The organism is Roseivirga sp. E12, assembly GCF_017592825.1.
Taxonomy (GTDB): Bacteria; Bacteroidota; Bacteroidia; order Cytophagales; family Cyclobacteriaceae; genus Roseivirga.
Genome location: NZ_JAGFMD010000006.1, coordinates 230,686 through 288,356 on the forward strand (window position 1 = coordinate 230,686; position 57,671 = coordinate 288,356).

Genomic DNA, 57,671 nt, shown 5'->3' on the forward strand with positions numbered 1-57,671 from the left:
TCACAGAAGATTCACCCATAAGGCCAGCTAATTCTCCATATGGAAATACCAAGCAGATTGGTGAGGAAATGATTGAGGACACTGTGAAAAGTGGAGCATTCTTGAGGTCAATAGCCCTACGATATTTTAATCCTATTGGGGCCCATCCATCTGGAGAAATAGGTGAGTTACCTCTAGGGATTCCAAACAATCTAGTTCCATTTATCACGCAAACCGCTGCCGGCTTGAGAGACTCGTTAACAGTCTTTGGTCAAGATTACAATACACAAGACGGAACTTGCATAAGAGACTATATTCATGTGATGGACTTGGCAGATGCTCATGTCCAATGCTTAAAGTACCTAGAGAACATTAACAACCCAAACCACTTTGATTTCATGAATATTGGCACCGGAACAGGGAGCACGGTTCTTGACGCAATTAGTTCTTTCGAAAATCAGTCGGGTAAAAAGTTAAATTATCAATTGGGCCCTAGACGACCCGGAGATGTAGAGAAAATTTATGCCCAAGTGGACAAATCTGTGGAGCTTCTTAATTGGAGGACACAATTCACATTGGATGATGCAATGAGGGATGCTTGGAACTGGCAAAAAAAGTTGTCCAGTATTTAACACGCATCATCTGTCAATTAACGAATCAATACTACCTTTGAGCGATATTTAAAGAGAGTAGTAAAGCTTCACAATACATTTGAGTCAAACAATTCAAAGATGAAAATTACAATAGTAGGAACTGGATATGTTGGATTAGTCACTGGAACGTGCTTTTCGGAAGTCGGGATAGATGTGACCTGTGTAGACATAGACCAGAAAAAAATCGAGGGGCTGAGAAAAGGCATCATGCCTATATATGAACCAGGCCTAGAAACAATGGTATTAAAGAATGTGGAGAAAGGTCGACTTAACTTTTCAACCAGTCTGAGTGAAAGTATAAAAGGTTCAGAAGCTGTTTTTATAGCGGTAGGAACACCTCCAGGAGAAGATGGAAGTGCTGATTTGAAATATGTTCTGGCAGTAGCTAAAGAAGTTGGTGCACACATGGACGATTACTTAGTGGTGGTCACCAAGAGCACAGTACCAGTCGGAACAGCGGAAAAGGTAAAAAATACGGTGACAAAGGCGCTTAAAGACAGAAATTCAGATCTGTCATTTGATGCTGCATCAAATCCAGAGTTTTTGAAAGAAGGAGCCGCGATCCAAGACTTTCTTAAACCTGATAGAATTGTGGTCGGTGTTGAGACAGAAAGAGCTCAAAAAATTATGGAGAAGCTTTACAAGCCTTTTCTACTGAATGGACATCCAACAATTTTTATGGATGTACCTTCTGCAGAAATGACCAAGTATGCAGCCAATTCAATGTTAGCTACCAAGATTAGCTTTATGAATGACATTGCCAACCTATGCGAAATCATGGGTGCGGATGTCAATATGGTTCGCAAAGGTATTGGTAGCGATTCCCGAATCGGAACAAAATTTATTTACCCAGGGGTTGGATATGGAGGCTCTTGTTTTCCAAAGGATGTCAAAGCATTGATCAAAACTGCTGAAGACAATGGTTATCAAATGCGAGTTCTTAAGTCTGTTGAAGATGTCAATAATGACCAAAAGTCAGTTTTGGTTAACAAAGTAAAGAAACACTTTGGGAATCATTTGAGCGGAATGACTTTCGCTGTATGGGGGCTTTCTTTCAAACCCAAAACGGACGATATGAGAGAAGCACCTTCCGTTGTAATCATCAATCAATTACTCGCTCTTGGGGCTCAAGTCAAAGCATTTGATCCTGTCGCCATGGAGGAAGCCCACAGGGATTTAGGGGATTCAATAACCTATACCAAAGATGAGTATGAGGCACTTGTCGATGCAGACGCATTGCTACTGGTTACGGAATGGCCTGAGTTTAGAATTCCTAACTTCACCGTTGTCAGCAAACTACTCAAGAACAAGGTCATTTTTGACGGTCGGAATGTCTATGACCAAGACGAAATGAACGATTTAGGTTACACTTACTACGGTATTGGTCTAAATTAAGAGATTATGAAGGAAAGAGTTCTCATTACAGGAGCAGCAGGTTTCCTAGGCTCACATTTGTGTGACAGGTTTATTAAAGAAGATTTCCATGTAATCGGTATGGATAATCTTATTACAGGAAACCTTGATAATATCTCGCACTTAATGCCCTTGGAAGCATTCGAGTTTCATCATCATGATGTCTCAGACTTTGTGCATGTCTCAGGTAAACTAGATTATATACTCCACTTCGCTTCACCAGCAAGCCCAATAGACTACTTGAAGATACCCATTCAAACACTCAAAGTAGGGTCCCTGGGAACACATAACCTATTAGGCCTCGCAAGAGCAAAAAGTGCACGAATGCTTATCGCATCAACGTCTGAGGTGTATGGTGACCCATTAGTTCACCCTCAAGTTGAAGAGTACTACGGCAATGTCAACCCTGTGGGCCCTCGTGGTGTCTATGACGAAGCTAAGAGATTTCAGGAAGCTATCACCATGGCCTATCATACTTATCATAAGCTGGAAACTCGAATAGTCCGTATTTTCAATACCTATGGCCCTAGAATGAGACTAAACGATGGTCGTGTTCTTCCGGCTTTTATAGGCCAAGCACTTAGAGGAGAAGACTTGACAATTTTCGGTGACGGTAGTCAAACTAGGTCTTTTTGTTATGTTGATGATCAGGTGGAGGGCATATATAGGCTTCTTATGTCAGATTACGCTTATCCAGTTAATATTGGTAACCCTGATGAAATAACCATTCGTCAATTTGCTGAAGAAATTATTAAGCTTACCGGTACCAAACAAAAAGTTATCTTCAAAAATCTGCCGAAAGACGACCCAATGCAAAGGCAGCCAAACACGGCAAAAGCCAAGGAAATTCTTGGCTGGGAGGCGAAAATTGGTAGAAAAGAAGGGTTGAAAATAACATATGACTACTTCAAATCACTACCTAAAGAAAAGCTCCATAAAACGGAACACAAAAACTTTTCTTCATTTATTAAGTAGCTTTACAACCTTTTTGACGTTTGTGAAGTCTAATGTATATGATCAAAATTAGACTTATTTTTTTATTAATTATTGCTTATTCAAGTCTTCACGGTCAAGAAATTGTCAATGACAGTACGAGAACAGTTGAACGCAGTCTAAAAATAGAAAGCGGAATACTCATAAGCGCTAAAGACGGGCTGCCTTTTTGGATGAAGTCTAACACTTCAAACCGCTTTAATGATAAATCTGCGAACTCCCAATATCATATTCTGTTCTATCAAGCAAATTATCAGTTGTTGGATAATATCAAGATTGGAGGAGAGATTGAATCCATTGTCAATATCCGAGAGAGAGTTAACGGTAAGTTTGTCCAAACCAACTTTTATCTAGAATCAAATTTCTTAAGGGTTCGGGGAGGGTATGAAGAAGAATTCTTTGGACTGAATGATAGCACACTTTCAATTGGAAACTTGGTCTATGGAAATAATGCCAGGCCAATCCCCAAGTTCTCTATCTCCACTAATGGTTGGCAAAGTAGCCCATTTCTAAAAAATAACGTCTCTTTCCAAGCCTACTTGGCCCACGGTAAGTTTGAGCAAAACAGATTTCAAAGCGGTGCTTTTCTACATCAGAAGTATTTCTACATTAAAATTGATCTATTAAAAACGAGACTCTCATTGATCGGTGGTCTTAATCACAATGCGCAGTGGGGAGGTGGTAATTCGGCAAATGAAAGTACTCAACCGACCGGGCTTAAAAATTATTTGAAGATTTTCACTGGTTCCTCTGGAGGCAGTGACGCCCTTCCGACCGATCAACAAAATGCGCTGGGAAATCATCTCGGCAGTTATGACTTAAGAGGTTCATATCAATTCGAAAATTTCAAAGTGTCACATTATTGGCAATTTCTTTGGGAAGACAAATCCGGCCTAACTCCTTTCAATTGGCGTGATGGACTGATGGGGGCTTCAATAGAGTTCAAGAATAGCAAATCAATAAATAAAGTGGTTCTAGAAGTGGTTCGAACCAACAATCAAAACGCTCAAAAAGTCGCAGATGATGGTACTCCCATATTCGAACCTGACAATTTTTTTAATAATGGAGTTTACAGAACTGGCTGGTCATACCACAATCAGGTTATTGGAAATCCAATGTTTTTGATTCTGAATGAAGAGTCTAGCTCTTCGTCAAGGATAAAGAATAGTATCAATGCTGTTAATATTGGCGTCAGTGGTGAGTATAGAGAGCTGGCATACCAGATCAATTATGTTGACTTTAAAAACAAGGGAACGAAATCAGAAATTATTTCTCCATCGCTTAGATTGAAGGCAATAAACGTGACTCTTGAGTATATGATCTCAAAAAAATCAAGCTTAGGTACGAGGATGAGCTATCAAGAAGCAAACTTTCAATCTCAAAAAAACTTCGGCTTGCAAATCAATTATAGAGGGTATATTAATCTTTGAGTCAACGATTAATAGGCCTTTTCTTGGCCCTTTATAATACCAAAAATTGTAAGGAAGACAATCTTGATATCTAAAAGAAAAGACCAGTTTTGAAGATAAAACCTATCGAGTTTTACTCTAGAGTTCATTTGATAGAAATCACTTATTTCACCTCTGTAGCCCATAGCCTGTGCTAGGCCTGTTACACCAGGTCTTGATTCATGCCTTTTTGCAAATTTTTCAACTCTTGATTTATAAGTGTCATTGAGTAATATTGGATGGGGTCTAGGTCCAACCACAGACATTTGACCGATAAGAACATTTAGGAATTGTGGGAATTCATCTAATGAGGTTCTACGCAAGAAAGAACCAAATTTTGTTGTTCTAGGGTCATTTCTGGCAGCCCACATCGTATCGGAATCTTCATTTTGGATCATAGTCCTAAATTTTAAACAAACAAACCTTGATCCATTTTTACCTTCTCTATACTGTTTGAAAAATATCGGCCCTCGACTTTCAAGTCTAATCATCAAGCCCACCAGAGGACACATCCAGGATAGCACAAATACAACTATCATTAGAGCAAACACTAGATCAAACGAACGCTTTATAACCCTATTAAGTAGACCATCTAATGGCAGGTTGTTAATGTCAATTACAGCTACAGAATCATACCTACGAAGGACAAAAGTTTTTAGGAGATCTGTTTTAATCTCAGGTAACAGCTTCACACGTTTCGCATGACCATCTGCAAATTGTACAAGCTGATCTTTAGTAACTTTATCGACTCGATCACTTATATAAATTGAGTCCAGTTCACTTAAATCAAGCCTGAAAAAATCACTCAGAGTTCCATTTATCGGGTAATTCTCGTTCAGGGGTACGTTTGAGTCAATCGAAAAAATACCTTTACACCTTATTCCATAATGGGGCTTTCTAATGAGAAGATCGTATAGCTTAAACCCTAGTCGATCATAGCCTATGATTACAGTATTTCTAATATTTCCACCAAAGGTGCGATATCTATCCAGAACTAAGTGGACCGATACACGATAGATGGTAAGCCAAACAAAAAGCAACAATATAAGAGACATTATGAAGTGTCTGTCAATTGCACTCTCAGCCAAAAACAACCATAGAAGAGAGATTAGAGAAACAAAAATAAACACACTTGTAAAAGCCCTCTTAAATGTATTATAATAGCTTACCGCCCTGCCTATTTTAAAGTCTCTACTTACATAGGATAGGATTGGCCAAATTATTAAATAAGCAACTAGGGCTGTGGTATATGGCTGTTTAAGGTTAAATGAGCCAAAAGCTATGTAAAGCGAAATAAAATAAAGGGCGGCAACAATTAGCAACTCGCCCGAGATGAAAAGTGATGGGAAATATTTATTAAACCTCTTCTTCAATGTTCCTTAAAAACACCTAAACTGAAAATTGACATCAAATAAATGATACTTTCAAAACTACAAAACCTAGTTGACAATTAGAATTTATGGTACTTTATCCTTTGGTTAAATCATAGTATAACGAAAACTCAGATCCAAAGGCATGGTACAAATCCCCAAAGTCATAAGCGACTTTGAGTTCAAGAGAAATTGGTAATTCCTTTAAAACTTCTTCACATCGAAATTTAAATTGCATATAGAACTGCTCCCTCATCGGTCTGAACACATAGTCAAAACTAGTATCATTAATTACACCATCCCAAGCGAACCTTCCTTCATAAAGACCTGCATAGGTCCCAAAATTTTGTGTATAGGTAAACAATCCTTCATAAAGCAAAACTCGCTTTATTTCACCTCTGATTCCGAGATGAACGGCTCTAAGTCTATTATTCGCTATAGCCACATCATAATCAGGATAGTTTTCAAAAAAGTTTAGGGTACGTTGATGAGTTAGAAACAATGGGTTTCCGATAACATCCCCATCATATGTCCAGCCAGATCGATACAGCCAGTTGTTATATATGTCATCTCGCCCCCCGAAAGAGTAACCAAAATTTTCTACTTCAGTCGGCACACTTGAAGTCGCATCTGGCAGACCTGGGCCTCCTTGCCATTTAGTCTGGACATATTCAAAATATATGGTATTAATCAATGAACCTATATTCGGCAATGACCACTCCAAGCCAATCAGATAATCCGTCAAACTGATATATTGAAGACCCCCAAAGTCCTCAAACGGCTTTTGATAATTTAAAGTAAGAGTATGCTCCCCCACTCTCTGGGTTACGTGCGTATCTATAATACCCAAATGATTTCCCAAGCCATTGCTCTCGCCTTCAGTTGTGCTGTTAAGGTTAGGTATTCCAGAACCAGCAAACACTCTGAAAAAATCTGAAAGTGAACTTGGTTGTTTATCACCCTGAGGAGAAATCCCTCCATATTGGGCGAAGTGAACTAAACCTGATGAAGCGGTCCAGCCAATTTCCTTATCCAAATCCAACTTTAAATAGAATGATTTAGAATGCAGCAATGCCTTTGATATGTACCGGTCTTCTTCAAACCAACCATGGTTTAAATGTCCTTTGGTCTTAAAGTAACCTCCTGTAAAGGGCACATTAATATAATCAGCAACTCTTAAATTGACCATTGGGATAGGCCGCGCGTTTGAACTTACGCCCATAGATCCACTGGAAAGAGTATTCCCAAGCCCACCAATTGACCATTTTTCACGCCCAACGCTGATTTCTATCTCTCTATACTTTAACCTGATAAAATGCGAAGAAAGAAACTTGTTTCTAAAAGAAAACCCAGTGACGAAATTCATTTTATCAAGTACGGGTACCATATAGGTTAGATCGCCTCGAACAAACAGACCCTCCTGCTTTACTTCTCCCCACTGATTACTAACAAGATGGAAAGGTAAAAAGCTTGTCTCTGAACTAACCAATGTACCAAGGCCAATACTTAAATTCAAACTGTCTCTCTCTTGTGCCGAAACAGCCAAGAGGCTTGAGAAAACAAGACAAATTGTCAATGATATTTTTTGTAAAAACCCCTCGGTTTCAAAATTTTGCATAGTAAAAAGCTTTCCCAGTCTTCAATACCCTAAAAAGTACTCTTCCAGATAGAGCCCTTATTCTTAACAGATTTTTCGTTGCCTACTCCTGCCAAAATTAAAGTTTTTACTTCGTCAATTCATACAATCCGTTCGGTTTTAAGACTAATTGGCACATGTTGCCTGTCTGTTGCAGTATAAGTCACTTTAAGGAAATAGTCAGCGTTCAACTCCTTTTAAAAACCCTCGCCTTTCACTGGAATGCTTGACCAATAAATAATTCTTCAACCTCATTTCAACCCTACACTATCACTTTTTAGAAGAAGTCCATAAAGGTCACAATCAAATTGGAGCTAATAAAAAAAGAAATTTGATTACCTTCCCAAATCAAAAAAAATCAAAAAAAGCTTTGCTAAAACAAGCAATTCCAAAATCAAAAGAATTCTTCTTTCTTTGTTGCTTATTGTTGACTTTAGGGTGTAGTTCTAATTTCGACATCGTTGAAGAGCGATTGTATTTCTATGATTTTGAATCAGACTATACCAACATCGATAGTGTATTTGTTTCAGAGTTTAATAACACCCGGGTTTTAGGTCCCTTTAATAATTCAGGCTTCTCTTCTCATTGGGATAATCTACCCGAACACCAATATATCAGATTGACCTTTAATCTTTACATACATGACACTTGGGAAGGTAATAGCAATGATTCTGGAAATGGATTGTTAGACCATGATGCATGGATGATTGAATTTGACCCTCACTTAAAAGTAAAGCCCCATGAAAAGGTCTATTTTGAGACAACCTTTTCGAATGGCCCTTGCATCCCTGGCTGGTGTTTCACTCAGTCCTATCCAGATGAATTCCCGTCTAATAACAGAGCCAGAACGGAAGCCAATCCAAAAGATTTTTATGGCAGGTGTCTATATGAAGACACACCCACAGGAACATCATTATATAGAGTTGACAAAATTTTTCCTCATAACAAAAGTTCTGTGGTTATTGCTTTCTATGACAGACTGAAACAGGATGCTCCATTCGACAAGCTTTGTGAAGAGAGCTGGTCACTAGACAACTTAACAATTTCATTAATCAAGAGATAAACAATGCTAAAGAAGCTATTCGTAATTTTTATTGGAGCGTCTCTTTCTCTTATGTCTTATGGACAGACAGTACCTCTCGGGTCTCCAGGCGTAGAAAACTACCTTAGAAGACAGCAACTTTTGGGTAAATTTGATTCTTCCTTTACCTTCAATTACAGACCCATTACTTTGACAAAAAATGGTCTTGATGTTGACAGTTCCATTTTCAACACTTCAGAATATTTCAAAGAACTAAAATCGGATAAGGGCAAAGTTTCAATACTTCCTTTGGAGTTTAGGATGTCTTTTGATAAAAACCACCCAGATAGCCGAAATGACGGGGCCATGATTCGTTCTAGAGGTATGCAGGCCTATTTAAGTGCTGGTATTTACAGAGAGATAGGCCCTTTGTCAATCCAACTTAAGCCTGAATTCATTTGGGCCGAAAATAGAGATTATCAGGGATTTCCCGAATGGCCAAGACATTATCAAAGTATTTGGCAAACAAGGTATGTCTGGTTCAACAGAATTGATCTACCTGAAAGATATGGAACAAACCAATATACTAAGCTTACTCTTGGGCAATCCAGTATTCGACTTAACAAATGGGGTATGTCTTTGGGGCTTTCTACTGAGAATATTTGGTGGGGGCCAGCCGTTAGAAACAGCATAATGATGAGTAACAATGCTCAGGGGTTCCCTCATTTTACTTTCAATACTCAAAGGCCTATCAAAACTGGCATTGGTTCATTTGAATGGCAATTTTTAACAGGAAGATTAGGAGCATCTGGATTTGACCCACCATCTACAGATCAAATTTTTGAAGGTCGTGTTTTATTTGTCCCAAAACCTGATGACTGGAGATACTTCCAGGCGTTAACTCTTTCCTACTCTCCTAAGTGGATAAAAGGTTTATCCTTAGGGCTTACTCGGTGGGTCCAGCAATATGGTGAAAATGCGAAAGAGACGAATAGTTTCTTTCCAATTTTCCAAAACCTCCTTCGAAAAAATGACAAAGAAGAATTTGGGTTTAACTTGGACCAAGATCAAGCGGCTGGCATCTTTGGAAGGTGGGTCTGGTTTGATTCTAATGCTGAGTTCTATTTCGAATTTGCAAAGAATGATGCATCAATCAATTTTAGAGACCTATTGGTCGATACGGATCACTCCAGAGCATTGACAGTTGGAATCAACAAGCTTTTTTCAACGTCAAAAAAGGATGAGTACTGGCAATTCAATTTTGAATGGACGCAGACATCTCAAACTGAAAGCCGACTTCTTAGAAATTCTCTAAGCTGGTACATACACAGCAGGGTCCGTCATGGATATACAAATAATGGTGATGTATTGGGTTCAGCCCTTGGCCCTGGTGGCAATGCTCAATACTTGGAGGTGGCCAAAGTAAAAGGGTTCAATAGAATTGGTGGGGCTATAGAAAGGTTTGTTCACAACAACGACTTTAACAATTCTGCCTTCGAGGGCGACTTTACTCGATACTGGGTCGATTTTAACCTGCATGGCTTCTATGAACAAAGGTTTGATAGAATAATGCTGACCGCATCTATATTCTATACCTATTCACTCAACTATCAATGGGAAGCACTATTCGACCCTGATGATCCATCAGTATTTCCAGATACTCCAGGGGTTGACAGAAATAATTGGAACCTTGATATCAAGGTTTCCTATTCATTGTTTTAGGCGTGATTTCCAGGAGTCATGAATCTCTTGAAATGTGGTTTTGAGATCTTTTTTAATATTCCAATCGGGATAGTGCGATTTCATTTTAGTAAGATCTGAAATATAACAAATATGGTCTCCAGATCGGTTTTGATCACTGTACTGATAGATCATTTCCTTATTGGAAATTGATTCGATTAGGTTAAAAGCCTCTAAAATAGAAATTGAATTCTCCCTTCCACCTCCTAAGTTATAAACCTCCCCAGACTTGGGATTTTCCAAAAAATACTCAATGAAGCTTGAAACGTCATGCGAATGAATGTTATCCCTGACCTGCTTCCCCTTATAGCCAAAAATCGTATAGCACTTCCCTATAAAATTGCATTTGATGAGATAGCTCAGAAAGCCATGCAGCTCTACACCACTATGATTAGGCCCGGTCAAACAACCTCCACGCAGGCAGCAAGTCGGCATATCAAAGTATCTTCCATACTCTTGTACCATCACGTCAGCCGACACTTTTGATGCTCCAAAGATGCTATGTTTTGATTGATCAATTGTGAAACCTTCACTAATTCCGTTATAAAATTCAACATCTCCATAGTCCCAACGGGTATCCCTTTCAATCAAGCTCAAGTGATTGGGTGCATCTCCGTAAACCTTATTGGTAGACATATGAACAAACGGAATTTTGGCGGAATACTTTCTTGTTGCTTCAAGAAGGTTCATAGTACCTAAAGCATTAACATCAAAATCATCAAAGGGTCTAGTAGCAGCCAAGTCATGACTTGGCTGAGCAGCGGCATGAACGATGGCATCTGGTCTATGAGTCCTCATAAATCTAACAAGCTCTTGCCTGTCTCTTATATCGATCTCATGATGTTCATAGCTCTTGTACTGATCAACTAACCTTTTTGCGTTCCAAGTAGTATCTCCCCCAGCACCAAAAAAATCAGAACGCATGTTGTTATCAATTCCGATAACACGCCACCCTCTCTTAGCAAAATGAGATACAACTTCACTTCCTATAAGGCCTGCAGAACCTGTTACCAAAAGTTTTTTCATATAGGTGATTAATTGCTCCTATAGGGTTGTCTATAGAATAATTTGAATTTCAAAAAAATTAAAATGAATCGGGTATTTGTAACAAAATATCTTTTAGCAAGTCTTCTCGGTTCGATGTATAATCTGAACAGCCACTCTAGGCCATGTCTTTGCATCCAACTAGGAGCCTGTTTTAGCGTTCCCGCATGGAAGTCGAATGCCGCTCCCACTGCCATCATTGCAGCGTTCACCTTTCCCTTGTGATTAGCCACCCAAAACTCCTGTCTAGGGCAACCTCGTCCAACAAGGACAATATGAGCGTCACTTTCATTGATCCTCCTTATATCTTCTAAGTCTTCTTCGTGTGTTGCCTCCCGAAATCTATCCACATGAATTCCGCAAACCCTGACATTTGGGAACTCAGTATTGATAAAATTTTCAAATTTTTCCAATGTGGTCTGAGTGCTACCGTATAGGTACACATTAAGAAACTTTTGATCCGCCTTTTTCAGAACATGTAATGTCAATTCTGGTCCATATACACGGTCCTGCATTCCCAACCTGTAGAAGTTATTAAGTGCCCATCGAACCGGCTGACCATCCGGAACTATCAAATCGATTTTATTGATAATCTTTCCTAACTCTTGATTCTTGATACTCTCCATCAAACCATGAACAGCCATGGCAGAGACACCGAAGCTTCTTCTCTCTATTGCCTTTTCGAGGATGATATCTGATGCCGAATCGTAATTCACATTGGCATACTCAGGTATAAAGAGTTTATGTTTTGTGTAGCTAAATGGCATTTATACTAAAAACAACATATAGTTTCGTCATCACTATTTTCATGGGTTAACATAAGAATTCTTTCCATTTCCCCGCTGCAATTATTCCAGTTTAATTACGTCTAGTACTTTCAAGGACTAATACCAACAATAATTCTTTGATTGTTCTAACTGTTTTAATCACAAGTCCATTGATGATTCTCCTTCATTTAGACTTAAGTGGATGGACATTACTGACAAATTTAGATGTCATCCTGATATTGACTTTTCAACCACCTTGAAGATTACTTCACTAAATTGATCTGTAAACTTCTCTCGGGTAAAATCTTGAGCCCTTAAATGACCATTCCTAATTAGCTCACTCCTTGTTTCTACGTCTGAAAGCTCAATCATACGATCATGAAGTGATGCCTCATTCTCCAATTCAAAGACTAATGCAGCTCCTTTAGCGACTTCTACTAATGCAGGTTGGTTCGATACAATCAGTGGAGTACCGGTCTTCATAGCTTCTACGATGGGTATTCCAAAACCCTCTTCTTTAGAAGGAAAGACATATGCAAAAGATGACCGATAAAGAGAGTCTAGATCATCTGAATGAACAAAACCTGGCATAATGACTCGCTCTACAATACACAATTCCTTGGATAGCCTAACCAGATTTTGGAAATCATCATGAAAAATACCCACACCTCTCGCACCCGCTAAAACCAAATAAAAATCTTCATAAAATTCATTTTCTAGAAGCTTGGCAAACGACCTTATCAATAACTTTAAGTTCTTCCTCTCTTCAAATATTCCAACATGCAGAAAGTATTTTGCTCCCATTGGAAGACCGATCTTCTGATAATCTAGACTGTTATTCTCAACCCTAATTAAATCATTGGGGGCCTGATATACTACAGAAAGCTCGTGTCGATTTGTAACATGTTTCTTCACTTTCTCAGTTATATATTCTGTTGTCGTAATAATATGGGTTCTACTATCAAGCCCAAGTCTGATTGAAGTAATAAAATACTGCCTCCAAAGTGGGTTATACTTTCCTTTCAACTCCCAATAAAATGTATCATGAACTACAGTAACACTCTTTGCATTGAACTTAAAAAAAGGTAAAAGGTAATCAGTAGTAATAACAACGTCTATCCGCTTAAAAAGAATTAGTAGTGGGATACAGACCTGTTTCCAACAAAAATATATAACATGGTTTAATACTTTCTTGAATACATTGACTTTTCCCCTAAGGAACTGTGTCTCATTGACCCATCTCCAATTGGGGTAAATTTTGTATTCAATTTCCTCAGAATCTAGTGCCTCAATTCCTTTTAAAAGCTGAGTGGTATAGGTTCTTATTCCTGTCAAGGCTTGAAACAGATGGAAAGCATCAATCAGTGCACGCGGCTTCTTCTTCATGAGCTCAATTCAATTTGTCTAGGCCTCAGGCGTGGTCTAGAATCCTCGACCTTAAGGCTTTGGTATTTAGTCTCAGCATTCCCAATGAGCCACCAAGACGTCAAGGATACGTAGATATACGCTTCGCCATTAGCTGTGAATAGAGGCAACAAGAGTCCGAATTTGACAGCCGCAGCTACAAAAGGTACAATACCTTCTATCCTAGTAGTGCTCAATCGAAATGCTCTCCAAGAGTTTCTTATCCCATAATAGAGGACCCCAATATAGAGTAGCATCCCAAGGAATCCCATTTGCACTCCATATATTAGGTATTGATTTTCACCTCCAACGATTAGGTCTTTTTCGACTCCTCCTGCATTACCACTCATAGCCAATCCTATACCCATAGGACTAGACAACATACTCTCTACTGCATTCAGCCAGTCAACTATATGAGTCACACTTGAAGAGTTTTCAAATGAAATAGTGTCTAAAACAAAGAATAGAATCTCGTCTCCGGCAAAAAAAATGACATAACCAGTGACAACGGCTATTACGAACGCTCCAAATTTTAGGAGCTTATAGTAACGCAGTAAAAATGCCATGAACCCAAGCAACATAAAAAAAGCAACGAACGAAGCCCTAGAGTATGCGAAAAGAATACAGATAAAGGCACAAAAAAGTATCCCCAAGTATTTGTACTTATTCACTTTATGCGGTACCGATATAAGGTAAATAATGCAAATAGAGGTAATGACAAACATAGATGCAGCAAGCTCCAATGGATGTGCGAAGAAGGCCCCATAGCGAGGTTGACCTCCTTCTGCCTCAAACGTCCAAGATAAACCATAGACACCTTGAGGCTCTTCTCCTGTCATGAACGTATTGTATTTTGCATAGCCGGCAATTGTATGAAAGTGTATACCAACAACTTTTTCAATAATCACAAATCCACAGGCAAGAACCGTAGTGACCATTATAACTTTAAAAGCATTATTCCAGTGATGGAATTCCATTTTTACATTTCTACCAAAAAAGTAAAATACGCCTATCAACAATATATTCTTTAGATATATGGCCCTGTTAAAAAAAGTGGCTTCCCCTAGGCCAATAATAAAAAAGACAAACGCAAGGCTGATGAAGGATAAAACTAACTTATCAAGAAAAGAAAAATGCCAAGATCTTTGCTCAAGACTTTTTTGGCCAAATATCCATATTGCAAGCGCAGTAAAAACAACAACCTCTTTAGAGTATTGGATCAACTTCACCATGATAGGAGACTCAAAAAAGTCAAAATTAATCGTAATGAAAAGTGCGTAAACAGGGAAAAAAGCAACAGCATAGAGAAATACACTTTGTAACTTTCCGCTGAGTACGTTCTTCATGACATATATAAAGAAGACGAAGTAGAGTACCAAAAGCAGAGCCGCAACTAGAAACATAAGGTCACTTTAAACCAAACTTAATTCAATAAATATATCAACTGTGTAATACTGAAGCATATACTTTCAATAGGTTTTCATAACCACGCTCCTTAGAATACTTATTGCAATAATCCTGAAACGCATTGTTTCCAAGTTGCTCCGCCAATTTATCATCATGTTGTAAATGCTCTACTTTCTCGACCAGTTCGGTTATTTGTTCGTATTTTAAGCCATTAAAACCATCACCAATCATGGTCGACATCGCCCCCGTATTCCTGGTAATAACGGTCTTTTTATGAGCAAATGCCTCAAGGATTACTATTGGCATTCCTTCATAATAAATAGATGGAAAAATAACTGCTTTACATCTACTCATATATTCCAATACATCCTCTCTATCTCGTTCACCGAGATGAGTCACATTGTCAAACTCTCTGAAAACTTCAGGATTGTCCGACTTTCCAATTAAAATGAATTGTGAAGATTTATTATGTCTAAATAAGTGAAGAAGATCTTGAAGGCCTTTGGAATCATTCAACCTACCCACAAACAAAAAGAAGTCCTCTCTCTGAATATTTCTACCTTCATAAGATAAGAAGTTAGGTTTTACTACAGTCTGCTCTCTCTTCAACCCCCCTGATACAAGCTTATCTCTTTGGAATTCTGTTAAACAGATATACTTGTCAATTAGGTTATCCCAGGTACCCTTTTTCCTATGATACTGTATAACGTGTGCTTGAGCAGCTGTAGCCAAATGAGAATTTCTATAGCATTTAAACTTTATTGAATTGTACAAATTCTTATTTAAGCATTGTTCACAGACTTTTCCATCTCTAAATAAAAGACTGTTGGTACAAATCATTTTATAGTTGTGTAAAGTCTGTACCACAGGCACATTAAGTCGTTTACAAACCTGATATATCACGGGAGTTATTAAAGGGAAAGTATTATGCACATGACAAATATCTGGGCATTCAGTATTAAGAAGTTCTTCGAACTCCAATGCCACAGTCTTCGAGCTAGTTAATGATAATAGAAGCTTAGCTTTTGCCAATTTAGAGGAGTCATTGATATCGGAATTATTCTTAATGTACTGGATAACCTGATGCCCATTCTCTTCCAATATCTTCTTTTCCTCATTGACCACAGCTTCTTCACCAGTCTTTCCAATATAGATATTATGAACTTGAAGAATTCTCATATTCCTTTTGGTTAGTTACTGAATCAATCCGTGAAATGCTCCTCTAACTGTATATTGAACCTTTTTAAATCTACCCCTTAATAAAAAATAAGTAATATATCCGAGTAACTTGAACGCTTGATAACACCAAGAACCTATGGCATTAAATCCACTTGCATATCGTCTTACTATAAACAGATGGTTTCTAACATTTTGATAATGAGAAAAAGGAGAAACATTACCTTCTCCATACTTGTCTCTATTTATATCAGACCTACCTGCTTCATGATAAATGACTGATTTTGGCTCAAAACCCAGTTTTAAGCCTTTTCGCCTAAGCTTCAATGACCAATCCAAATCTTCGTAATAGATAAAAAACCTTTCATCTAGCAAACCTATACTTCTAACCTGATCAGACTTAATCAAAAAACAACATCCTGTGATCCATTCAGTAGTTGTTATGTTATTAAACTGACCATTATCAACCACTCCCTCTCCTCGGGTAATTGGCTTTGATATTGAAGCTCTAAAAACACCCCCTGCATTCCAAATAATACCCCGATCATAGTTGTACATTATTTTAGGTTGAATCGCAGCCCAATCTTCCCCTTCCATTCTTTTCACAAGTGGGGAAAGAAAATTCGGTGTGATGATGGTATCATTATTCAATAACATCACATAATCATAGGAGTGATCCAGCGCATATTGAATTCCAGTGTTATTCCCTCCAGTAAACCCTTGGTTTTCATCATTTTGAAGAAAGATCACATTAGAGAACTCCAATTTTAGCTTTTCTCCTGAACCGTCATCAGAACCGTTATCCACAACTATGACCTTATAAGAAGGGTATTCAAGTGTCTTTATAGATTTAAGACATTTGCATGTAAAACTATAACTATTCCAGTTTACTATTACAATCGCAACTGAGGCCATATTGTTAGAGCCTTGCACAGATTAATCCCTACTAAGGGAGGTTGACTTCCAAAACCCATACAAACCCCTCTCTAACTCGTAAGAAGACCAAACAAAACGATCCCTTTTGGGCAGTTGTTTTGCCCATTCCCACATGATACTTAGACCTGTGTGTAGATTCGTTTTGTCTTCAAAATTAAGTAGCTCTATTGACTTTTGCCAAGTCGGATGAGCATCCTTAACTTCATGTCTTTGTTCTAAAAATAAAAGTTCTCCGCTACCCATTACCTCTTTCAAAATCTCAGCTGCATCTTTAATAGAATATTCAATAGCTGAACCCAAATTTATAATTTGTTTCGAGGCACCGTCATAGGTTGCTGCATTCCACAATGGTTTGAGACAGTCATCGATAGAGCTAAAGGCCCGTTTTTGACTCCCATCACCAAAGATTGTCATTGGTTGGCCAGTCATATTTTGCAACATCCAAATTCCCAAAACGTTGCGATACGAATCCCAAATATTCTGATTTATACCGTAGACATTGTGGGGCCTTATTATACACCAATCAAGCCCATGCTGCTCGGCTGCTACTTTGATATCAAGTTCGCAGGCATATTTAGCGATACCATAAGGGTCAATGGGAGCTGGTTGATCCTCTTCATCAAATGGGGGGGTACCTCTTCCATAAACAGCCATTGAGCTTGTGAAAACCAGGCGTTTCACTTGAGACCTTATACATTCGTTAATGATGTTGGCTGTTGCTATAAGATTACTTTGGTAATTGAACTTTCTTATAAAAGGAGAAAGTCCTTCGGCAGCATAAGCCGCAAAATGAAATACATACAGAGGATCATGCTTTTCAAAAACTTCCTTCAACGATCCATCTGCGCAGTCCATCTGATAGAATGTAACCTGTTTGACTACGTTTTCTCTATAGCCCCCACTCAAGTCATCAATACCCACGACCTCATATTCAGGATAGTGCTTAACTATCCAATCAGCCATGCGACTTCCTATTAAACCCGCGACTCCAGTGATGATGATGCTTTGTTTCATAAGTTAATACTTGTTGCGAAAATATAGCTAAATCCCTAATTCTCTACTCAATCTCCATCAATTGTGGGTGACTTCGATAAAAAGCCTCAAAGAAAAGCCAACAATCATTTATTCGCCTAAATTTGAACAAACAGATAATCTAGTAAACAGAGCGCTTTTAGCTCTGAAATTTGTTTATGAATTTTGAAAAAAAAATGAGTAAGTCGCAGCTCAAGAAATATTTTAAGAATAACGACAAGCGACTTATTCACAAATGGAATCATTATTTTGACATCTATGAACGCCATTTCTCCCGTTTTAAAAACAGACCAATAGTATTACTAGAGATTGGGGTTTTTCATGGTGGCAGTCTTCAAATGTGGAAGGACTATTTTGGGGAATCCGTTCAAGTCTATGGTGTCGATATTAACCCAGAATGTAAAAAACTGGAAGAAGATCAAGTAGAAATTCATATTGGTTCTCAGACTGATAGATCATTCTTGCGGCAATTAAAAAAGAAAATTCCACCCGTGGATATTCTCATAGATGATGGAGGACACATTATGAAACAGCAAAAAGTGACCTTCGAAGAACTCTTTGATCATGTGAAGGAAGATGGCATTTACTTATGCGAAGACACTCACAGTTCTTATATGTATGAATACGGTGGCGGATATAGGCGCAGAGGGACCTTCATTGAGTTTTCTAAGCGATTTATAGATTACATTCATGCCTTTCATAGCCAGCAGCGTTCTTTGAAGCCTGACTCTTTTACTAAAAGTGTCGACTCGGTTCATTATTACGATAGCATCGTAGTAATTGAAAAACAAAAAAGGCAGCCTCCCTTTGACGAACAAACAGGAATAGAAAGCTACAAAAGCACTTATCAGAATAGCCCACCAAAATATAAAGCTCTAATTAAAAAAGTTATTGGGAAGACCCTACAGGTTCTCAGAGTAGGTAGTTTCAGGTAATGTGGCTAGTTCTTCTTGCCCTGTTTAGTATCCATCTGTGTACAAAATAATTGATGAGTTCGGAAATCAGAAGTGCCACAGACAGGCCGTAACTACCATAAAAATAACTTCCTACAATACTCAGAACTAACATAAACGTTGTGGTAATCCAAATTGCCTTTGACAATACATACTTTTGCTCTTTTACAAGGATTCTAATCATATTTGGCACGTTCAGCATACTTAGAAATGGCAGGAACCCGAGGATTGCCATGAGTTCAGCGCTAAGCGGGATAAACTCTCCAGCTAATACTCTCACAATCCACTTTGAGAATGTGGCTACTATCAATCCTGTGGCTAGAGTAATCAGAATGCCTATCTTACTAGCTTGAAACAAGTAAGATTCAAATTTATCTTTGTCTTTTTCATGCAGCCTTGAAGCCTTTTGAATAATTGACTGAGTGACAAAAACCGGTACCATTCGGAGTAAGACTGCTACCCGTTGCGCTAAAGCATAAAAGCCCAATTCCGCATCTGTTACAAAGTTTTTTAGTAATATGAAACCACCATTGATCAGAATATAAGAAGCAATCGTTGAGGAGAAAAACTGAAAATTATGCCATAGCCAATGTCTTATTCTTTCAAATGCAACCCATCTCAATCTTATAGATTCTGATTGATATACTTTGATCAACAGGAAGCCATGAATCAGGGCCCCGGTACTCCCTAAAAGGAAATTAACCCATTTTGCGTCAGCGACAGAATGAACAACCAGAATCACTAAGGCCAAATACATTAGCTTGGAAATAGCATTTGCTTTGGCTATCCAAGAGAGTCTGTCGAACCCTTGTAAAATAAACATAGGAAACAGTGCATCATTGAAAAGTTGGATTACAGAAAAGGCCAGTATGGCTGAATAACCTTCGAATAAACCCAAATAATTTGTGCAAACTAACAATAGTATTGCCAAAACAACACTCAGAAATACCCTGGTGAAAATCACTTCATTAATAAGTATCTCTTTGGCATTAACATCATTTCGAATGAGAGTAAGCTTCTGAGGCGTGTTCAAATTAAATCCGTAATTAACCATCATACCGCAGAGTAAAACCACAGTTAAAGCAACACTGACTAAACCATATTCTGCCTCTCCAAGGGTTTGAAATAAGTATGGGGTAATCAGTAATGCGACAACAACATTTACTCCTTGATTCAAGGACAAATGAAAAAAGTTCCTCAAGGAAATATTTTTAGAGAACTCTTTTAATCGACTCAAACTATGATCTTGGGGTTAGCTGTGATTAGTGAATTGATCAAATTATCAATTGGAGACCATGAATTGAAATTCAGATCAAAGGAAAACATTTTTGGAGAAACGGACTAAAGAAAAGTAAAAATCAGGGAATTTCCTTCAATGCGGAAACATAGATTGATCGAACAGAGAGAGAAAATATCATAAGCCCTCCACCTATAAACAGACCAAAAACAATAGCTTTATACCACTTCATTTCATCATCTGCCAGCGGAAAGGTAGGTTCATCAATCGTTTGGATTAAAGGTTGGTTATTTCGATGAGCTACTTTGGCAATTTCTAAATTCTTTACAATTTCTTGATAAACAATGCCAGCTGACTGTACATCGATTTGTAGCTTCTGTATAGGCAACCTTGCCTTGGAGCGTATTGCATTAAGGTTGGCATTCTCTTCTTGATAAGACGCTAAATCAAACAAAGCCTTGTCCAAAACCTTTTTCACACTGTCAGCTTGAATCCTTAAGACTCTTAAATTTTCTTTCGTCCTTTTTGTCTTAGTTTCTAGATAAAAGTCATTTACATGCTCCACAAGGCTTTCATTAAAGGCTTTTGCAAAACCCTCGTCTCTTGATGTGTATGCCACACTCAAAATGCTCAGTTTTCGACTTGGTTTACCTACTACAAGGTTATTCTCTAGTATTTTTTCCACAACCTCCTTTAAAACACTATCATGTCTAACTATCAACTTATCTTCTGGTATTTCAAAATTCACGCCTGCGTTTTGCCATTTTTGAAGCTGTTTAGCCTCCCTTCCATAAAGTGTAATAAGCCTTTCTGAATCTTCAACCCTTGAGAGCAATGTTTCTTTCAGCATCCTATAAGATCTGTATAGCTCTATAATATTATCAATTTGAAAGACTCCGCTACTCTCTGTTAAGGACCCTATATTCACACCTGCCAGGTTGGCCAATGAGGATAGTTGTCCACCAAAACCACTAGAACCTTCAGTCTGTAGAACAAATGTAGTTTCGGCCCTATAACTCGTTTTCTTAAGCATTTGGTAGGAAAAGTACACGCCACCTATAATAAATGAACCTACTAAAATGACTTTCCAAGCACGAAGCATAGATTCAATCCATTTTTGGACATTCTTGAGCATTAAACCTAGGCTAATTCTATCTTCTTCAATATTATACTTACTTGACGGTCCCAATTACTAATTATTATTGTTTGCAATTTGACTTACAACAAGGGCTAACGTTGCCAGACCACTTGTGACTGCCACAACATCCTGAATTCTCAAAGGAATTTTCAAAGGTTTTGATGGAACGATTATTTCAGCTCCACGAGCTGCTTTAGGGTAAAACTTAAACCATAAGAACCTCTTTGTTCTGGCAACTTCACCATTTGCGTAGACGACATATGTTCCGTTTCGCTTTGCACGGTTATCAAATCCTCCTGCACTATTTATATAATGTTTTAGTGATTTCCCTTCTTCAAACCTCACCGTTGTAGGATATAAAAGTTTGCCTCTTAGTCGAAGAGTTTCGGTTTTCTTGGGAATAATTAGTACATCCCCTTCTTCCAATACCAAATCTACATTGGAACTAGGGTTTCTTAAGATCTCAGACAATTTAATTCCTATGGCCTCTGCTTGCTTAAATTGGTTATTACCAAGAAGTGAATTCTTCTCGAGTATTTCCTTTAACCTTTCTCTTTTGGCAAAACTTGAAAGCGATTGATTGTTCTCATTTCGTTCCTCAAGTCTCAATAGATTCTCTTCAATTCTATTAATTAACAAGTACTCAGACTCAGTCAAGGCCTCAGGTTCTAACTGAAGTCTTTGTTGAAGTTGTACTAAATCATCGATTTGTTGTTCAATATCTGTTTCTTCTTCAAAGAATTCTGTCCTTCTAATCAGTGTTGCTCCTTCAATAAACGCATAGTCATTCAATCCTCCAGATCTCTCAATTAAATCTGAGATCCTTTCACCTTGATTCTTAATTGCATATCTACCTGGATAAACTACTTGCCCTTCAATACTCACAAACTCTTGAATATGGAAATTAGGATTTCTTCGAATTAAAATATTGTCGAAGGGCCGGAGTAACAATGGATCCTCATCTTGTTGATTTAAAAAGTCCAAGTTAGCGTCTTTGACAATGAGTTCGGAGAGGTCAAAATTATCCTCTTTTTCATCTGTTACTCTTCTGGTTACTTCAATACGCTTGCCAGTCGCTGATTCATTAAAACCGCCAGCAAATAAAATCACATCCTGGAGACTCATCCCCTCTGAATATGGATATATTCCTGGGTTATTAACTTCACCAGAAATTTCCACATAACGCTCGGACTTCAAATCATTCCCAGAAAGAATATTGAGAACATCCTCTCTCTGCAACTTGATGTCGGCTAATTCACCATTCAAGAGTTTTCCAAGATCAAATGAAATTGTCTCGGTACTTAAATCTTGAGCAGTTCTAATTATGTAAGCTCTGTTTAGAAATGCTTCTGGCCTAATACCTTCACTTTCTTCAATAATACTTTTAACAGTTGTTTCCTCAGTAATTGAAAAATCACCTGGTCTAAATACAGCGCCCTTCACAACAATTCTGTTCTTATATCGGTCCAATACTTCTTCCACCTCGAAGATATCACCAGGTCTAGGATTAAAGACCTCAAATTGATCGGTATGTACATTTGCAATAACCCTTTCACCGTCTACTATGCGACTAACCTTTATAGTCTTAGAATAGGCTGCATCAGAAAATCCACCAGCATAGTCAATAAGTGTCTTTAAGGTTTCATCCGGTTTTAATTCAAATCTACCGGGTATTTTAACAGCCCCAGTCAATGTGACTCTATTTGTATAAGGCCCAACGATAATCACATCATCATTTTGGAGTGTTATATTCTTCTCTGAATTTCCATTGACAATGAAATCATAGATATCAACAACACTAATTAATTTGCTGTTCCTATATATTTTAATTTCCCTAAGTGTCCCATTTTCAGTAATCCCTCCAGCCGTATAAAGCGCATTGAAGACTGAGCCCAATGAACTCATGGTAAAAGTTCCTGGAATTTGTACCGAGCCTACTATGCTTACTCGTATGGTTCTAAGTTGGCCAACCGTCAATGACAAAAAAGTACTAGATTCCCTACTATTCAAATCTGAGTACGTATTCCCTAGTTTAGATTTAATTCTCGATTTTGCTTCCTTGATAGAAAGCCCCGAAACGCTTATCGGACCTACGTTTTCAAGTAATATATTCCCATCGGGATTTATTTCTGCTTGATAATAACTCTCAGACTGACCGTATATATCTATGAAGAGCTCATCTCCAGGCCCGAGAATATAATTTTCTGGTGTTGGAACATTCAGGTTACTCTGAAAGGAAAGGAAGGAGCTATTCTTGAAAATGTTCAACCCAAAAATATCCGATTCAATTGAGCTTGTGATGGAGAGAGAATCTCTATAAGTCTTTCGCAGGCGACTATCATTTATGGGGCTTTGTAACGCTGCAGCCATACGTTTACTCTTTACTTCACCAATTCGAGAGCCTAGCTTTGCTATATCGTCAACCGAAACACCTTGAGACTTTGCCAATTGAAGGAGGTCTTCTTGTGAGTAGCCTGAGGCACTAGCTTGTTTAAGTAATTGTTCTATTTGATTATCCGAAAGTTGAGAAACGTTTATCGATGAAAAATCGGGGATGGTCTGCCCTAACGCAAGAAAAGTCAAGAAAAGCAGGACTAGAGCCAGAGTCCATTTTATTTTATTTTTAGGCATAAAGCAACATATACTAATCCTTCGCAAGATAAGAGATAATTGCATAAAAGATGTTTTAATGAGAACGAATGGGGCTAACCCGCATTCTTAGAGATGGAAACGACTTTGGCTTCGTTTCTTTTAGCACGGTTACGCTCTTTAAGCTCTTCCTTCCGTTTATCTATAGCTGATTTAAAAATGAGCTCGAGAATTGTACCCAGTGCAAAAACGGTTACCAAAATGGCAGGAATCACAATAGCGTCAGAAAAGTTCTTCAGCACAAGTGCCAGTAATACAAAAACAATGTTCACTGTTACAAGAATTCCCGTGGATTGTGCGTGGTTACAACCTAACCTTAAAAGGATGTGATGGAAATGGGTTCTATCCGGATGCATGGGTGATTTCCCCTTTGCCACTCGTTTCACAAAAACTCTAGCCGTATCAGCTAAAGGGAGTATCAACACAGCTATTGCTGTTCCAATAGAACCGCCAAATGAAAACTCAGAATGCTGAAGACTTGAGTTAGAATCAATAAACTTTATGGTCACAATTGAAAGGAAGAAACCTATTAACAATGACCCTGTATCCCCCATAAAAATCTTTGAGGGAGCCCAATTGAAGTTTAGGAAAGCTAAGAGTCCTCCAGCAAAAGCAAAAGAGATAAGAGCAAATGAACTCTGACCATTTAGAAAAAACCAAGTCCCTAAAAACAATGAAGTAATAACTCCTACAGAACCAGCCAAACCATCAATTCCATCAATTAGATTATAGGCATTGGTAATAACGATTATGGTAAACACTGAAATCAAATAACTCAGCGCTATAGGTATTTCTTCAATACCAAATAACCCATACAAGGACATTAATCGAATATCACAAACCGTCACTATAATAAGCGAAGCAGCAATTTGTCCAAATAATTTTTGAAAGGCTCTTAGGTTTATTAAATCATCTCTGAAGCCAATAATGAACATTATGGATAGTGCACTGAGAACATATTTAATTTCTCTCAAAGTATCGAATGGAGCCCAAATCAAAATGGCTATACAAAAGCCAATAAAAATAGGCAGCCCTCCCATTGCAGGAGTCTTTGCAGTGTGAATTTTCCTTCCGCCAGGATCATCTAAAAAATTTCTTCTTTTGAAAAACTTGATGAAAACCGGAAACATGAGGAACGTCACCAAAAAAGCCGTGCCCCCTACTAGAAAAATTTGTTCCATTAAGTTTTACGTTTAACAGTCAAAGATACAAAGTATTAGCTCAAAAAATAGAGGGAAAACGCCCTTAACTATTCAAACACTCTATCTCACTCAATAGTTGAGCTGCAAGTTTCTTTCTGTCAAAATCTTGAGCCAATCTTTCACACCCTTCTTTTAAGTCAGAATACAGTCTGCCTTTGGGTCTTACCAAGTCTACAGACCTTAAAAACTCTTTCTCATTTTCCGGTTCAAAATAGAGCCCCGCCCCATATGTCTCAACCAATTTTCTTACTTCTCCGTCTACACCAAGAAGAATTGGTGTTTTCATTGCTGCAGTTTCAAAAATTTTTGAAGGAATAACAGTCTTAAATAAATCTGATCTTTTTAGTGGAACCACCATCGCATCTAAAATGCTTATATACTTCCACACTTCCGACTTAACTACTGAGTCTAGAAAAAGAACATTTTTAAGTGCCATAGTTTCTGCCTGATTGATTAGTTCAGGTTTCTTTGCTCCTGAACCAATGAATAGAAACTGGATCTTATTATCAGTTATCTTTGAGGCACAGTTCAGAATAAAATCCAACTTATGCGCCATACCATGTGTGCCGATATAACCAATAATAAACTTATCCGTGAAACCGAGTTCCTCTAATAGTTCCGACTGTACAGGTTGATTTCTGTAAAGACTAAGGTTTGCTCCATTTTTTACCACCTTGATCTTCGAGCCATCTATACCTCTTGAGATCATATTTTCTTTGAAACTATCTGTTACAGGAACTATGAGTCGTGCTGATTTGTAAAGCCTGAGTTCAAGCCATTCAAGGTAGTCAAATACTTTTCCTCCTTCCATAGCCCCGACCGTCTTAATCGACTCTGGCCACATATCTCTTACCTCCATCACCCATGGCTTCCTTTTGAAAAATGCCAACCACCTACCAGCTATTGCAGCAAAAAACTGTGGGGAAGTTGCCATAATGACATCAGTCTTGATCGTAAGACCGGCTAGAAAAGCTGTAATTGAAAAACTAACATAATCCAAAGTTCTCTTAACAAACCCCTCGTTCGAGCTGATGTAGCTCCATACGCGAACAACTTTTATTCCATCTACAACCTCATGACTTACTAACTTATTTTCGTAGCCTTTATAAACCTTCCCTTGAGGAAAATTCGGTGTACAGGTAATTACAGTCACATCCACCCCTGCTTTTACCCACTCTTTACAGTGTTCATAAGTCCTCGTTGCTGGTGCATTAACCTCAGGAGGAAAATTATCGGAAACAAAGAGTAATCTCACTATATCTGTTCTAAAACATCAACAATTCTCGGAGATGTTTTTCCATCCCAAAGTGCTGGAATTTCGCCTTTCCTCCAGTTACCTGATAAGAGTCTTTCCAAAGCTGGAGGAATATTCAATGGATCGGTACCAATTAGCTCATTCGTTCCTATCTCACAGGTTTCGGGTCTTTCTGTGTTATCACGAAGAGTAAGGCAAGGTATTCCCATGACTGTTGTTTCTTCTGTTATTCCTCCGCTATCTGTAATTACGGCCATAGCGTTTTCAACCAAGTAATTGAATTCCAGATAGGACATAGGTTCTGTCAAATGGAGCCTATCATGAAATAAACCTATCCGATCAAAGACCTTCGCAGTACGGGGATGAATAGGAAAAATAATTGACAGATCGCCTGAATGATCCAATATTTTGAACATGAATTCTTTGAGCTTATGCTCTGCATCCACGTTGGCCGGTCTATGCATTGTCATTACCAAATAGCCTTTCGGACTCAAATTCAACTCATTCCATACTTCTGGTTGTTGAAACCTAGATCTATTTTTTAACAATGTATCAATCATTGTATTACCTACGAAGTATATTTTTCCACTGTCAACGCCTGCCTTGAGGAGATTTTCCCTTGCAGTTTCGGAAGTAATAAAGAAATAATCAGTTATGCTATCAGTCACCATTCGGTTTATTTCTTCAGGCATACTCAAATCAAATGAACGAATGCCCGCTTCAACATGCGCAACTCTTATATTGAGTTTTTTTGCTGCTATAGAACATGCCATTGTTGAAGTAACATCGCCAACTACCAAAGTGATCTCACAAGGTTTTTCCATGAGCAGTTGCTCATATCTCACCATAATTTTGGCAGTTTGCTCGGCTTGCGTGCCTGAACCACTTTCCAGATTTACATCAGGGTGAGGTATGTTCAATTGATCAAAAAAGTCGTCCGACATTTTCTTGTCATAGTGCTGACCAGTATGTACAAGTCTAAACTCAATTGAGGAGCCCAGAGACTGCCTTTTTTTTATCTCATGGATAATGGGAGCAACCTTCATAAAATTGGGCCTTGCCCCTGCTATGATATCAATCAGCATATGTAATTAAAATTGAATTCGAACTAAATGCCTTAAGGCTTAACCTTACTGCCGACTCTAATCTATTAAAACCGTTGGCAAACATATATTTTTCTTCCAAAACTTCATTAAAACCTTTGAAGGTCATTTGAATATTATCTAGAAAGACTTGGTTTCCTTGGAGCTTCACATTGGCATCTGGATGAAAATGTAAATTCATTTTAAGTTTACCGTCGCGCCTGCCCTTTGAATGACTCTTTACTTCCATGCCCTGCTCATTGACATGGAAAGATCTGAATATGGTCAACCCTTCATGAACAAACCCTGTATGACTAGCATACACTTCACTTGGCCTATCATACAATAAATCCACTTTTGCACGATTAGCAACTCTAAAGCCACCCCAAACCTGTGATGAATTATCGTTTTCTAAGTATACACAGTTGTGCGAAGAAGTTGATCTCTCAAGTTGTCTTCTTTCATTTTTGTCATATGTTGATATGCCTGTATCTACCAAAATTGGTCTCCCCTCATCCCATAAAAGAAAGTTTAATTCGTCAGCATGAGAGTGTCCAGGTTGATAAGCAGGGGATACTTCCCCTATGTCTATTAGCATACTCAGATTACTGTAGGACAGTTTTCTATAACCAGAGACACCCAGCGGAAGGTGTTGTAGGCTCTCAAGCCCGAGGATTTTCGCGTACTCAAACAGAGCAAAAGCATCAGGCGCAATACCAGGAGCCGAATCCTTTACCATTGGAATTTCACCCTTAACAGTACAGATATTTTTCATCCAAGCGAGCATATGAGATGCCTTCTCCTCCAAAAATTCCAGCAAACCATCACTCTTCCATGAGTTATGCTTTACTAGGTTAATACCATCTAAAAGCCTAAAAAGGATTATCTGATGATACATTGGAGACCTTTCAAAGTGCGCACCATCTTGAAGAACCTGCTCATTCAATTGCTCCCTGAGTAGCTTACTTGCATATTTATAATAGACTTCATTCCGAAAATAAAAGGAACCAAAAAGAAGAGAAAATGCATTTTCAAGAAGGTGATTAGCCAACAAATGATATTCTAGACTGGAAAGCAGAACCTGATACTGCTTATAGAGACACTTATCGATGTCATGATTCCGAATCTTATGATTGGAAAGATATTTCACCCAGTTAATTCCACGAAGGGAAATCGGATACGGTTCAAGACCGCCTTCAAGAGTTTCCCATTTTAGGCAGAAGTCCTGAATTAGTTGAAGGGATTTTTCTTTCTCTAGGTTGGAGCAAAAAAGGAATTCGAAATAATTCAAATTGTAATTCCACAATTTACCTTTTCCTTCATAGTTCCAGTCTACACTTATGCCTTCAAAGGAGTATTCATCATTAAGGAATGTGAAATTGATATTACCTACATTGTCAAAGTTCAGGCCGGAAGAAGCAGGTACAAGAGGGTAATCTAGCAGATCTAAAGATTCGTTTAGTGTTTGATACCCCTTTAGATTAGCTAGAGATTGAGGTTGTTTAAGACGGTTACGAAGTTTATAGAAAACCTGATAGAAAATCTGTACAAACTTCAGATGAATAACTGTTCCAAATGTTAGCTTGAGCTTAGACCACATTCACCCATTGACCCGACTTGAGGCTTTCTATTGCTAAAATTGTTGACTTACTAACATTAATCACTTCATCAAAAGGTATGATAGGGCTTCCTCCATTTTTTGCAAACTCACTTAATTGCTTGAATTGCTCAACATGACCCTTGTCTTGCTTAGTTTTTAGTTTCCCAAAGCCACTAGCTCCATAGCCTTTAGTAATTCTAAAATTGTCACAAATAAAAGTTCTCTCTTGAGAGTAGACCTCAATACGTTCCTTCGAGTAAGACTTGGAGCCATTTGAAAAATAGTTAATCGTACCAATTGCACCACTTTCAAATTTGATCAGAATAGAAGCATTATCAGTGTTTTCTTCAGGGTTTTTGCCCATACTATTCATACAAACAGAAGTAACACGGCTACCAGTAAGATAAACCATAAGGTCTATATAGTGACAAGCCTCACCAATAATACGGCCTCCTCCAACCTTCATATCATGTACCCAAACCTCCGGAGGGATAAAACCAGCATTCATAGTGGCCACTATGTTCATGCTTCCTCCGTTTTCTCCCAAGGCCTTTTTAATCTTGACTATATGAGGGGAAAAACGTCTATTAAAGCCGACCACCACCGAAAGGGATTTTTCTATGGCCTTGGCAGATATAGCTTCAATCTCATCAAGACTTAATGCAAGTGGTTTCTCCACAAAAACATGCTTACCTGCTTCCAAGCTGTCCAAGGTCATACTCGCATGCATATTATGGCGGGTGGTAATGAGTACAAGTTTTACATCCTCATCTTTCAAAATCTCATTGTAATCACTTGTTGCATAATTTGCTTGAAATTTGCTAGCCAAAGTTTTCGCACTCAACCCACCGGAACTTGCTATATACTTAGCATTTACACCATTCTTCTTCAAGGCAGGCAATATCATAGCATTGGTAAAATTACCAGCTCCTATGACGCCAAGTGCTCCTGCGTCTCCATTAGCAGTATTTACTTTAACCTTCCTTAAAGGCTCATTTTTATTGTCATCATAAGATAGAATGGAAGCAATGGAGCGAGACGCACCCATGTCAGCATATATTTTTTGGTAGTCGGGCAATGGAATTTCTTCAGTAATTAGTGGAGTAACATCCAACTTTTTGTTAGCTATGGCTCCCAATACTGTCTCAAAATTTCTCTTCTCCGTCCAGCGAACATATGGCAACGGATAATCATGACCTTTTTGTTCATAATCATCATCATACCTTCCTGGACCATAGGAACAAGACACCTGAAAACTCAGCTCCTTCTCATAGAAATCAGCTCGAGATATATTAAGACCTATTACCCCAACGAGGATGATCCTCCCTCGCTTACGGCACATATTAGCAGCATTGGATATAATATCATTGCTTTTGTTGGAAGCAGTGATAATAACACCATCTGCACCCACATCATTGGTTAAATCTGCTGTAATCTTTACAGGATCTCCTCCTTTAGCAAGGTTTACTGCATGAACACCTTTTTTCTTAGCAAGGCCGACCTTGGTTTGATCAAAATCGAACCCTATAACATCACATCCATTGGCCATCAACAGTTCAGCAGTAATTAATCCAATAAGCCCGAGACCTATTACTACCACTTTTTCTCCCATGGTAGGATTAAATAAACGAATGCTTTGGAGACCAATGGCCCCAATTACAGTGAAGGCAGCCTCACTATCAGATACCTGATCAGGTATATTGGCTACCAAATTCTCAGGAATACAAACATACTCAGCATGATTTCCATTTGACGCTACCCTGTCACCAACTTTAAACTCTTTAACTCCTCTACCAACAGCTACAACCTCACCCACATTACAATAACCCAAAGGCAAAGGTTGATTCAGCTTATTAAAAACCGTCTCCAAAGTGGGCATAAGGCCATCCGTTTTGATTTTATCCAAAACCATTTTCACTTTATCCGGTTGCTGACGTGCCTTAGCTATAAGGTTGGCTTTGCCAAACTCGACCAACATACGCTCAGTTCCGAGCGAAACTAGGCTTTTGGTGGTCTTAATAAGTACCGAACCACTTCTTACGACCGGTGCAGGTACTTCTTCAAGTATGGTTTCCCCTGACTTAAGGTCTTGGATTATTTGCTTCATTTATTTAATGTGATGTTTTATAATTCAGACACGACCGCTTTAAATTTTCCGGTTGTCGTTCTCTTTATCGATGTTCTCTTTTCAATCTTGACTACTATAGTTGGGCTTATCCATTCCGAAACAAGTCTTCTTAAAACTCTTTCATCTTTAAGCGAGAAATCAGGTCTTGGAACTATAGCAAAAACGACCTCTCCCATTTTCCTTTGTATGACCTGACATTCTACAATTTGTTCCATGTTCTTAAACAGATAATCAAACCTGAGAATTTTAGTGCCTTCTGGTGTCATAACATAGTCCTCGGTACGCCCTTCAATCTTATTAATTGTCCTGGATTGCCTACCACAACCACATTTCTTATGTGTCCAAGAAGCTGTATCTCCCACTTCATACCGAATGAATGGCATAGCATAGTTTGCAAAACCGGTAGTGATTATTTCAGACTGCGTATCTTCTAGAATACCAAACTCAAAGTCTTCATGAAATAATTTTAATTCACACTTTGATGCGTTGCCCGCACCCTCGGAGAACCCATATTGATCTACGACCAAACATTTAAAGACCTCTTCGATCGTCTTCTTTTGATTTTCATAAAGGGATTCTGCACCAGTCATAATAATTTCAGGACCATTTGTGATGTTTAGATTCAATGCCTGAATTATCTCTGCCAATCTATAGATAATAGATGGGTAACCCGAAAAGAACTTGAAGCCACCATCATTGATAAAGTCTACAAAATAACTTGCATTCTCCTCTTTGATATGCTGCATATTCACGATGTACTGATTAAAAGGTTGATTGAACCTCCAAAAAGGAGGCCTTTTCTGCTCGATTGGCACAGCCAGTTTACCAGTAAAATTTAAACTCCTATCTCCCGGACGGACTCCAAATCGTTCCCTAAACCTCCACCATACAGCCCATTGGAACTCAATAGAGTCCTTAGAAAGATAGAAGTCGAGGGCCTTACCTGTACTACCACTTGTATGAGAGAGATACTTTTTGCCATAGAATTCACTAGAAACCATTCTTTCCCAGTGCTGTCTTACAGTTTCCTTCGTTAACACTGGAAGTTTTTGTAGGTCTTTCTTTGTTAATATGTCTTGAGGGTGAAGGCCTTTATCCTTGAATAAATCACGATAATAAGGAACACTTTGATAGACATGCTTTATCAAGCCTTGCAATTGTTCATTCTGATAAGCCTCAATCTCACCACTTGAGAACCATTGACTCTCTCTGAGGAACCTGAGTTTCTCCTCAAATAACTTTCCATAACGGATACTTTTCTCTTTGTACCCATATAAGGAGCAAGCAACGTTCTGAGACCAAACCGGAAGATTATTATATATCTGCTGTTTCACTCTTTTTCTCTTTACTTGAAAAATTTTTATCTGATTCAAACAGTGAGCTCACGATCTCTGCCAATACCGGTCCGTTATTCTCTATCTCTGTCTCCAAGGACCTGGATTTTACCAACTCATAATTCTCGTAAATTTCTATAATCTTGCTTTGAAGATCCTCTATGCTTGCATTTTTAAATAGAATACATCCATCTGGTCTTTTTACAACATCACTAGCAAGACATGGAATTCTACAGTAGAGCCCCTCCCTAAGTGCATTGGAATCACCATCCGTAATACTTGGTCTAACATACAAATGGCCTACCTTATAGAAATCAATCAAGTTATCGACATCTTCAAGGATCATGATGAAATCCTCGAGTTTATTTTTGACTACAAATCTTTTGAACCCTTCGATATCATCAGTGTCATCCTGTTCATAAAGACAAAACACTAACCTTAAACTTGTGAATCCCTCTTTTCTCAGGTTGATAACAGCTTCTAATAGCAACCATGTTCCATAGATATCCCTTTGGCTTCTTTCGAAAACTCGACCACTGAATATGATACTGAACTTATCCTCTAGAAAATGTGATATATCATCATCTAAATCTTGCTCATTGTTGTGAAGTATTGGAAATATGAATCCTGGAACTTTATACACGTCATCAAAACTTTTAACCTCTGTGGCAATAGCCACTATCTCTTCGTTCACTCCAATAAATTTGGTGCAATACCTAAGCGCAAATTTCGACAAAAGCCTAGCAAAGCCACCCACTTCCATTGCTTTCTCTAAACTTTCACCTCCAACCCTTATAATGACTCTTTTACCAGCAACAAAAGCCAACATGGCTGCCAAGAATCTTACAAAATAATTACTTGTAATCACATAGTGAACTCGAATTTTTCGGTTGAATAAGACCTTAAGATACCATGAAGCAAAAGAGGACACGTTCACAACTGTCGGATCAGGATGTATATTGCCTCTAAAATTATGTTTTACACAATCGATGCCTTTGGCAGCTAGATATACCTCCAATCTTGAAATATGGACTGACATACCACCAAGTGGAGGTGGTGGACTTCCCCAGATATAAAGACGATTATTCAAGATTGTTCTTTTATAATTAAACTCCTCAATCTATCAAATCAACAATTTCAACACCACCATTTAAAGATTCATGTGCAATCAAACTCTTACCTTTTTTTATAAAAGTACTCACCTTTTCCATTGCAGCATCATTTCTGCTAAATACTATGAGAGCACCATCCTCAACATAGTTCTTGATCTGTTGAATTGCTGACTTGATGAGGTCATCGCTGAAATAGGCACGATTGAGAATATTCGATACCTTGACTACGTTTGGAGTAGATTTATCCCAGAAATCAAAAATATTATGTTCAGAAAAACTGATTTTGTCATTTGACCTTGAAAGTTTTTCCAACCTCGGATCGATTAGTAAAATCTCTTCCTTTGTCAAATTGCGTGAATTGATGCTTTCAAATGTCTTTCTAATTCTACTGGTTATGAAACTAGAAGAATCCATAGGGTCATTATAAACAACAAAGTATTTGCTCGCCTTCAAAATAGGCTTGTTGAACGAATCGAAGAAAATTAACCAGTTTTCATGACGTGTCATCCAAACTTTAAGGTTCAAGTCGGTCACATAGTAGCGGTCAAGGCAATCGCCAAGAAGTTCGATAAGATCCAAAGAAGTAACCCCATTTGAAGCACCTAAATCAAGTATGTCTGCTCGCTTGCTTGTATCCTTCAGGTATTGCTTGACAAAGTTGTTTGCCTCACTATGCCGGCCAGCAGAAGTCGTTTTAAAAGTATCTCCAAACTTTAAGGTTGATATAGCAGTAGAGTGATCAGCTATAAACTCCTCAGTACCCTCAAAAAATACCTCTAGGCTAGTAGGGTCCTCGGACATGGGCATGATGAATTTCAGCCACTTAGGGAAAAAAGAATTGTTGAGTTTAACAGGAGCCTTCATTTCAATGAACTAGGTAAATGCCTTTAGCAAAATGTAAAGAGAAACCAGCCCCAAAAAAGCTACTATTGCCAGTAAAGGGAATGATTTTCTGAGGTTTTTATGTGATAAGTAATTATGAATACCGTGAACCAAAACAAAGGGATAGAAATAAACTAAATGACGAGGATCTCTACTCGTAAAAGAGACAAGAATTAATGAAATTATAACCGTCACAAACAGAGCTTTAAGTAAGGGAGAAGAATTCTGACCTTTCTTCTTAATTGAAGGTGAAAATAAGGCCAAGATATTCAGTCCATTAAGGTAGTACCACACCAAAGAACCTATGCTGAAAAAGAGACTATCTAATCTCATTTGGACCAATACAGGAGGAGGCAATGGAGAAAAAAGCAACATAATTGGTCTCATAACCAGAAACACTGGGTTATTACTAGAATAAAAAATATTACCTAAACTGCTGGCTGATGAGTTTTTGCTGGCCTGTTCCATATAAAACTCTGAAGTTCTACTAAGAATCTCCACATACTGCATACCTCCAGCACTCAAAAAAACCATAAACCCCAAAAAAACGCCCAAAAGAAGCAGACCTTTTTGTTTGTTCCCTTTAAGAGTAAAATAAAAATATGTTGTCAAAAAAATAACAAAAAGGCCACCATGTGCTACCCGAAAAAAAAATACCGATACCAAAATTAGTGGGACGAGTATAAATTTCAAGTATGTTCTTTTCCATTGAATTACAGCAATCAGGAAAAGAAACAAAAGCATAATCCAGGATTCTCTAAGTAGGGTGACGCTGTGAAATATTATAATCGGGAAGAGTGTTACAAGAAAAAAGTAATTTGGTTTGACTTTAGGGTACAACTGTTTAAACAATCTGAATATTAACCCAGCACTCAGCGTGGCAATAAACACATTGAACATAACTAGGTGATATACATGCCCACCTTCAAACCCAAGAAGGTTTAGTAGTTTCACATAAAGAGCGAGAAAGTAAATGTAGGACTTAAATTCGATAGCCCAGAAAAAAAACTTATTGCTGAATTGTATATCAAAATTGAAATTTGCTGCTGCAAATTCATTTGCGAAAAGCCAGAAAACCTCATCATCTCCTCCACCTATAAAGGGCTTCTCATTAATATGAATATAGTACCCATAGTAAAGAAGCCCGAGAATAGTATAAACTGAGAAATGAAGAATGCTTCTCCCCTTACTCACATCTGCAGGAACAATCATTGATAGGCTAGCAAAGAGAATATAAGTGAAAAGTAGCGAGAGGTCTGAGATGGTAATAGACCAAATCCCAACGTACAGCCCTATTACCAAAAAGGAAATAACCCCCAATGGCATAACTGTTAATCGCTTGTTCAAAAGGCTAGTCTCTTTCACTTATTTTTTCTATAACTCACGCACGTAGTCTTACTTCCAAAATTTAGCTGTTTTAAAGAATCGATAGCTAGGTCAATTTCATCAAGCATACTTGCCTTTATTTACTTGAATCTCTAACAAGCTGAAGATATGCACCAGTAAACCTTTCGTGAGTATAGTTCTCTGCAACAGTATTGTATGCTGATAATGTCATATTCTGATATTCCTTCTCAGACAAGTTATCCATATTCTGTATGCATCTCACCAAATCATCTACGTTAGATGGGTCAAATAAAAAACCATTTTTACCGTTCATTACAACTCTACCATGGTCAAAAATATCGCTAGCCAAAACCGGCAATCCTTGGGCTAGGGCTTCAAACACTGCGTTTGGCGAACCTTCTCCGAATGAACCATGATAAAGGAAATAGGCCCTATTCAAAAAAGAGGACACGTCTTCTGTTCTTCCCACCCAAGTCCAAAATTCTCGTGCAGCACTTGATTCCCACAACTCATTACATTCATTATAGAAGCCAATATGTTCCGTATAGTCTCCAAGCCAAAGGACTCTATATGGAATTTTTACAATCTTATTTACCCTCTCCAAAGCAGCAAAAAGCAGCATGGGATTTTTTAGCTTGGACACTCTTCCTACGGATACAATGATTCTGCTATTTTCAAAGTTCTTCTTTTTAGAAAGCATTTCTGAATGAACGCCATTTGGGATACAGATTGCATTTTTATGTCCCAACCGATTTAAGATATCCGTCTGTCTCCAAGAATTGGCTGCCACAAAAGAGGCTCTCCAGTACAGCCTTCGAGTAATCTGCCTATGAAATTTGGGCACGCATTCTTCATAGGTGCGTTCTGAAAGAATTACTTTCATTTTTGGAAACACCAAAGCCGCCAAAAGAGTATACAAACTTGGATTGAAAAGAAAGACTATTGCATGTGTAGGCCTCTCTTTTCTAATAATAAGGCCTAACTTAAGGAGCTTTTTAAGACTATTTTGACTATGCACGGTTCTAACACTTTCCAAGTTGTAATTCTTCAGTGTTTCTTGATAAACATTGAGTTTATGTAAAGAGATTAACTTAATATCAATCCCTCTATTGGCAAAACCAGAGGCCAGATTGATCATTTGTCTCTGTGCACCTCCAGAACCCAGGCTGTCAATTATCAAAAATACTTTCATCTTTCTATGGTATTACCGAATTGGCAAGGGTATTATAGTCTGGCAATTGCAATCAATAAAAGCGCCTTCGTCTTTATTTTCTATTGAAACAATTCGTTTTGCTAAGCATCTAAACAGGGTTGATAAGGATTAGGTATAGTGAAGCCCCGGTCAGCAATGTGAATATCATTGCCATCAACCTGAATGAATATCCGAATTTATACATGTTCTCAGATATCCAGGTTCTTATAAGAGCTGTGACCACAGCAGCAATTAAAGTTCCAACAATCACTCCATTAATTCCAAAATCCACAATTAGAAAATAGGAGATGATGACATTAATCAATATAGAAGCTCCGGTGATCATTGGAATCCATATGGTACGTTTCATAATTGTAAATCCAAAACCACTCAACGACATACCTCCTATTACCAGATTTGCGCCAATCATTACTGTTAATTGAAGGGACAAATGCTCATAATCTTCTGCAAATAACTGAAGGATCAAAGGTGAAAAAAAGAATGCCAAACAAATAAAAGGGATTATAAGAAGGTTAAAATAGTCGTATACCTTCTTAATTAGTCTACGACCATCCGGACTGGTATAATTTTTAAACATGATAGGCAAAAATCCCTTACCAAAGAGGTTCACACCAAAAAGTACCAGTTGAGAGATTCTACTTATGACAGCATATTCCCCAAGTGCCTGCAATCCAATAAAGCTTACAATCAACCACCTATCTGATGACTTGAGAAAATAGTTCATTAAATAAGAAGGTACAAAAGGAAATGAGTGAAGCAAGTAAGCCTTAAATGCTTTCAAAGCTCCAGGTTCAAACCTTGTCACCAAAATGTTTCTAACCAAGACCAGATTAATCGCCAAGGCCAGGACGCTACCCAAGAGGAGACCAGTGATCAAAAGAAAGACAGTTGAATCTAACCAGAAAATTAGAGCCAACCCTGCCAGAGTGCCAGATACAGAACCAACAAAATTAGCCATGGCGGCTTTTTTTGCCTCTTCATTCCATCTCAAAAAATTGAAAATCAAGCGCGATAGACTAATAAAGACAGTATAAAATACGACTAAGAGTAACGTATTCTGGCTGAACCAATCAAAAGTATTATTCAATAATATCGCAATACCACCAACAACTGTTCCCAAAAGTGCTACGAAACACATGCTTAGTGTAAACATGCTTCTGAGATCACGGGACTTATTGTTTTTATCAGCAACCAAAACTGCAAATCCCGAATCTAAACCAAAACCTATTGTAATTTCGATTATCGCGGATGACAATAGAAGCAGATCATATTGTCCAAATTCCTCTACTGTCAACAATGAAGTAATAACAGGAAGAGCAAATACTCTTATTAACTTAACACCCGTGTCACCAAAGAGGTAATAGGTGGAGTCTTTAAGACCTTTAAGAACGAGTTTCCTTAAGCCCAACAGCTCAGTTTTTCAAAAATTCCAGAAACCGTAAGTAGATAATCAATAATGGCGCCCCTCAACTTAACTTTTGTCATTCATCAAATCTTGACAAATAGTGAGATATCTCTTGATGACACCGACCCCTGCCTTGTTATCAAACCACTTTTTTGAGGTAACCCCTATCTGATCATACTTTTGAAAGTTGGCTAGATATTCCTCAAATTCATTTAGTATTTCATCTTCTTCAAGAATATCAATAAAAGGTGCCTTATAGTAATAATTATCTTCTTCTGAGACACATCCATGGGTGTTGGTGATGGTCGGAACTCCCATCGATATTGATTCCAATGAGGTGCCTCCTATTCCCACAACATTTTTCCTGCACTGATCAACGGCAAACGTAGCCTTCTTTAGCCCTGCCAGTATTTCTTTTCTAGGCATTTTGGGTACCCAACGAACACGGGCTTCAATTGAGAGCTCGGAAATGAGCGCTTTGGAATGATTGACATCTGGTCCATACTCAAAAAGCACCAGAAGGCCTGAAAGATCGGGATGAGAAGTCATCAACCGGGCAAAAGCCCTAATGGTTTTATCGTTTCTCTTATTGCCCCCATTTTCTGCACAGTCTGGTAATCCATGGCAGGTTTTCCAAACTTGTCTGGAATGATTGAACACAACAAAATCATAGGCATCAAGGAAATCCCATTTGTCTGTTTCATAAACTTCTTCAGTGAATACCATTGGAATCGCCAGGTTCACTCCAGATACACCCAGTTTTTTCAATGCGGTTCCAAAAATTGGATTACTATCATTCGCTATGATTATTCTAGATTTTTTTATAGATTTTCTCAGAATACGTTTGTAAGCAATGTCTCTCAACCACTCTTGAATTGAGTTATTTGCACGAAATGGCAAACGAAATAAATCTGAACCTGTTGGAATAAAAACATCTACAGGTAAATTCGCTCTATAGAGAAATGCCATGGAAAAACTACAGGCAAAGATGAGGTCATAATCTTTTAATTCGTTATAGATACCTGAAAGTACCTTTCTGTTATACAGGTTAACCCAGTTATAATCAGATGGAAACTTTAAAATATAATCTAGTTCTTTTACGTTTTGAAAAGTGTCATTCTCACATGAAAAATGTGCATTGGTAGAGTCAAGGGCAGTACTAGATGTTGTATATAGGTAAGCATCCACACCTTCATTCCTGAAATAACGAACCATCGAAAAGAAATTATTGTTCAAATTGTCGACAAACGCTACTTTCATTCTGCACCTTTTAAAACCTCCGACACCCCTGAAAAGCCGACATTCATTATGGCGTCAATGATTGATGCTCCTGCTATGAATTCATCAACGCGTCTTTGCGGATAAACGGGGTGTTCAAAATTGTTGTAAGCCAGATGAATATCGTTTTCCCTAAATAATTCATCTTTTTGATAACCGGCTGCTCCTCCTCCAGCCAAATATGTATCACCGCCAACTTTTTTTACCAAATCAACTAACAGCTCGGTAGAACTTTTTTCGCATTCTAAATCACTACTTAAAACGATGTCTTTCTTGATATTCAGCTCATTGAGCACTGACTTGATGAACTTTATATTTCGCCTGCAAACCAACGGCTCATCAGAATCAAAATATTCCTCAATCAATGGAAATGCATCATTAAAATACGGATGCTGGGCATAACTTTGCCTTATCCCTTTAACTTTTTTCCTGATTTCCTTTTTATTTTGTTGATTGATCACCATCTCGTTGATAGGTTGAGATAAGCGTCCGTCATCCGGCTTATTCAGTGATATTGCTAACCATGTGGGTTGAAAATTCAAAATAATTTTGACCCTTCTACACCAAAAAGCAGAATCTCTTGGGTTATTCTCAACATGGTCAAGAATAATCCAACAATCAGAATTATTGATCTTGTTAAAGAAACCCAACCATGGCATAAAATCAGGCTGATGTATTGTTACTATCTTGCTCATAAAAGCTATTCAACTCTTTGATAATCTTTTGACCAAAGTCATTTGACAAGTCTCTTTTTACACTCTTAAATGGTTGAGGTTCGTTCAATTGACGTATCGTATAACCTTTCTTTTTAGCTACTTCTATTATTTGGGTCAATATATCATTGGGCCTCTTCAATAAATCAGCAAAGTCGATATTGACAATTGAATCAGGATTGATCCATGTTAGGTTTCTCTGATACATCCTGTTCAAAAAATAAACCTGTCCCGCAATCTGTTTCTCAGGCGACAAAGTCTTAATCTGTTCGTAATCCTTACTTGGAGGATAAGAACCCCACCATATATTTAAATCATTAAATTTCTTTAATCGTGCCTGGGCTAATGACAAGGCTACCTGATCTAATGGTCTATTTATGCTGATGTAGATGGCTTTTGAAAAAAGCTGACAGAAGTTCTCCAAATGGTAACCGATTAATTCCAAAGGTTTATGAACCAGTGGCTTTTCCATGATATGTGACATCCCAAGTAATTCATTTCGTAGCCTGAACCAGTCAATCTTACCTGAGGCCAACTGAATATCATATTTTTCAATATCATCAATCTGCATCATTCTTTGCCAATACCATGAAAATTCATGAGGGTCAGAAATACTTTCAGTTTGCCCATGGTCAGAAGTATAGCTACTCATCTTTTGAGCTTTGCCAGCAAAGGCTTCCATAGCAAGTCGAGTACCTACCAGCGGAGTTCTCCAAAACTTTGCTATTAAATTGTTGGTGCAGCTCACATCAAGGTTATTGTAAATGACTTGTGTTAACAAAGTTGTACCTGACCTGGGAAGACCCAAAACAAAAATATTAGGAAAAACCTCTTCATAATCCTTGTAGAGACTATCCTCTAGGGATGTCAGAGACTCATTAAATTTTTCTAGAAAGTTCATCTCATTTATACAAGTTCCTTGATGATTTGATTTAACGTAGTCATCAAATAATCAAGGATGTTATCAGTGAGTTGATAGTGAAGGGGGATAGAGCAAGTGGTGTCTAAAATTCTTGAAGCATTTGGATAAGAGTTGCCTGGCTTGACTAACGCCATGAACTCTTTCGATACACCAATACCCGCCTTTAAGCATTTATTCATAAACAATTCTCTTTTCACTATCGAGTTGAATCTCAAAACGTATCTGCTTAGAGTCTTATTAGACAATGGCCCTAGCCTAGAGGCAACCTGACAATTAGCAAACAAGTCATCGTAAATCTCTATAATCTTAGAATTACGCAGAATGATCTTGTCTAAGTTTGCCATTGTGCCAAGGCCAAAGGCAGCATGAAGATTTGGCATCCTAATGTTATAGCGCGTTTCATCATCCACCGCTTCCTGGTGATCGTAATAGGTGATGTTTTTCAATTCCTGATAAATGCTTTCCTGTTTCACCAAGCTAGCTCCACCATCTATTGCGTTTAAAATCTTGGTTGGGTAAAATGAAAATACCTGAGCATCTGCAGAGGATTCCTTACCCATGGATGTCAGGTAAGACTGACATGCATCTTCAATAACTGGTACATCAAAAGATTTGAAAGACTCAATATCACTGGCTATCCCGAAATAGTTCGGAGATAAGATCGCATCAAAATTATACCTTAATTTAGCAACTGCAGTGACATCTAAGTTGCCAGTAGAAAGCTCTAAATCTCCATAGACAGGAAAATTGCCACTTGATTTAATCGCATTTGTTATCGCAAAGCATGTGGATAAGGCTGGCAGAAGGATTCTTTTACCATTAAGACCCATTGCTCTTAGGGAAGCCATTAAAGCAGAATGACCAGAATTACTCAAAGCCACATACTGCCTCTGAAATGTATTGCGCAATTCGGTTTTAAAGCCATCTAAATCCCGACCTACAACCAGTTCTCCTCGCTGAATGGCCAGATTTACATGGTGCTGTTGCTCCTTAAAAACAGGTACCGTAATTCGCGGAATACTATTCATAGAAGTGATGGTCAAAATAGGTGTCGGAATGTATCAGTAGGTGCACCAATTTATGACCATCTACGATATGTTCTTTGGGGCTTCTTTGATCCCCATCTACCTTTTCCCCTCTGTTATAGCATTTCCATTGAGTCCATTCTGAATCTGATATATAAAAACTTTCCTGAAAAAGATTGTATTGAGGTTCGTGATCGTAACCTTCATAAAGCAAACCGAATTCGGCAGGTTTTCTTTCTTTCCAAAAATCCAGGTTGTTAAATCCTGTCATGCCTCCATGAGAAGCCGCACTTTTCACTTCATAATCGAACATACTACCCAAAACTTTTAAGTCTCTTCTTAAGCATGTTTCGGGATCTTCATTCCAGATTTTTGACTGATCTATCACCTCAGAGTGATAGCCCAATTCATGTCCTTCATCTAAAAGTCTTTTCAGAATTTTATAATTCTCAAATGAAAAAGGGTTGTACTCTGGGGCATGCAACCTTACGAAAAAGGTGCCTTTTATCTGTAGGCGGTTATAAATGTCTAATAATCTGGATACTTTCTTGACGGAAAGATCTATATCAATTCTGTTTACAACTGTTTTCTTTGGTAGGTTTCCTTTTTGATGAACATAATTTTCACAGGTCATCACCGTATACCCGGCAGCCAACAGCGACTCATACTCTGACTCAAGGTTCTTCCATGTAAATCTAAAATCCGACATTAATCAGGTTGATAAAGCATTGAGTAATTCTTGTCTGTCAGGGAAATTTACCAACACACCCATATCCTTTTTTTGGTAGACTACCATGCTTCCCAAAGCAACAGCAGAAGCTCCTCCTTTCTTTACAACCTCTCTGACGTGATCGATGTTACCCGCACCTCCATGTGCTATTACAGGAATAGACACCGATTTTGTGACATTACGGGTCAATTCAACATCGAATCCTTCCCATGTACCTTCTGCATCAATAGAGGTTAACAAAATCTCTCCTGCCCCAGCCGATTCTAATTCCATGGCCCATTTTTCGGCTGTTAAAGTTGTTTTCCGCTGACCCGATTCAGAGTAAACAAGCTGCTTCCCCCTCCAATTCTTCTTTACATCAATAGAGACTACCACACTTTGTCTTCCAAAATGACCGGCCAGTCTTTCGATAAGCTTCAGGTCCTGGAAGTTGTGAGAATTCACCACAAGCTTTTCATAGCCCATGGCCAAAATCTCTTTCCCCATTTCGAAAGAGTTAATACCTCCACCATAAGAGAGTGGCATAAAACACTCATTGGCGAGGTGTTGCAGAACTTGAAAGTCTGGGGCCCTATTTTGCTTTGTGTTTCGAATGCCCAGCACACACATTTCATCTACCTCCAACTCGTTGAAAATTCTGGCAGTATTTATGAAATCTCCAATATAGCCTGGCTTTTTAAAGCAAACCGTCTTCACCAAATTCTCATTCAGCAGTTGTAAACATGGGATTACCCTTACTCTCAGCATGTTCTAAATTTCTGCAAAGTTCTTCAAAAGATGCATTCCGAATTTATGGCTTTTTTCAGGATGGAACTGACAGCCAATTATATTCTCATGAGCAATAGCACTATCAAAAGTCTGACCGTATTCCGTCTTGAGTATGCTATGCTTTTCGTTTTTTACCTGAACCTGAAAACTATGAACAAAATAAAAGCGAGGTTTTTCTCCTTCCAAAGCGAGACCATTGATGCCTTCTGTAATTCGATGAGAATTTGAAATCTCTACCTCGTTCCAACCCATATGTGGCACGGGGAGCTCAATTTCAGGGTTAAACCTATGAGTATATGCAGGAATCCAGCCTAGCCCTGGAAGCTCTCCCTCGTCACTGCCATAAGTCAACAATTGCATGCCCAGACATATACCCAAAACAGGTACTTTTTCATCCAGTGCCTTTTTATCCAACACTCTTTTTAGACCACTGTCATTGACCCTTTGCATAGCTGCATCAAATGCACCTACCCCAGGTAACAGTAACTTGGAAGCTGCTTCGATCTGATTTAGATTAGAAACTATCTGGGAGGCTACTCCTATTTTTTTAAACATGTTTAGGATAGAGCCCAGGTTGCCCATACCATAATCGACTATGGTAATCATCAGATTTCTGATTTGGAGGTATACTTGATATAAAAGCTCATTGGAACCAAACTGGCTTTGGCCAGAATGAAGAAAAGTGGTCTTAAACGTTCAAATCTTCGTTTATAAGTTGGGTAGTCTTTATAGGTCTTTCGTTCTCCTTTCATTATAGCCTCGTATTGAGCATCATTGTAACCCAATCTTTTTTTGAAGTAGTCAACTAGTCCATCTTCCAATTTTGGCTGGCTGGCATACTCCGCCAGTGCCTCTTCTTTTGTCTTAAGTTTAGCTCTAACCTCAGCAGATAATGAGTTGTTGCGCTGATCAATATTGAACTTCTGGGGAAAATATACTGAATGATTGAAGGCAGTCATTCTGTTTTCCAAATGGTGTCCTCCATAATATTGCCAGTCAAAGTTCTTTTCAAGATACTCACGGGCTCCTTTTTTATTATAAGGTATATACCACAACGGGCGAATTTTTCTAATCCTTTTGAAAACAGTCCATTTCATAAACGAGACAAAATTCATATTGGGAAATGTCTTCATTTTTAGCTCACCAAACTTTTTATGGACAGATTTGATGTATTTACCATCAACATAGGCAGAGCTCAATGGTGAAACACCTTCTGCCATAAAAGAGTGACCCTCAAACAAGTATTTAACGCCATACTTTGATGCTGCTCTGTAAAGCGTTTCTGCCAGAGCAATATCAGTTGGACCATCTATTTCGGGCACGTTGGCTTCAAAGAATGAACGAAAAATGTCGTCAGACTCCTTGTTATCAACCACATGTGTATAAAGGTCAACGTTTAGTTTTGAGGTGACTTTCCTTATGTTCTCTGTGGCTATGGCTGTATTCCAAGTATTATCATAGTGAACCGCCAAAGGCCTTAGCCCCCACTCTATTGCCTTAGCCACCAGATAGCAGGAATCTGTACCTCCGCTCAAGCCTACAATTACATCGTACTTTTTCCTTTTTCCAGCAGTCTTTATTTTATCAATAATTTCGAAAAAGCGTCTCTCACCTTCAGGAGTACCTGTATTATAGGATTCCTTAAGCTCATCAATCATTTCGCAGTAATTGCACTTACCCTGTTCATCAAATTTGATGGCCGGGATGGTTTCGTCATAAATACAATTAGAACAAACCTGATAATCATTGTCAATTATTATCTGCCCTTTGGTTTTATATTCAGTTGTGCTTGTCATTTCAAAGGAGTATGATTTAAGTTCTTTTTTTCTTCATTCTGGCACCAGTTAGTGATTGTTGAGAAATGTCAATCTTGACCGGTACTTTGAATGATTGAAGAGTTTTTTTGCAATGTGATTTAATCAATTTTATCAAATCTCTTCTCTCAATATTTTGCTTGGTGGCAACCACTTTTGCCGAAACTATGTTGCCCATAATCACATTTTTCTCTCCAAAGACAGTTACCTCTCCAACCTCGTCTAATTGTAATATTACATTTTCAACTTCCTGAGGATATACCTTTTCTCCGCCTACATTAATGATCTCTGATTTCCGGCCAAGTATTTTGTAGTACCCATCTTTCTCTAGTGCCATATCACCAGTTATGAAATACCCGTCATCAGTAAATGGGCTGGGAGCGTTTAAATAACCCAACATAGCCGAATCAGCCTTTATTTGTAAAATACCTTCAACAATTCTGAGGTCAAACCCTTCTCCACCTAGTTTAACCCATAAGGAATCGTCCTCCTTTGATTTTGACCTAAGTACTCCTAATTCAATAAGGCCATAAGTCTGAAGGAACTTTACATCAGGAAAAACCAATTTCGCCTGTCTCAGCGTATGTTCGGGCATTGGTTCTGTTCCATAGGTAATGAGCTTAAGACTGCTTAAATCGAACGACTTGTATGCTTCACTTAGCAAAAGTAGATTGAGAAATGAGGGTGAAACCGGCAGTAATTCTACTTTATGTTCTTTAATAAATCCACATATGGCCTCAGGTCTTCGGTTCTCAATGGTTAAAACTATACCTCCATTGGACAACGTATAAAATAGTGTATTAAGCCCTCCCCAATGATCAAAAAGCAAGAAATTTATTGTTCTTAAGCACTTTCTCTGAGTTTTGAATTTGAACAGTAACTTGGAAAAATCGTGTAGTGCAGCCTTTGGTTCACCAGATGTACCTGAAGAAAACAACAAAAGTCCTGCTGTATCACTGCCTTTTAATTCCTGATAGAGTGGGTGGCTATCTCCTGTCTCGTCCAGGCGTTCACAGGTAAACTCATCTGTTACAGGATCAATAAATATGGAGTGTTGAACTCCTGCAATGGCAAGTTTGCTATCTTTTTCTTCCTGCCCTATGGTCCTCATTAAGGGGACCACAATTGCATTTAATTCAATCAGGGTCAGCAAAATCGCAATACATCGAGGTGAATAATCTGCGATTAGTGCTACAACTTCTCCTGATGCAACGTTATTCGTGAGTATTGCTTCCTTTGTTTCCCGAATGAGATTACTTAACTCATTGTAGTTATAGTATTGATTTTGCCAAACAATGGCCGGCTCGTTTTCTTTTTCCTTGAACTTATTTAAAAGGAATTCAATTTTCATTATTCTTTACTTAATAGCGGAGAATTATGGAGCCCCATGAAAGGCCCACTCCAAATCCAGATATTAAAACAAGGTCCCCTCTTTCAAGTTTACCTCCATCTTCTGCATCTTTTATAAGAATTGGTATGGATGCAGAAACGGTGTTACCAACATATTTTAAGTTACTGTAAACTTTCGATTCTGGTAGTTTAAGTGCCTTAATTAAAGAATCCAATGTCAACTTACTGGCTTGATGGAATAGAAAAAGTTTGATGTCGGAGGACGTAAGCTCATTCTTTTTCAATATTTCCTTTATCTGCCTAGGCACAGCTGTTGCTATGAATTTCCAAACATTGAAACCGTTCATGTGAATATTTTCAAGGCTCCTGATGTTTCCACCAATCGTCTCCAGTTCCATGGAGGTTTCCTCTGATCTGGGTATTTTATGTCCACCAGCAGGAATAAAGAAAGACTCATATTCATTACCACAAGAGGCGAGGACTGTGTCCATAACGGCATTAGTCTTTCCCTTGCTAATCAAACTTACTGCTGCGGCATCGCTGAACAGAACCCGGGTGGACCTGTCTTTCTCTCCCATATATTTTGAATAGGTATCGGCAGTAATCAAAAGCACCTTATTGGCAACACCAGTAGAAATTAGTCCATTGATAATAGAAAGACCATATACATAACCCGAGCAAGCAAGGTTATAGTCAAAGGCCAGTACCTGATTGCATAAACCCAAATACTGCTGCATTAGAAAGGCGTTTGAAGGCATTATATGGTCCGGTGACTGTGTGCAAAAAACTATCCCGTCAACTTCATCTTTCAATGTGGGTTCTTTTTCAAATAGCTGGTCACATGCCCTTTTTGCCAAATCGAGGGCGGTTTCATCTTCGTTTGATACATGCCTGAGCATTACACCTGATTTGGCTGAAACCTTTTCAATGTCCCATTCAGGAAACTTGTCAGCTAAATCCTGGTTAGCGATTTTATTCGCAGGCAAATAGTACTCAATGTTATCAATCTTGATCATAACTCTTTACTTTGATCTATTTCGCTCACCATGAAAGAATTACCGTGTCCAGGATGAATTCGACATCCATTGAACTCATTTATCAATTTTCTGATGGAATTTTTGGATGCTGTTGGATCACTTTCAGGAAGGTCTGTTCTCCCTTCTTCCTGTTCAAAAATCAAATCACCACAGATAAGGTCATTTCCTACTTTAAAAGAAACACTTCCATTGGTGTGTCCGGGTGCATGAATCACCTCAATGGTCAACTCGCCTAATTCAAGGAGTGAGCAATTGTCCAAAAATTTATCGGTTTTCGGAATTTGGATAAAGACTTTACTACCCGACATCTTTCTATAGAAATTGGCTTGTCTGAGAAGTCTTTTGTCTGCAGAATGCATGTAGAAAGGGATATCATAATAATTCATCAATGGACAAATCGCACCAATATGGTCGAAGTGACCATGTGTTATCAATATTGCTAGAGGCTTTCGTCCGGTCTGATCTATTTGTAACCTCAGGCGCTCATAGTCATCTCCCGGATCAACGATTACGAGATCCTTGTCTCCATAGACGAGGTATGTATTTTCATCCCATTCACCAACGGTGATTTTTTCGATTTCAGTACTCATCAAACCCCTCCCAGGTAAATAATTTGACCAGTAACTGCATTACTTTCTTGGCTTAACAAGAAGTCGATGGTATTACTGATGTCTTCAAACCGTCCAAATTCACTAACAGCATTTCTGCTCAGTACTTCCTTCAATGCTTCTGGGTCTATTTGCTTGGACAGCTCTGTCTCAATGGCTGAAGGAGCTACAACATTGCAGGTAATTCCGAGGCGATGGACCTCTTTGGCCATTACCCTAGTAAAGGTGTTTATGGCTGCCTTAGAGGCTGAATAAATCGACTCCCCTTTCACTTCTAACTTCGAAGCCATGGAGCCTATATTAATTATCCTGCCAAAGGTATTTTTTGACATCAACTTGACAGCCATTTTTGACATCAAGACTGTAGAAACAAAATTGACTTCCATGGTTCTTAACACAGAGTCTTTTGTCAAGGCATATACCGGAGAAAGTGTAAGGTTAACAGCTGCGTTGTTTATCAGCACATCCAATTGATTGTATTCTTTCCTAATGGATCGAAACATATTTTGAACCGCTGGTTCATCGGAAACATCCAATTGGATGTGCTGATAATTGTCCGCAGAAAATATCGAATCATTTCGGCTACAACCAATTACCTTATTACCTTTTGAGCAATAGTATTCCACTAAGTAGCGTCCTATTCCTCTGCTGGTCCCTGTAATTAAGACAACCATTCTATGATTTCCTTACTTGCTAAGGAGTCTGACAATGTAATCTGATAATGTATCAACCGTCTTGAATGGGCTATCGGTCATCGACATAGCATTTTCATCGGCCAGCGTTAAATAGACACCTTTTTCATCTTCTATGAGTTCCTCTATTGCCGTGATGAGGTTTACAAGGCTCATAGAATCGAGCATGCTACCAGAACCAAAAAGAACAGCGGAGGCCTCTTTGGCTATTTTCTCGTCTTCTTCCAGGTCTTCGTTTAGCTCATCAATACATGAGTAAACAACCTTTAATGCAAATTCTTTCATTTTTTAATTGATTTTGTTCTGCTCCCAAATTTCCAGAATTTCTTCCTGGACTGGAACAGCACCTAGGTACTTAGATGGGTTACCAAATATAGTCATTCCAGGTTTTATTTTTCTGAAAACATTTGATGTCATACCTATTTTGGCACATGGCCCAATCTCCACATTTTCTGCAATAGTAGTACTTGATCCAATAAATGCATAAGCTCCTATTTTCACACCAGTTGTCAGAGTGATATTCGAGCCGAGCATTGCCCCTTGCCCAATCAGATTTTCAACGGCAATGACGCAATTTGCAGAGATGATTACGAATGGTTTTAGCGTAGCAAAACTAAAAACAACAGATCCATAATGGATAATGCAGCCATTTCCAACGGAGGCTGTAGAAAACACCTTGGCCGAAGGGTGAATCAAAGTTTGAAATCGAGAAGAATCTAATCTGAGTCTCTTTATAAGATTATGTCTTAAACTCAAGGTTTTGTGAGAACCTATGGCCATAACAAATTTCACATCAGTAGCATATTCTTCAACCTTTTCCAGAGGTCCAATGACCTTAACCCCATTGAATACCTCACCCCATAAGGACTCATTGTCATCTACTATCCCTACTATATTAAAATTCTCCCGGCCTGACTGGTTGATGTCCAGAATTAGATCATAAACTTCCCAGTAGGCATAGCCTGATCCAATTATTACTAAGTTGGTTGTAGTCTTCAAACTTTTTGATTGTCAAGGAATATTCTGCACCACCATTCAAAACTCATAAATGACCAAATGAGCAGCCTGTGATTGACTTTCTGGTGCATGTGCTCATCTATCATTTTCTTCATGTAATCGGGATTGATGAATTCCGAGCTGACTGTTCTTTTATTTAGTAAAAGTTCTTTGACATACTCTGCATTTTCTCCTCTGTACCAACTCTCATCCGGAGCCGAAAAACCCTGTTTCTGACGATTAATTATCTTCTCAGGGATGAAGCCTTGCATCGCTTTTCGCAAGACATTCTTCCCGTCATTGTATGAGCGATAGGACATTTTCTTTTTTGTCTCGGCTGTAGCATTCTCATCTATCCGCTCAATTTCGGCCTGTAGATTCCCCAATTTATACTTGACTGGTATCTTCATGGCAAAATCCACAAGGTCATTGTCCATAAACGGAAACCGCTCTTCAAGACCATTCGCCATGGAAAGTTTGTCCCCAACCATGAATAGCCCTGGTAAGAATGTCTTAATCTCAAAATAAAGAGAGTTTTGAATATGCTCTTCTGGGCTTGAATACTTTAGTTGTTCATTAAAAAGAAAAACATTCTCAAACGTCTTACGCGGTCGATCAATATCAATCTGGCTCATAACAGAATTCTGAAACAAATCATTTTTTGATTTATCAGGTACCAATCGTTGCCAAAAATCATAGTACTGATGAAAAAACTGTTTTTGACTAATAGAATCAAATACTTTATAATAACGCCAAGGATAACCTCCATAAAGCTCATCTCCTCCAGTCCCTTGCAGGCAAACTTTGACAAATTTAGAAGCCAGGCGTGAGATGTAGTAATTAGGGTAGGACATACCGACTCTCAAATCTTCGAGGTGATAGACCACTTTTGGCAATGACCACCGAAGGTCACCTGCATTCATTACCTGTTCATAATGCTCTGTTTTAAAGTAATTCGCCATGAGTTCTGCATCTCTTCTCTCATCATAGTTTGCTTCAACCCCAGTAACTTCACTCATATCAAAACCACATGTAAATGTGGATAAGCGCGGCACATGGGAAGAAGCTATGGCTGTGATTGACCCTGAATCCATCCCTCCGGATAAATAACTACCGACCGGAACATCAGAAACCATTTGTTTAGCAACGGATAATTTGAAGAGCCTCTCAGTTTCATCTTTCGCCTCCTCAAATGTCATTTTTTCATCCGGTTTGGTGAAGTCATAATCCCACCATGAATAGTGCTTAACATGTGTGGAATCTGAAGTGACCTTTACAGTGTTGGCCGGGGGTAGCAGCGTTACTCCTTCAAAAAGACTTTGGTAACTAAATAGGTTTTGAAATGTAAAATATTCGTTTAGAGCCGATACATTCAATCCTACTTTAAAATCTCTATGTGGGAAGAAGGATTTTATCTCCGATCCAAATAGCAGTGTCTTACCTCCAAACCAATAGTACAGAGGTTTGACGCCAAACCTGTCGCGAGATAAATACAGGGCTTTCTCTTCATTGTCCCAAGCGCCTACTGCAAACATTCCATTGAGACGCTCAAAAAACGAAGGCCCATATGCAGACAATCCCTCAACAATAACTTCTGTATCAGTTTTAGTATTAAACAGATGGCCTTTGGCCTTAAGTTCTTCTCTTAAGGTTTGAAAGTTATAAATACATCCATTAAACGTAATCGTCCAACGTAAATTCTTTGACGTCATCGGTTGGGCCCCACGTTCGGATACATCAAGAATTGCCAACCTCCTATGTCCTAACCCAATATTTTCCTTAACAAAAACACCCTCACCATCAGGGCCTCTATGGGCAAGGCTATCAACCATTTTCTCAAGCTCTCCCTGAAACACTGGCTGCCGATTAAGATTGAATATTCCGGTTATACCGCACATATTAGGAGTTTTTAGATAGACTTTAGGCACTCGACAACATACTGATAATCCTCAGCGCTCATCCTATTATGTAATGGGATCGCCATTGAACAGTTGTTGGCTAGCTCAGCACCAGGAAAATCGGAGGCCTTGTGCCCGTACCTTTCCTTGTAAAAACCGAGCATATGCACTGCATGTGTACCGGGCCTTGTTGAAATACCCATGGACTGCAGTTTTTCCATGATCTCATTTCTAGAATAAGGTGATTTTGACTCGTCAACCATGGTCACATAGGACTGCCAACCATGTTCAAAGTCAGCACCATAATCAGGTAATGTCAACCAATCCAGCTCTTTCAATTCCTGATTATAGAAAACTGCCCATTTTCTTCTTTCCTCAATAAGGGTATCAAGTTTTTTAATCTGAACACATCCAACTGCCCCTTGCAAGTCTGTCATTCTGTAGTTGAACCCAATCATGTTGAAGTCGGGTAGTATATAAGGTTTAGGGCCATGGTGACGTTGTTCTTCCGAAACGGATGCACCGTGGTTTCTTAGCATTCCGAGCTTCTCTCCGTGAACCGGATCATTGGTGGTGAGCATTCCGCCCTCACCCGTAGTTACGGATTTACGTGGGTGGAAGGAGAAACAGCCTATATCTCCTAGGCTTCCGGCTGGTTTGCCCCTAAGGCCTGCTCCTGAAGCACAGGCGGCATCCTCAACAATAGCAACGCCTGGCGCAATTTCTCTGATTAGATCGACATCTGCGCAGAGTCCAAAGAGATGAACGGCCATGATGGCTTTGGTTTTACCTGTTATTTTTTTCTTTAAATCATTAGGATCAATATTGAAAGTCTTTGGGTCAATGTCGCAGAAAACTACTTTCGCTCCCTGATATAAAACCACATTGGCTGTAGAAACCCATGTAAAAGCTGGTACCACTACTTCGTCACCTGGGCCTACTCCCAGGCTCACCAAGGCCAGATGAAGGGCCGTTGTAGCACTGGTTACAGCCAATGCATTATTTACCCGATGCCTTTCAGCAAATAGGTCTTCAAATTCTCTGACCTTTGGGCCGGCAGTTATCCAGCCAGTCATCAATGGCTCTTTTACGGCTTCCCATTCCTCTTCACCAGTAACTGGTAGGGAAATGGCTATGTTTCTTTTCTTTATCATCTCTTTTCGTCTACTCCAGTCTCGATTCTCCAATCAATCAGCTTCTGTAGCCCTTCTCGTAATTCAAAATGATATTTGAAGCCAATTTCTTTTTCAGCCTTAACTTTGGACCCAATACGGTTTTGAACGAGGGCTCTGGCGTCATCTTCAGAGTAGGGCTTGTAGATCACCTTCAGGTCCGATTGTTTCAGGTCAAGAATAGTATCACAGAGTTCCTTTATAGAAGTTTGAATCTCTGTACCCACGTTATACATCCCGAATTCCTGATCGCTTAAGAGTGCATCCACATTACATTTGGCAACATCTTCAACATAAATAAAATCATAAGCCTGACTTCCATCACCATTGATGATAGGTGATTCGTTGGCTTCTATTTTATTAAGCATGATCGGGACTACTCCTGTATACGCTGCGGTCTGGTCTTGATGAGGCCCATAAACATTCATGTACCTAAGGCCAATGACTGACAAATTATACCGATCATTGAACGCGGTTGCCATGGCTTCACCGGCAATTTTTGAGGCACCATAGAAATTTTTATTGTTAAAGGGGTGCGACTCGGTCATGGGTAGCTCTACCGCATCGCCATATACCGAAGCAGATGATGACCAGATGAGTTTTTTTATGTTGTTGTTAACGCAGGCCTCCAGCACATTGAAAGTGCCCGCAATGTTTACATCAAATGCCGTTCTGGGGTAGTCTTTGCAATGCAACAACCACATTGCGGCAAGACTAATTACATAGTCTTTCCCTTTCATGGCTTCATTCAATATGTCTATTTCACGTATATCCCCTCCTATTGGAAAAAGAGAACATCGCGGGTCTTGTAGTGGCTCATCGAGATATTCTTTTTGACCACGAGCGAAATTGTCGTAAACAACCACCTCGCCTACTTCGTGTTTAAGTAACTCTTTTACAACAAAACTTCCGATAAAACCAGCGCCTCCTATTACAAGGACTTTGGCATCAATCAATTTAGAACTCATAGTATATTTTGGGTTAAAAAAACAGGTACGAGATAAAAGCTTATGAGGCTTGTGCTTTTCCTTCCTGATCGCTCAAATACATTTTAACAAAGATTATTAAAGCACTTAGGAAGAGCCCTAAGAACAAGAATCCCATAACAATTATCTTACGTTTTGGCTTACTTGGAACTACTGGGACCACAACAGGTTCAAGTACTTTAAATACAAGAGAGTTTTCCTCCAGTTGAATAGCGGTTTCTTCTCTTTGTTGGCTTAACGAATTAACAAGGTTGAATGCTAGGTTAAATTCAGATTGCAAGTTATCCAGTTCTGTTCGGGCTCGATTGTTTAGAGCACCAATATTTCTATCTCTGAACTCTGCAAGTTGTTGCTGTCTGTTTCTAAAATCATTTTGTTTTTTCTCAAGCTGTTTCTCTATGAAATCAAGCTTCCTCTTTACCTGAGAGGATTTATAGGACTTGAGGAAATTATTCAAATATTCATAAGTGAAAATGACCATTTGCGCACTAATCTGAGCATCCTGATGGTAGGAAAAAATAGTAGTAATACCAGTATCTTCATTAAAATTGACAGCAATTTTACTCATCAAATTATCTAAAAAGACTCTGTCTTCAACCGTTAACTTGAGAATTTCATTGTCATGTGCAATTGCTTCTGTTATCGATGAGTTATTATTTGCCGAGGTATTTTTCTTTGAAAACAGTTGCCCTACGAGCTTTAGAATATTCGATGGTAAGCCCAGAACCCGAGAAAGCGGTGCCGTTTTGGCATGTTCAGCTTGATATTCCAGCAGTTTAATAGAGTCTTTGTTCAGAGGAAAATAAAATTCTTTATCATTCAATGCCATGAGAAATGGAGTGGAACGAATAATATCGAAATAAACCTCAGGATTTAATTCTCCTCCCTCCGAACGACCTAGGTTGACTCCAGCTATTCCAGCCAAGCTACCCAACCTTCCAAGTCCATTTCCACTGCCAGATTGTTCAATTGCCAATAATTGAATTTTTGAGCTCCACACTCGTGGCGTAGTCATAGCAATAAAAATGCCCAAAAGAATACATAAAGAGGTCACAATGATTACCAACTTCCTCTTTTCTTTTATGAGATTCAGAAAAGCTTTCAAACTCAAATTGCCCATACTATTCAGTTAAAATTTAGCAAATGGATGATGACTTAAAGGATCACGTGCTAGTGGGTGATAGTCTCCCTTCAGACCTATTGGTTGAGTGTTTCGAATATTATGAACAACCTCTATTGACCGTCTTGTCTCCTCTATTCCAAAACCATGCCCGCTTAAAACCCTTTCATATGAAGTCGTATGAAGGTCCGTGAAACCTTCGCTAAATTCTACTTCTTCATCTTCAATCTTAATAGACCTGAAAGTTCTTTGCCCACGTTCCCGAACATCAGTCGGTAACAGTTCTTCATTAATGGATAAAAACCACCTAACTCGAGCCTTCTCTAATTCAAGATACCCAGCAGCCCTGTCGTGTTCATGTAAATGTACCTGATTTAATTTCGCCTCACCAAAAATCCATATTAGCATATCGAAGAAGTGAACTCCAATATTCGTTGCTATGCCCCCCGATTTTTTGACATCACCTTTCCAAGAGGTGTAATACCAGTGCCCTCTTGAAGTAAGATAGGTGAGATCTATTTCAAAAACCTTATCCTTGGGAGCCTTATCAATTCTTTGCTTCAAAGCAATAATGCTTGGATGAACTCTCAATTGAAGAATATTCCAAATTCTTTGACTAGTGCTCTCTTGAATTTTGCTGAGTGAATCAATATTCCAAGGGTTTAGAACAAGTGGCTTTTCACATATGGCATCTGAACCAACACGTAATGCCATGCGAATATGTGCGTCATGCAGATAGTTGGGAGTACAGATGCTGGTATAGTCAAGGGATGTACCCCGTTCATACCTTAATTTTTCAAGATGTCTATCAAATCTCTCAAACTCAACAAAAAAATCCGCATTTGGGAAGAAGGAATCCATTATCCCTACACTGTCGAATGGATCCAAAGCAGCCACCAGATTATTTCCTGTTTCTTTTATAGCCTTGAGATGACGTGGAGCTATGTACCCTGAGGCTCCAATTAATGCAAAGTTCTTCACTAAATTTTATTCACAACGTTATCTGATAAAAGATACTTCTCTCCTGACTCTGAGCAACTTGCTTCTCCATTCAAGTCAAAGTCTAAGCGATGCCCATATTCACTAATCCACCCAACTTGTCTACCAGGATTTCCAATGACTAGTGCATAAGGTAATACTTCTTTGGTAACTACAGTACCAGCTCCAATGAATGCATATTCACCTATATCATGTCCGCATACTATAGTGGCATTGGCACCTATTGAAGCTCCCTTTTTCACAAGTGTGTTAAGATATTGACCCCTCCGGTTGACGGCACTTCTAGGGTTAATTACATTCGTAAATACCATGGAGGGCCCCAGGAAGACATCATCTTCACATGTCACCCCTGTATAGATGCTAACATTATTTTGAACCTTAACATTATTACCAAGCTTGACATTGGGACTGACTACAACATTTTGACCAATATTACACAGTTTACCAATAGTACATCCGGTCATTATGTGAGAAAAATGCCAAATTTTTGTTCCACTGCCTATTTGAGCACCCTCATCTACTATTGCCGTTTCATGTATAAATGATGACATCTGAAATCTTAATTGATTATCGAAATAACTATAATTTTGCTAAAAACCGACACATATACATACTCGTAAGCTTTAACCAAAATAGACTCAAACAGTCTAATTTGTACTAATTACCTTATAAAGAGTTACAACTCAGCCCTGAAATGCGGATTTAACAAATTGACTTTGTTATAGACTAAAGGCTCACCACTAGGATTAGTAACTCTTCCACCTAATTCCAACAATATAGCATGAGCCGCAGCCGTATCCCATTCCATAGTCGGAGCAAACCTAGGATATACATCAGCCATTCCTTCGGCAATCATCATGAATTTTAGAGAGCTTCCCATACTAACAATCTCCGGTTCAACTAGTTGGTTCAGAAAAGCCTGAGTATCAATATTCAGATGGGATCTCGAGGCCACAACCCTTAAACTAGGTTTTAAAAAATCCGACTCTTTTCCTCTTGCAAGTTTT

Annotated in this window: 51 protein-coding genes (2 of these 51 only partly in view); 7 read left to right on the plus strand and 44 right to left on the minus strand. The window is 38.6% G+C overall.

What is annotated here, in order from left to right; all coding sequences use genetic code 11:
- The 4 genes from galE to J4E76_RS14740 all read left to right on the plus strand — a co-directional run.
- On the plus strand, positions 1–611 hold the 3' portion of the coding sequence (galE, locus tag J4E76_RS14725; RefSeq protein WP_208505439.1) for a UDP-glucose 4-epimerase GalE. Its footprint begins 409 nt before the window's first position; 611 of the gene's 1,020 nt are visible here — the last part of the coding sequence; the start codon falls outside the window, past its left edge; it ends in the stop codon at positions 609–611.
- A gap of 99 nt (positions 612–710) precedes the next feature.
- Positions 711–2,027 carry a UDP-glucose/GDP-mannose dehydrogenase family protein gene (locus J4E76_RS14730; protein WP_208505441.1) on the plus strand — a complete coding sequence of 439 codons (1,317 nt, stop codon included), beginning with the start codon at positions 711–713 and terminating at the stop codon, positions 2,025–2,027.
- A 6-nt stretch (positions 2,028–2,033) separates the two neighbouring features.
- Positions 2,034–3,020 (plus strand): UDP-glucuronic acid decarboxylase family protein, encoded by a 987-nt coding sequence (locus J4E76_RS14735; protein WP_208505443.1) that lies wholly within the window; start codon positions 2,034–2,036, stop codon positions 3,018–3,020.
- Positions 3,021–3,058: 38 nt separating this feature from the next.
- On the plus strand, positions 3,059–4,468 hold the full coding sequence (locus J4E76_RS14740; protein WP_208505444.1) for a capsule assembly Wzi family protein: 1,410 nt from the start codon (positions 3,059–3,061) through the stop codon (positions 4,466–4,468).
- A gap of 8 nt (positions 4,469–4,476) precedes the next feature.
- Here the strand turns inward: J4E76_RS14740 and J4E76_RS14745 are convergent, their stop codons facing one another.
- Positions 4,477–5,859, minus strand: coding sequence for an exopolysaccharide biosynthesis polyprenyl glycosylphosphotransferase (locus tag J4E76_RS14745; protein ID WP_208505449.1), 1,383 nt, complete (start codon positions 5,857–5,859; stop codon positions 4,477–4,479).
- 94 nt (positions 5,860–5,953) lie between these two features.
- The gene (locus tag J4E76_RS14750; RefSeq protein WP_208505450.1) at positions 5,954–7,474 is read right to left on the minus strand and encodes a capsule assembly Wzi family protein; all 1,521 of its coding nucleotides are present in this window, start codon (positions 7,472–7,474) and stop codon (positions 5,954–5,956) included.
- Between the two features lie 388 nt (positions 7,475–7,862).
- Between J4E76_RS14750 and J4E76_RS14755 the strand changes: the two genes are divergently transcribed.
- Positions 7,863–8,555 (plus strand): hypothetical protein, encoded by a 693-nt coding sequence (locus tag J4E76_RS14755; RefSeq protein ID WP_208505451.1) that lies wholly within the window; start codon positions 7,863–7,865, stop codon positions 8,553–8,555.
- Between the two features lie 3 nt (positions 8,556–8,558).
- Positions 8,559–10,235 carry a capsule assembly Wzi family protein gene (locus J4E76_RS14760; RefSeq protein WP_208505452.1) on the plus strand — a complete coding sequence of 559 codons (1,677 nt, stop codon included), beginning with the start codon at positions 8,559–8,561 and terminating at the stop codon, positions 10,233–10,235.
- Here J4E76_RS14760 and J4E76_RS14765 read toward each other — a convergent pair.
- The 7 genes from J4E76_RS14765 to J4E76_RS14795 form a co-directional block, all read right to left on the minus strand.
- Positions 10,224–11,279, minus strand: coding sequence for an NAD-dependent epimerase/dehydratase family protein (locus J4E76_RS14765; RefSeq protein WP_208505454.1), 1,056 nt, complete (start codon positions 11,277–11,279; stop codon positions 10,224–10,226). The genes J4E76_RS14760 and J4E76_RS14765 overlap by 12 nt on opposite strands.
- Positions 11,280–11,287: 8 nt before the next feature.
- Positions 11,288–12,064, minus strand: coding sequence for a WecB/TagA/CpsF family glycosyltransferase (locus tag J4E76_RS14770; protein WP_208505456.1), 777 nt, complete (start codon positions 12,062–12,064; stop codon positions 11,288–11,290).
- 228 nt (positions 12,065–12,292) lie between these two features.
- Positions 12,293–13,450 carry a glycosyltransferase family 1 protein gene (locus J4E76_RS14775; RefSeq protein WP_208505458.1) on the minus strand — a complete coding sequence of 386 codons (1,158 nt, stop codon included), beginning with the start codon at positions 13,448–13,450 and terminating at the stop codon, positions 12,293–12,295.
- The gene (locus J4E76_RS14780; RefSeq protein ID WP_208505460.1) at positions 13,447–14,871 is read right to left on the minus strand and encodes an O-antigen ligase; all 1,425 of its coding nucleotides are present in this window, start codon (positions 14,869–14,871) and stop codon (positions 13,447–13,449) included. The genes J4E76_RS14775 and J4E76_RS14780 overlap by 4 nt, the downstream gene beginning before the upstream one ends.
- A gap of 37 nt (positions 14,872–14,908) precedes the next feature.
- Complete coding sequence (locus J4E76_RS14785; RefSeq protein WP_208505462.1) at positions 14,909–16,054, minus strand: glycosyltransferase family 4 protein; 1,146 nt, start codon at positions 16,052–16,054, stop codon at positions 14,909–14,911.
- Between the two features lie 15 nt (positions 16,055–16,069).
- Positions 16,070–16,984, minus strand: coding sequence for a glycosyltransferase family 2 protein (locus J4E76_RS14790; RefSeq protein WP_208505464.1), 915 nt, complete (start codon positions 16,982–16,984; stop codon positions 16,070–16,072).
- A 3-nt stretch (positions 16,985–16,987) separates the two neighbouring features.
- On the minus strand, positions 16,988–18,001 hold the full coding sequence (locus J4E76_RS14795) for an NAD(P)-dependent oxidoreductase (RefSeq protein ID WP_208505466.1): 1,014 nt from the start codon (positions 17,999–18,001) through the stop codon (positions 16,988–16,990).
- 194 nt (positions 18,002–18,195) lie between these two features.
- Here J4E76_RS14795 and J4E76_RS14800 point away from each other — a divergent pair, with 194 nt between their 5' ends.
- Positions 18,196–18,954: a class I SAM-dependent methyltransferase gene (locus J4E76_RS14800; protein ID WP_208505468.1), complete on the plus strand. Its 759-nt coding sequence runs from the start codon at positions 18,196–18,198 to the stop codon at positions 18,952–18,954.
- Here J4E76_RS14800 and J4E76_RS14805 read toward each other — a convergent pair.
- The 35 genes from J4E76_RS14805 to cysQ form a co-directional block, all read right to left on the minus strand.
- Positions 18,947–20,173 (minus strand): oligosaccharide flippase family protein, encoded by a 1,227-nt coding sequence (locus tag J4E76_RS14805; protein WP_208505470.1) that lies wholly within the window; start codon positions 20,171–20,173, stop codon positions 18,947–18,949. The genes J4E76_RS14800 and J4E76_RS14805 overlap by 8 nt on opposite strands.
- Positions 20,174–20,330: 157 nt before the next feature.
- Positions 20,331–21,344: an exopolysaccharide biosynthesis protein gene (locus tag J4E76_RS14810; protein WP_208505472.1), complete on the minus strand. Its 1,014-nt coding sequence runs from the start codon at positions 21,342–21,344 to the stop codon at positions 20,331–20,333.
- A 57-nt stretch (positions 21,345–21,401) separates the two neighbouring features.
- On the minus strand, positions 21,402–23,978 hold the full coding sequence (locus J4E76_RS14815) for an SLBB domain-containing protein (RefSeq protein ID WP_208505474.1): 2,577 nt from the start codon (positions 23,976–23,978) through the stop codon (positions 21,402–21,404).
- Positions 23,979–24,052: 74 nt separating this feature from the next.
- A complete protein-coding gene (locus J4E76_RS14820; protein WP_208505475.1) occupies positions 24,053–25,177 on the minus strand; it encodes a glycosyltransferase family 4 protein in 1,125 nt (374 codons plus the stop codon).
- A 64-nt stretch (positions 25,178–25,241) separates the two neighbouring features.
- Positions 25,242–26,453 (minus strand): glycosyltransferase family 4 protein, encoded by a 1,212-nt coding sequence (locus tag J4E76_RS21050; RefSeq protein ID WP_208505476.1) that lies wholly within the window; start codon positions 26,451–26,453, stop codon positions 25,242–25,244.
- Positions 26,453–27,538, minus strand: coding sequence for a non-hydrolyzing UDP-N-acetylglucosamine 2-epimerase (gene wecB / locus J4E76_RS14830; RefSeq protein ID WP_208505479.1), 1,086 nt, complete (start codon positions 27,536–27,538; stop codon positions 26,453–26,455). Before wecB ends, J4E76_RS21050 begins: the two co-directional genes overlap by 1 nt.
- Positions 27,528–29,135 (minus strand): alginate lyase family protein, encoded by a 1,608-nt coding sequence (locus J4E76_RS14835; protein ID WP_208505481.1) that lies wholly within the window; start codon positions 29,133–29,135, stop codon positions 27,528–27,530. The genes wecB and J4E76_RS14835 overlap by 11 nt, the downstream gene beginning before the upstream one ends.
- Entirely contained in the window at positions 29,125–31,242 is a 2,118-nt protein-coding gene (locus tag J4E76_RS14840) for a bi-domain-containing oxidoreductase (RefSeq protein WP_208505483.1), read from the minus strand. The genes J4E76_RS14835 and J4E76_RS14840 overlap by 11 nt, the downstream gene beginning before the upstream one ends.
- A 17-nt stretch (positions 31,243–31,259) precedes the next feature.
- Positions 31,260–32,597: a phenylacetate--CoA ligase family protein gene (locus tag J4E76_RS14845; RefSeq protein ID WP_208505485.1), complete on the minus strand. Its 1,338-nt coding sequence runs from the start codon at positions 32,595–32,597 to the stop codon at positions 31,260–31,262.
- On the minus strand, positions 32,578–33,687 hold the full coding sequence (locus J4E76_RS14850; protein WP_208505486.1) for a glycosyltransferase: 1,110 nt from the start codon (positions 33,685–33,687) through the stop codon (positions 32,578–32,580). Before J4E76_RS14850 ends, J4E76_RS14845 begins: the two co-directional genes overlap by 20 nt.
- Positions 33,688–33,712: 25 nt before the next feature.
- The gene (locus J4E76_RS14855; protein ID WP_208505488.1) at positions 33,713–34,516 is read right to left on the minus strand and encodes a hypothetical protein; all 804 of its coding nucleotides are present in this window, start codon (positions 34,514–34,516) and stop codon (positions 33,713–33,715) included.
- 66 nt (positions 34,517–34,582) lie between these two features.
- Positions 34,583–35,284, minus strand: coding sequence for a hypothetical protein (locus J4E76_RS14860; RefSeq protein WP_208505490.1), 702 nt, complete (start codon positions 35,282–35,284; stop codon positions 34,583–34,585).
- 769 nt (positions 35,285–36,053) lie between these two features.
- Positions 36,054–37,130, minus strand: a complete 1,077-nt coding sequence (locus J4E76_RS14865; protein WP_208505491.1) for a glycosyltransferase — start codon at positions 37,128–37,130, stop codon at positions 36,054–36,056.
- A gap of 109 nt (positions 37,131–37,239) precedes the next feature.
- Positions 37,240–38,559 carry an oligosaccharide flippase family protein gene (locus J4E76_RS14870; protein WP_208505493.1) on the minus strand — a complete coding sequence of 440 codons (1,320 nt, stop codon included), beginning with the start codon at positions 38,557–38,559 and terminating at the stop codon, positions 37,240–37,242.
- A 63-nt stretch (positions 38,560–38,622) separates the two neighbouring features.
- Positions 38,623–39,816 carry a glycosyltransferase gene (locus J4E76_RS14875; protein ID WP_208505495.1) on the minus strand — a complete coding sequence of 398 codons (1,194 nt, stop codon included), beginning with the start codon at positions 39,814–39,816 and terminating at the stop codon, positions 38,623–38,625.
- Positions 39,813–40,529: a WbqC family protein gene (locus J4E76_RS14880; RefSeq protein ID WP_370592812.1), complete on the minus strand. Its 717-nt coding sequence runs from the start codon at positions 40,527–40,529 to the stop codon at positions 39,813–39,815. The genes J4E76_RS14875 and J4E76_RS14880 overlap by 4 nt, the downstream gene beginning before the upstream one ends.
- A complete protein-coding gene (locus tag J4E76_RS14885; RefSeq protein WP_208505499.1) occupies positions 40,498–41,448 on the minus strand; it encodes a sulfotransferase in 951 nt (316 codons plus the stop codon). The genes J4E76_RS14880 and J4E76_RS14885 overlap by 32 nt, the downstream gene beginning before the upstream one ends.
- Before the next feature lie 5 nt (positions 41,449–41,453).
- Positions 41,454–42,497 (minus strand): DegT/DnrJ/EryC1/StrS family aminotransferase, encoded by a 1,044-nt coding sequence (locus J4E76_RS14890; protein ID WP_208505501.1) that lies wholly within the window; start codon positions 42,495–42,497, stop codon positions 41,454–41,456.
- Positions 42,490–43,203 (minus strand): polysaccharide deacetylase family protein, encoded by a 714-nt coding sequence (locus J4E76_RS14895; protein WP_208505502.1) that lies wholly within the window; start codon positions 43,201–43,203, stop codon positions 42,490–42,492. The genes J4E76_RS14890 and J4E76_RS14895 overlap by 8 nt, the downstream gene beginning before the upstream one ends.
- A gap of 3 nt (positions 43,204–43,206) precedes the next feature.
- Positions 43,207–43,971 (minus strand): AglZ/HisF2 family acetamidino modification protein, encoded by a 765-nt coding sequence (locus tag J4E76_RS14900; RefSeq protein ID WP_208505504.1) that lies wholly within the window; start codon positions 43,969–43,971, stop codon positions 43,207–43,209.
- 3 nt (positions 43,972–43,974) lie between these two features.
- Positions 43,975–44,598, minus strand: a complete 624-nt coding sequence (hisH, locus tag J4E76_RS14905) for an imidazole glycerol phosphate synthase subunit HisH (RefSeq protein ID WP_208505506.1) — start codon at positions 44,596–44,598, stop codon at positions 43,975–43,977.
- On the minus strand, positions 44,598–45,788 hold the full coding sequence (locus J4E76_RS14910) for an N-acetyl sugar amidotransferase (RefSeq protein ID WP_208505508.1): 1,191 nt from the start codon (positions 45,786–45,788) through the stop codon (positions 44,598–44,600). Before J4E76_RS14910 ends, hisH begins: the two co-directional genes overlap by 1 nt.
- Positions 45,789–45,804: 16 nt before the next feature.
- On the minus strand, positions 45,805–47,157 hold the full coding sequence (locus J4E76_RS14915; protein WP_208505510.1) for a long-chain fatty acid--CoA ligase: 1,353 nt from the start codon (positions 47,155–47,157) through the stop codon (positions 45,805–45,807).
- A gap of 10 nt (positions 47,158–47,167) precedes the next feature.
- Entirely contained in the window at positions 47,168–48,172 is a 1,005-nt protein-coding gene (locus J4E76_RS14920; protein WP_208505512.1) for a 3-oxoacyl-ACP synthase III family protein, read from the minus strand.
- Positions 48,169–48,783: an MBL fold metallo-hydrolase gene (locus J4E76_RS14925; RefSeq protein ID WP_208505514.1), complete on the minus strand. Its 615-nt coding sequence runs from the start codon at positions 48,781–48,783 to the stop codon at positions 48,169–48,171. The genes J4E76_RS14920 and J4E76_RS14925 overlap by 4 nt, the downstream gene beginning before the upstream one ends.
- Complete coding sequence (locus J4E76_RS14930) at positions 48,783–49,475, minus strand: SDR family NAD(P)-dependent oxidoreductase (RefSeq protein ID WP_236017481.1); 693 nt, start codon at positions 49,473–49,475, stop codon at positions 48,783–48,785. The genes J4E76_RS14925 and J4E76_RS14930 overlap by 1 nt, the downstream gene beginning before the upstream one ends.
- 12 nt (positions 49,476–49,487) lie before the next feature.
- Positions 49,488–49,778, minus strand: coding sequence for a hypothetical protein (locus J4E76_RS14935; RefSeq protein WP_208505518.1), 291 nt, complete (start codon positions 49,776–49,778; stop codon positions 49,488–49,490).
- Between the two features lie 3 nt (positions 49,779–49,781).
- A complete protein-coding gene (locus J4E76_RS14940) occupies positions 49,782–50,492 on the minus strand; it encodes a hypothetical protein (protein WP_208505520.1) in 711 nt (236 codons plus the stop codon).
- On the minus strand, positions 50,489–52,387 hold the full coding sequence (gene asnB, locus J4E76_RS14945) for an asparagine synthase (glutamine-hydrolyzing) (RefSeq protein WP_208505522.1): 1,899 nt from the start codon (positions 52,385–52,387) through the stop codon (positions 50,489–50,491). The genes J4E76_RS14940 and asnB overlap by 4 nt, the downstream gene beginning before the upstream one ends.
- Before the next feature lie 11 nt (positions 52,388–52,398).
- Positions 52,399–53,541, minus strand: coding sequence for a DegT/DnrJ/EryC1/StrS aminotransferase family protein (locus tag J4E76_RS14950; RefSeq protein ID WP_236017482.1), 1,143 nt, complete (start codon positions 53,539–53,541; stop codon positions 52,399–52,401).
- A complete protein-coding gene (locus J4E76_RS14955) occupies positions 53,538–54,527 on the minus strand; it encodes an NAD-dependent epimerase/dehydratase family protein (RefSeq protein WP_208505524.1) in 990 nt (329 codons plus the stop codon). Before J4E76_RS14955 ends, J4E76_RS14950 begins: the two co-directional genes overlap by 4 nt.
- Positions 54,528–54,567: 40 nt before the next feature.
- On the minus strand, positions 54,568–55,665 hold the full coding sequence (locus J4E76_RS14960; protein WP_208505526.1) for a Wzz/FepE/Etk N-terminal domain-containing protein: 1,098 nt from the start codon (positions 55,663–55,665) through the stop codon (positions 54,568–54,570).
- A 9-nt stretch (positions 55,666–55,674) separates the two neighbouring features.
- On the minus strand, positions 55,675–56,646 hold the full coding sequence (locus J4E76_RS14965; RefSeq protein WP_208505528.1) for a Gfo/Idh/MocA family protein: 972 nt from the start codon (positions 56,644–56,646) through the stop codon (positions 55,675–55,677).
- Entirely contained in the window at positions 56,646–57,215 is a 570-nt protein-coding gene (locus tag J4E76_RS14970) for an acyltransferase (RefSeq protein WP_208505530.1), read from the minus strand. Before J4E76_RS14970 ends, J4E76_RS14965 begins: the two co-directional genes overlap by 1 nt.
- A 125-nt stretch (positions 57,216–57,340) precedes the next feature.
- On the minus strand, positions 57,341–57,671 hold the 3' end of the coding sequence (gene cysQ, locus J4E76_RS14975) for a 3'(2'),5'-bisphosphate nucleotidase CysQ (RefSeq protein WP_208505532.1). The gene runs 440 nt beyond the window's last position; only the last 331 of its 771 coding nucleotides appear in the window; its start codon lies off the right edge, out of view; its stop codon occupies positions 57,341–57,343.

Bases quoted from the DNA above. Each gene is read 5' to 3' on its own strand.
- J4E76_RS14730 (WP_208505441.1), top strand. From the start codon at position 711: ATGAAAATTACAATAGTAGGAACTGGATATGTTGGATTAGTCACTGGA.
- J4E76_RS14735 (WP_208505443.1), top strand. From the start codon at position 2,034: ATGAAGGAAAGAGTTCTCATTACAGGAGCAGCAGGTTTCCTAGGCTCA.
- J4E76_RS14740 (WP_208505444.1), top strand. From the start codon at position 3,059: ATGATCAAAATTAGACTTATTTTTTTATTAATTATTGCTTATTCAAGT.
- J4E76_RS14750 (WP_208505450.1), bottom strand. From the start codon at position 7,474: ATGCAAAATTTTGAAACCGAGGGGTTTTTACAAAAAATATCATTGACA.
- J4E76_RS14760 (WP_208505452.1), top strand. From the start codon at position 8,559: ATGCTAAAGAAGCTATTCGTAATTTTTATTGGAGCGTCTCTTTCTCTT.
- J4E76_RS14765 (WP_208505454.1), bottom strand. From the start codon at position 11,279: ATGAAAAAACTTTTGGTAACAGGTTCTGCAGGCCTTATAGGAAGTGAA.
- J4E76_RS14770 (WP_208505456.1), bottom strand. From the start codon at position 12,064: ATGCCATTTAGCTACACAAAACATAAACTCTTTATACCTGAGTATGCC.
- J4E76_RS14775 (WP_208505458.1), bottom strand. From the start codon at position 13,450: ATGAAGAAGAAGCCGCGTGCACTGATTGATGCTTTCCATCTGTTTCAA.
- J4E76_RS14780 (WP_208505460.1), bottom strand. From the start codon at position 14,871: ATGTTTCTAGTTGCGGCTCTGCTTTTGGTACTCTACTTCGTCTTCTTT.
- J4E76_RS14785 (WP_208505462.1), bottom strand. From the start codon at position 16,054: ATGAGAATTCTTCAAGTTCATAATATCTATATTGGAAAGACTGGTGAA.
- J4E76_RS14795 (WP_208505466.1), bottom strand. From the start codon at position 18,001: ATGAAACAAAGCATCATCATCACTGGAGTCGCGGGTTTAATAGGAAGT.
- J4E76_RS14800 (WP_208505468.1), top strand. From the start codon at position 18,196: ATGAGTAAGTCGCAGCTCAAGAAATATTTTAAGAATAACGACAAGCGA.
- J4E76_RS14810 (WP_208505472.1), bottom strand. From the start codon at position 21,344: ATGCTCAAGAATGTCCAAAAATGGATTGAATCTATGCTTCGTGCTTGG.
- J4E76_RS14815 (WP_208505474.1), bottom strand. From the start codon at position 23,978: ATGCCTAAAAATAAAATAAAATGGACTCTGGCTCTAGTCCTGCTTTTC.
- J4E76_RS14820 (WP_208505475.1), bottom strand. From the start codon at position 25,177: ATGGAACAAATTTTTCTAGTAGGGGGCACGGCTTTTTTGGTGACGTTC.
- wecB (WP_208505479.1), bottom strand. From the start codon at position 27,538: ATGCTGATTGATATCATAGCAGGGGCAAGGCCCAATTTTATGAAGGTT.
- J4E76_RS14835 (WP_208505481.1), bottom strand. From the start codon at position 29,135: ATGTGGTCTAAGCTCAAGCTAACATTTGGAACAGTTATTCATCTGAAG.
- J4E76_RS14840 (WP_208505483.1), bottom strand. From the start codon at position 31,242: ATGAAGCAAATAATCCAAGACCTTAAGTCAGGGGAAACCATACTTGAA.
- J4E76_RS14855 (WP_208505488.1), bottom strand. From the start codon at position 34,516: ATGCCCATGTCCGAGGACCCTACTAGCCTAGAGGTATTTTTTGAGGGT.
- J4E76_RS14865 (WP_208505491.1), bottom strand. From the start codon at position 37,130: ATGAAAGTATTTTTGATAATTGACAGCCTGGGTTCTGGAGGTGCACAG.
- J4E76_RS14875 (WP_208505495.1), bottom strand. From the start codon at position 39,816: ATGAAAGTAGCGTTTGTCGACAATTTGAACAATAATTTCTTTTCGATG.
- J4E76_RS14880 (WP_370592812.1), bottom strand. From the start codon at position 40,529: ATGAGCAAGATAGTAACAATACATCAGCCTGATTTTATGCCATGGTTG.
- J4E76_RS14885 (WP_208505499.1), bottom strand. From the start codon at position 41,448: ATGAACTTTCTAGAAAAATTTAATGAGTCTCTGACATCCCTAGAGGAT.
- J4E76_RS14890 (WP_208505501.1), bottom strand. From the start codon at position 42,497: ATGAATAGTATTCCGCGAATTACGGTACCTGTTTTTAAGGAGCAACAG.
- J4E76_RS14895 (WP_208505502.1), bottom strand. From the start codon at position 43,203: ATGTCGGATTTTAGATTTACATGGAAGAACCTTGAGTCAGAGTATGAG.
- J4E76_RS14900 (WP_208505504.1), bottom strand. From the start codon at position 43,971: ATGCTGAGAGTAAGGGTAATCCCATGTTTACAACTGCTGAATGAGAAT.
- hisH (WP_208505506.1), bottom strand. From the start codon at position 44,598: ATGATTACCATAGTCGATTATGGTATGGGCAACCTGGGCTCTATCCTA.
- J4E76_RS14910 (WP_208505508.1), bottom strand. From the start codon at position 45,788: ATGACAAGCACAACTGAATATAAAACCAAAGGGCAGATAATAATTGAC.
- J4E76_RS14915 (WP_208505510.1), bottom strand. From the start codon at position 47,157: ATGAAAATTGAATTCCTTTTAAATAAGTTCAAGGAAAAAGAAAACGAG.
- J4E76_RS14920 (WP_208505512.1), bottom strand. From the start codon at position 48,172: ATGATCAAGATTGATAACATTGAGTACTATTTGCCTGCGAATAAAATC.
- J4E76_RS14925 (WP_208505514.1), bottom strand. From the start codon at position 48,783: ATGAGTACTGAAATCGAAAAAATCACCGTTGGTGAATGGGATGAAAAT.
- J4E76_RS14930 (WP_236017481.1), bottom strand. From the start codon at position 49,475: ATGGTTGTCTTAATTACAGGGACCAGCAGAGGAATAGGACGCTACTTA.
- J4E76_RS14935 (WP_208505518.1), bottom strand. From the start codon at position 49,778: ATGAAAGAATTTGCATTAAAGGTTGTTTACTCATGTATTGATGAGCTA.
- asnB (WP_208505522.1), bottom strand. From the start codon at position 52,387: ATGTGCGGTATAACCGGAATATTCAATCTTAATCGGCAGCCAGTGTTT.
- J4E76_RS14950 (WP_236017482.1), bottom strand. From the start codon at position 53,541: ATGATAAAGAAAAGAAACATAGCCATTTCCCTACCAGTTACTGGTGAA.
- J4E76_RS14955 (WP_208505524.1), bottom strand. From the start codon at position 54,527: ATGAGTTCTAAATTGATTGATGCCAAAGTCCTTGTAATAGGAGGCGCT.
- J4E76_RS14960 (WP_208505526.1), bottom strand. From the start codon at position 55,665: ATGGGCAATTTGAGTTTGAAAGCTTTTCTGAATCTCATAAAAGAAAAG.
- J4E76_RS14970 (WP_208505530.1), bottom strand. From the start codon at position 57,215: ATGTCATCATTTATACATGAAACGGCAATAGTAGATGAGGGTGCTCAA.